This is a genomic window from Nonomuraea corallina (assembly GCF_027620315.1).
GTDB lineage: Bacteria > Actinomycetota > Actinomycetes > Streptosporangiales > Streptosporangiaceae > Nonomuraea > Nonomuraea corallina.
This window is the reverse complement of record NZ_JAPNNL010000006.1, coordinates 1-56,292: the sequence shown is the minus strand read 5'-3', so window position 1 is coordinate 56,292 and position 56,292 is coordinate 1. Positions and strand designations below refer to the sequence as shown.

51 protein-coding genes (1 of these 51 only partly in view) are annotated in these 56,292 nt (G+C 71.0%); 25 read left to right on the top strand and 26 right to left on the bottom strand.

Annotation, left to right across the window (positions count from 1 at the left end; genetic code table 11):
* The 3 genes in view from OUY22_RS02925 to OUY22_RS02915 are tightly spaced (each overlapping or abutting the next) and all read left to right on the top strand, a layout consistent with a single transcriptional unit that may run on beyond the window.
* On the top strand, positions 1–362 hold the 3' portion of the coding sequence (locus OUY22_RS02925) for an SRPBCC domain-containing protein (RefSeq protein ID WP_270153129.1). Its footprint begins 91 nt before the window's first position; only the last 362 of its 453 coding nucleotides appear in the window; its start codon lies beyond the left edge, outside the window; it ends in the stop codon at positions 360–362.
* Positions 359–712, top strand: a complete 354-nt coding sequence (locus OUY22_RS02920; protein WP_270153128.1) for an ArsR/SmtB family transcription factor — start codon at positions 359–361, stop codon at positions 710–712. The genes OUY22_RS02925 and OUY22_RS02920 overlap by 4 nt, the downstream gene beginning before the upstream one ends.
* Complete coding sequence (locus tag OUY22_RS02915) at positions 681–1,166, top strand: SRPBCC family protein (protein WP_270153127.1); 486 nt, start codon at positions 681–683, stop codon at positions 1,164–1,166. The genes OUY22_RS02920 and OUY22_RS02915 overlap by 32 nt, the downstream gene beginning before the upstream one ends.
* 16 nt (positions 1,167–1,182) lie before the next feature.
* Here OUY22_RS02915 and OUY22_RS02910 read toward each other — a convergent pair whose 3' ends face one another.
* Positions 1,183–2,202: a LacI family DNA-binding transcriptional regulator gene (locus OUY22_RS02910; RefSeq protein ID WP_270153126.1), complete on the bottom strand. Its 1,020-nt coding sequence runs from the start codon at positions 2,200–2,202 to the stop codon at positions 1,183–1,185.
* 337 nt (positions 2,203–2,539) lie between these two features.
* Between OUY22_RS02910 and OUY22_RS02905 the strand changes: the two genes are divergently transcribed.
* The 6 genes from OUY22_RS02905 to OUY22_RS02880 all read left to right on the top strand — a co-directional run bounded on the left by OUY22_RS02905 (position 2,540) and on the right by OUY22_RS02880 (position 10,439).
* Positions 2,540–4,300, top strand: coding sequence for an ABC transporter substrate-binding protein (locus OUY22_RS02905; protein ID WP_270153125.1), 1,761 nt, complete (start codon positions 2,540–2,542; stop codon positions 4,298–4,300).
* Positions 4,301–4,365: 65 nt separating this feature from the next.
* Positions 4,366–5,361 (top strand): ABC transporter permease, encoded by a 996-nt coding sequence (locus tag OUY22_RS02900; protein WP_270153124.1) that lies wholly within the window; start codon positions 4,366–4,368, stop codon positions 5,359–5,361.
* Positions 5,358–6,242 (top strand): ABC transporter permease, encoded by an 885-nt coding sequence (locus OUY22_RS02895; protein WP_270153123.1) that lies wholly within the window; start codon positions 5,358–5,360, stop codon positions 6,240–6,242. The genes OUY22_RS02900 and OUY22_RS02895 overlap by 4 nt, the downstream gene beginning before the upstream one ends.
* Positions 6,239–7,180, top strand: a complete 942-nt coding sequence (locus OUY22_RS02890; protein WP_270153122.1) for an ABC transporter ATP-binding protein — start codon at positions 6,239–6,241, stop codon at positions 7,178–7,180. Before OUY22_RS02895 ends, OUY22_RS02890 begins: the two co-directional genes overlap by 4 nt.
* Positions 7,180–8,070 (top strand): ATP-binding cassette domain-containing protein, encoded by an 891-nt coding sequence (locus OUY22_RS02885; protein WP_270153121.1) that lies wholly within the window; start codon positions 7,180–7,182, stop codon positions 8,068–8,070. Before OUY22_RS02890 ends, OUY22_RS02885 begins: the two co-directional genes overlap by 1 nt.
* Complete coding sequence (locus OUY22_RS02880; RefSeq protein ID WP_270153120.1) at positions 8,067–10,439, top strand: glycoside hydrolase family 2 protein; 2,373 nt, start codon at positions 8,067–8,069, stop codon at positions 10,437–10,439. The genes OUY22_RS02885 and OUY22_RS02880 overlap by 4 nt, the downstream gene beginning before the upstream one ends.
* Here the strand turns inward: OUY22_RS02880 and OUY22_RS02875 are convergent.
* Together OUY22_RS02875 and OUY22_RS02870 are read right to left on the bottom strand one after the other, a co-directional pair.
* The gene (locus OUY22_RS02875; protein ID WP_270153119.1) at positions 10,404–10,922 is read right to left on the bottom strand and encodes a hypothetical protein; all 519 of its coding nucleotides are present in this window, start codon (positions 10,920–10,922) and stop codon (positions 10,404–10,406) included. The genes OUY22_RS02880 and OUY22_RS02875 overlap by 36 nt on opposite strands.
* 75 nt (positions 10,923–10,997) lie before the next feature.
* Positions 10,998–11,183: a hypothetical protein gene (locus tag OUY22_RS02870; RefSeq protein WP_270153118.1), complete on the bottom strand. Its 186-nt coding sequence runs from the start codon at positions 11,181–11,183 to the stop codon at positions 10,998–11,000.
* A 389-nt stretch (positions 11,184–11,572) separates the two neighbouring features.
* Between OUY22_RS02870 and OUY22_RS02865 the strand changes: the two genes are divergently transcribed.
* On the top strand, positions 11,573–12,124 hold the full coding sequence (locus OUY22_RS02865) for a hypothetical protein (protein ID WP_270153117.1): 552 nt from the start codon (positions 11,573–11,575) through the stop codon (positions 12,122–12,124).
* A 497-nt stretch (positions 12,125–12,621) separates the two neighbouring features.
* Here OUY22_RS02865 and OUY22_RS02860 read toward each other — a convergent pair whose 3' ends face one another.
* Together OUY22_RS02860 and OUY22_RS02855 are read right to left on the bottom strand one after the other, a co-directional pair.
* Complete coding sequence (locus tag OUY22_RS02860; RefSeq protein WP_270153116.1) at positions 12,622–13,362, bottom strand: PP2C family protein-serine/threonine phosphatase; 741 nt, start codon at positions 13,360–13,362, stop codon at positions 12,622–12,624.
* Between the two features lie 6 nt (positions 13,363–13,368).
* Positions 13,369–14,193 carry a GntR family transcriptional regulator gene (locus tag OUY22_RS02855; RefSeq protein ID WP_270153115.1) on the bottom strand — a complete coding sequence of 275 codons (825 nt, stop codon included), beginning with the start codon at positions 14,191–14,193 and terminating at the stop codon, positions 13,369–13,371.
* A 726-nt stretch (positions 14,194–14,919) separates the two neighbouring features.
* On the opposite strand from OUY22_RS02855, the gene OUY22_RS02850 reads away from it, so the two are divergent.
* A complete protein-coding gene (locus tag OUY22_RS02850; protein WP_270153114.1) occupies positions 14,920–15,369 on the top strand; it encodes an ATP-binding protein in 450 nt (149 codons plus the stop codon).
* 339 nt (positions 15,370–15,708) lie between these two features.
* Here OUY22_RS02850 and OUY22_RS02845 read toward each other — a convergent pair whose 3' ends face one another.
* Both OUY22_RS02845 and OUY22_RS02840 read right to left on the bottom strand, forming a co-directional pair.
* Entirely contained in the window at positions 15,709–16,614 is a 906-nt protein-coding gene (locus OUY22_RS02845; protein ID WP_270153113.1) for an RDD family protein, read from the bottom strand.
* 82 nt (positions 16,615–16,696) lie between these two features.
* Entirely contained in the window at positions 16,697–18,115 is a 1,419-nt protein-coding gene (locus OUY22_RS02840) for a pyridoxal phosphate-dependent decarboxylase family protein (RefSeq protein WP_270153112.1), read from the bottom strand.
* A 113-nt stretch (positions 18,116–18,228) separates the two neighbouring features.
* On the opposite strand from OUY22_RS02840, the gene OUY22_RS02835 reads away from it, so the two are divergent.
* Positions 18,229–19,254, top strand: a complete 1,026-nt coding sequence (locus OUY22_RS02835) for a LacI family DNA-binding transcriptional regulator (RefSeq protein ID WP_270153111.1) — start codon at positions 18,229–18,231, stop codon at positions 19,252–19,254.
* A 4-nt stretch (positions 19,255–19,258) separates the two neighbouring features.
* Here the strand turns inward: OUY22_RS02835 and OUY22_RS02830 are convergent, their stop codons facing one another.
* Positions 19,259–20,512, bottom strand: a complete 1,254-nt coding sequence (locus tag OUY22_RS02830; RefSeq protein WP_270153110.1) for a hypothetical protein — start codon at positions 20,510–20,512, stop codon at positions 19,259–19,261.
* Complete coding sequence (locus tag OUY22_RS02825; RefSeq protein WP_270153109.1) at positions 20,509–21,609, bottom strand: TOMM precursor leader peptide-binding protein; 1,101 nt, start codon at positions 21,607–21,609, stop codon at positions 20,509–20,511. The genes OUY22_RS02830 and OUY22_RS02825 overlap by 4 nt, the downstream gene beginning before the upstream one ends.
* A gap of 472 nt (positions 21,610–22,081) precedes the next feature.
* Here OUY22_RS02825 and OUY22_RS02820 point away from each other — a divergent pair, with 472 nt between their 5' ends.
* Positions 22,082–25,141: an AfsR/SARP family transcriptional regulator gene (locus OUY22_RS02820; RefSeq protein ID WP_333486584.1), complete on the top strand. Its 3,060-nt coding sequence runs from the start codon at positions 22,082–22,084 to the stop codon at positions 25,139–25,141.
* Here OUY22_RS02820 and arfA read toward each other — a convergent pair.
* From arfA to OUY22_RS02785, 7 genes are all read right to left on the bottom strand, one after another.
* The gene (gene arfA, locus OUY22_RS02815) at positions 25,138–26,619 is read right to left on the bottom strand and encodes an arabinosylfuranosidase ArfA (protein ID WP_270153107.1); all 1,482 of its coding nucleotides are present in this window, start codon (positions 26,617–26,619) and stop codon (positions 25,138–25,140) included. The genes OUY22_RS02820 and arfA overlap by 4 nt on opposite strands.
* Positions 26,620–26,744: 125 nt before the next feature.
* The gene (locus tag OUY22_RS02810) at positions 26,745–27,377 is read right to left on the bottom strand and encodes a hypothetical protein (protein ID WP_270153106.1); all 633 of its coding nucleotides are present in this window, start codon (positions 27,375–27,377) and stop codon (positions 26,745–26,747) included.
* Between the two features lie 3 nt (positions 27,378–27,380).
* Positions 27,381–27,962 carry an RNA polymerase sigma factor gene (locus tag OUY22_RS02805; RefSeq protein ID WP_270153105.1) on the bottom strand — a complete coding sequence of 194 codons (582 nt, stop codon included), beginning with the start codon at positions 27,960–27,962 and terminating at the stop codon, positions 27,381–27,383.
* Between the two features lie 38 nt (positions 27,963–28,000).
* The gene (locus OUY22_RS02800) at positions 28,001–29,182 is read right to left on the bottom strand and encodes an ABC transporter permease (RefSeq protein WP_270153104.1); all 1,182 of its coding nucleotides are present in this window, start codon (positions 29,180–29,182) and stop codon (positions 28,001–28,003) included.
* A complete protein-coding gene (locus tag OUY22_RS02795) occupies positions 29,179–29,928 on the bottom strand; it encodes an ABC transporter ATP-binding protein (RefSeq protein ID WP_270153103.1) in 750 nt (249 codons plus the stop codon). The genes OUY22_RS02800 and OUY22_RS02795 overlap by 4 nt, the downstream gene beginning before the upstream one ends.
* Entirely contained in the window at positions 29,925–30,983 is a 1,059-nt protein-coding gene (locus OUY22_RS02790; protein WP_270153102.1) for a peptidoglycan-binding domain-containing protein, read from the bottom strand. The genes OUY22_RS02795 and OUY22_RS02790 overlap by 4 nt, the downstream gene beginning before the upstream one ends.
* Positions 30,980–31,411 (bottom strand): hypothetical protein, encoded by a 432-nt coding sequence (locus OUY22_RS02785; RefSeq protein ID WP_270153101.1) that lies wholly within the window; start codon positions 31,409–31,411, stop codon positions 30,980–30,982. The genes OUY22_RS02790 and OUY22_RS02785 overlap by 4 nt, the downstream gene beginning before the upstream one ends.
* Before the next feature lie 348 nt (positions 31,412–31,759).
* Between OUY22_RS02785 and OUY22_RS02780 the strand changes: the two genes are divergently transcribed.
* Positions 31,760–32,071 carry a hypothetical protein gene (locus OUY22_RS02780; RefSeq protein ID WP_270153100.1) on the top strand — a complete coding sequence of 104 codons (312 nt, stop codon included), beginning with the start codon at positions 31,760–31,762 and terminating at the stop codon, positions 32,069–32,071.
* A gap of 148 nt (positions 32,072–32,219) precedes the next feature.
* On the opposite strand, the gene OUY22_RS02775 is transcribed toward OUY22_RS02780, so the two are convergent.
* From OUY22_RS02775 to OUY22_RS02750, 6 genes are all read right to left on the bottom strand, one after another.
* Entirely contained in the window at positions 32,220–34,478 is a 2,259-nt protein-coding gene (locus OUY22_RS02775; protein WP_270153099.1) for a catalase, read from the bottom strand.
* A gap of 128 nt (positions 34,479–34,606) precedes the next feature.
* Positions 34,607–35,212 (bottom strand): VOC family protein, encoded by a 606-nt coding sequence (locus OUY22_RS02770; protein WP_270153098.1) that lies wholly within the window; start codon positions 35,210–35,212, stop codon positions 34,607–34,609.
* Between the two features lie 36 nt (positions 35,213–35,248).
* Positions 35,249–36,373 (bottom strand): class I SAM-dependent methyltransferase, encoded by a 1,125-nt coding sequence (locus OUY22_RS02765; RefSeq protein WP_270153097.1) that lies wholly within the window; start codon positions 36,371–36,373, stop codon positions 35,249–35,251.
* A gap of 106 nt (positions 36,374–36,479) precedes the next feature.
* Positions 36,480–39,653 carry an ATP-binding protein gene (locus tag OUY22_RS02760; protein ID WP_270153096.1) on the bottom strand — a complete coding sequence of 1,058 codons (3,174 nt, stop codon included), beginning with the start codon at positions 39,651–39,653 and terminating at the stop codon, positions 36,480–36,482.
* On the bottom strand, positions 39,650–40,333 hold the full coding sequence (locus OUY22_RS02755; RefSeq protein WP_270153095.1) for a hypothetical protein: 684 nt from the start codon (positions 40,331–40,333) through the stop codon (positions 39,650–39,652). The genes OUY22_RS02760 and OUY22_RS02755 overlap by 4 nt, the downstream gene beginning before the upstream one ends.
* A 57-nt stretch (positions 40,334–40,390) precedes the next feature.
* The gene (locus OUY22_RS02750; RefSeq protein ID WP_270153094.1) at positions 40,391–41,479 is read right to left on the bottom strand and encodes an endonuclease domain-containing protein; all 1,089 of its coding nucleotides are present in this window, start codon (positions 41,477–41,479) and stop codon (positions 40,391–40,393) included.
* A 57-nt stretch (positions 41,480–41,536) separates the two neighbouring features.
* On the opposite strand from OUY22_RS02750, the gene OUY22_RS02745 reads away from it, so the two are divergent.
* The 5 genes from OUY22_RS02745 to OUY22_RS02725 all read left to right on the top strand — a co-directional run bounded on the left by OUY22_RS02745 (position 41,537) and on the right by OUY22_RS02725 (position 44,843).
* Positions 41,537–42,127, top strand: coding sequence for a TetR/AcrR family transcriptional regulator (locus OUY22_RS02745; protein WP_333486587.1), 591 nt, complete (start codon positions 41,537–41,539; stop codon positions 42,125–42,127).
* A gap of 205 nt (positions 42,128–42,332) precedes the next feature.
* Entirely contained in the window at positions 42,333–43,001 is a 669-nt protein-coding gene (locus OUY22_RS02740) for a sensor domain-containing protein (protein ID WP_270153093.1), read from the top strand.
* A 17-nt stretch (positions 43,002–43,018) separates the two neighbouring features.
* Entirely contained in the window at positions 43,019–43,681 is a 663-nt protein-coding gene (locus tag OUY22_RS02735) for an AIM24 family protein (protein WP_270153092.1), read from the top strand.
* Between the two features lie 54 nt (positions 43,682–43,735).
* A complete protein-coding gene (locus tag OUY22_RS02730; protein ID WP_270153091.1) occupies positions 43,736–44,218 on the top strand; it encodes a hypothetical protein in 483 nt (160 codons plus the stop codon).
* Positions 44,219–44,375: 157 nt separating this feature from the next.
* Complete coding sequence (locus OUY22_RS02725; protein ID WP_270153090.1) at positions 44,376–44,843, top strand: hypothetical protein; 468 nt, start codon at positions 44,376–44,378, stop codon at positions 44,841–44,843.
* A gap of 58 nt (positions 44,844–44,901) precedes the next feature.
* On the opposite strand, the gene OUY22_RS02720 is transcribed toward OUY22_RS02725, so the two are convergent.
* Complete coding sequence (locus tag OUY22_RS02720; protein ID WP_270153089.1) at positions 44,902–45,345, bottom strand: DUF4383 domain-containing protein; 444 nt, start codon at positions 45,343–45,345, stop codon at positions 44,902–44,904.
* An 82-nt stretch (positions 45,346–45,427) separates the two neighbouring features.
* Between OUY22_RS02720 and OUY22_RS02715 the strand changes: the two genes are divergently transcribed.
* The 5 genes from OUY22_RS02715 (at position 45,428) to narI (ending at position 52,670) form a co-directional block, all read left to right on the top strand.
* The gene (locus OUY22_RS02715) at positions 45,428–45,616 is read left to right on the top strand and encodes an SDR family NAD(P)-dependent oxidoreductase (RefSeq protein WP_270153088.1); all 189 of its coding nucleotides are present in this window, start codon (positions 45,428–45,430) and stop codon (positions 45,614–45,616) included.
* Between the two features lie 90 nt (positions 45,617–45,706).
* Positions 45,707–49,414, top strand: a complete 3,708-nt coding sequence (locus OUY22_RS02710; protein ID WP_270153087.1) for a nitrate reductase subunit alpha — start codon at positions 45,707–45,709, stop codon at positions 49,412–49,414.
* Positions 49,414–51,201, top strand: coding sequence for a nitrate reductase subunit beta (narH, locus tag OUY22_RS02705; RefSeq protein ID WP_270153086.1), 1,788 nt, complete (start codon positions 49,414–49,416; stop codon positions 51,199–51,201). The genes OUY22_RS02710 and narH overlap by 1 nt, the downstream gene beginning before the upstream one ends.
* Positions 51,201–51,875: a nitrate reductase molybdenum cofactor assembly chaperone gene (gene narJ / locus OUY22_RS02700; RefSeq protein WP_270153085.1), complete on the top strand. Its 675-nt coding sequence runs from the start codon at positions 51,201–51,203 to the stop codon at positions 51,873–51,875. The genes narH and narJ overlap by 1 nt, the downstream gene beginning before the upstream one ends.
* A gap of 60 nt (positions 51,876–51,935) precedes the next feature.
* Positions 51,936–52,670 carry a respiratory nitrate reductase subunit gamma gene (gene narI / locus OUY22_RS02695; RefSeq protein WP_270153084.1) on the top strand — a complete coding sequence of 245 codons (735 nt, stop codon included), beginning with the start codon at positions 51,936–51,938 and terminating at the stop codon, positions 52,668–52,670.
* A gap of 162 nt (positions 52,671–52,832) precedes the next feature.
* Here narI and OUY22_RS02690 read toward each other — a convergent pair whose 3' ends face one another.
* Positions 52,833–53,411 (bottom strand): hemerythrin domain-containing protein, encoded by a 579-nt coding sequence (locus OUY22_RS02690; RefSeq protein ID WP_270153083.1) that lies wholly within the window; start codon positions 53,409–53,411, stop codon positions 52,833–52,835.
* A gap of 271 nt (positions 53,412–53,682) precedes the next feature.
* Here OUY22_RS02690 and OUY22_RS02685 point away from each other — a divergent pair, with 271 nt between their 5' ends.
* Positions 53,683–54,885, top strand: a complete 1,203-nt coding sequence (locus tag OUY22_RS02685; RefSeq protein WP_270153082.1) for a hypothetical protein — start codon at positions 53,683–53,685, stop codon at positions 54,883–54,885.
* A 123-nt stretch (positions 54,886–55,008) separates the two neighbouring features.
* Here OUY22_RS02685 and OUY22_RS02680 read toward each other — a convergent pair whose 3' ends face one another.
* Both OUY22_RS02680 and OUY22_RS02675 read right to left on the bottom strand, forming a co-directional pair.
* Positions 55,009–55,818 carry an SAM-dependent methyltransferase gene (locus tag OUY22_RS02680; protein WP_270153081.1) on the bottom strand — a complete coding sequence of 270 codons (810 nt, stop codon included), beginning with the start codon at positions 55,816–55,818 and terminating at the stop codon, positions 55,009–55,011.
* Between the two features lie 47 nt (positions 55,819–55,865).
* Positions 55,866–56,292, bottom strand: a 427-nt coding sequence (locus tag OUY22_RS02675; protein WP_270153080.1) for a zinc-binding dehydrogenase, incomplete at its 5' end; no start/stop codon positions are given.

The following is a 56,292-nucleotide window of genomic DNA, read 5'->3' as shown; positions in this document are numbered from 1 at the left end:
GGTGGTGGACCGACGACGCCGACTTCGAGCCCGTTCCCGGCGCCGTCGGCGAGCTCGTCTGGGGCGACAGGGCCGACGTCTCCCCGATCGCCGTCGTGCGGGCCGAGCCGCCCCGGCTGTTCTCGTTCCGCTGGTGTCATTCCGGTGGGAAGGCGGACGACTCCGCCGACTCCCTGCTGGTCACCTTCGAGCTCATCCCGTCAGCCGGCGGCACCAGGATCCGGCTGGTCGAGACCGGGTTCAGGGAGATGGGCTGGGAGGCGGCCAAGCTGGCGCAGGGCTACCAGGAGCACACCGCGGGCTGGGACACCTACATCCCCCGGCTGGGGGAGTACGTCGCGCGGCTGGTGGCGGCCTCATGAGCACCGCCGTCGACGACGATCTGTGGTCCGCGATCGGCGACCCGACCCGTCGGCGGATGCTCGATCTGCTCCTCGCGGAGGGGGGCGGCACCGCCACGAGCCTCAGCGCCCGGCTGCCCGTGACGCGGCAGGCCGTCGCCAAGCATCTCGGCGTGCTCGACCGCGCCGGCCTGGTGCGCGCGTCGCCCATCGGACGGGAGAGGCGCTACCGCGTGGACGAGGCGCAGCTGGCCCGCGCGGTCGCCCAGTTGTCCTCGGTGGGGGCGGCGTGGGACGCCAGGCTGCGGCGCATCAAGGCGATCGCCGAGGCGATCCAGCGTGACCAGGACCGGCACGATCATCGACAGTGAGGAGATCACCATGGTGGACATCCTGCACAGGGTGGGCATCACCGCACCGGTGGCCGAGGTCTACGCGGCCCTGACCACCGTCGAAGGACTCGCCGGCTGGTGGACGGCCGACACCCAGGGCTCGGGCGGCGACGTGGGCGGCGTGCTCCGGTTCCGGTTCGGCGCGGGCGGGTTCGACATGAAGGTCCTCGACCTCGACCCGGGCAGGCGCGTGCTGTGGGAGGTGGCCGACGGGCCTCCGGAGTGGCTCGGCACCCACGTGAGCTGGGACCTCGCCCAGGCCGGCGACTACACCGTGGTGCTCTTCAAGCACGCGGGCTGGAAGGAGCCGGTGGAGTTCATGCACCACTGCGGCACCAAGTGGGCGCTCTTCCTGATGAGCCTCAAGGCGCTGATCGAGACCGGCAAGGGCGCGCCCGACCCGCATGACGTCAAGATCGACAACTGGAACTGACGTACGGGCTGCGCGCTCAGGAATCCGGGGGAGGGGCGGTGCTGCCGCGGGGGACGAGGCGGGGCGCCTGGTCCTGGACGGCCGCCACCGCCTCTCCCGCGATCAGCCCCAGCAGCGCGCGGGCGGCGTGCGCCCCGTACGCCGGGATGTCCCTGGTGAGGGCGCTGAGCGCGGGCCGGACGACCTGGGAGAGCGGCGAGTCGTCCCAGGCCACCACGGACAGGTCGGCCGGCACCCGCAGCCGCAACTCGTCGGCCGCCGACATGCCCGCGACCGCCATGATGTCGTTGTCGTAGACGATCGCGGTGGGGCGGGTGGGGGCGCTCATCAGCCGCCGGGTGGCGCGGGCGCCCTCCTCGCCGGTGTAGTCGGTGTGCAGGATCGTGTGCCGGTCGAGCCCGAGCTCCCGGCACGCGGCGGTGAACGCCCGGTCGCGCAGCACGGTGTGGACCAGGCCGGGCAGCCCGGCGACGCGGGCGACGCGCCGGTGGCCGAGGGCGTGGAGGTACTCGACGGTCTCGCGGATGGCGGCGGCGTCGTCGGACCAGACGGGGGTGAGCGCGCCGGCCTCCGAAGGGTGGCCGACGACGACGGCGGGCATGCCGAGCTCGTCCAGCGCCGTGACGCGGGGGTCGGAGAAGCGCAGGTCGACGAGGATGGCGCCGTCGACCCGGCCCTCGCCCCACCAGCGGCGGTAGATCTCGGTCTCCTGCTCGGGGCTGGTGACGACCTGGAGCATGAGCGCGTAGGAGCGGGCCGACAGCTCGGTCTCGATGCCGCTGATCAGCTCCATGAAGAACGGCTCGACGCCGAGGATGCGGGCGGGCCTGCACAGGGTGAGGCCGACGGAGCGGGCGCGGGCGCCGTTGAGCGCGCGGGCGGCGCTGTTGGGCCGCCAGCCGATCTCCTCGGCGATGGCCTTGATCGCCGCGCGTTTCGCCGGTGACACGCCGGGGCGGTCGTTGAGCGCGTAGGAGACGGCCACCTTGGACACCCCCGCCCTGCGGGCGATGTCGGCGATCGTCGGTCGCTTCAACGCCGAGCCCCCTGTGGTGAACCGGTTAGCCATTCGTGCAGTCGCACCTTACTACCGGCAGGAGCGGCACGCACCTGCGCATCCGGCTATGGGAGCGCTCCCTCGACTTAACCGGGTTTCCAAAAGCCGCATCTCAAACTCGTCACGGCCCTTGACTCGGTCGTCACGCCGATTTTACCTTCGCGGTACTTATCCGGTTCAGCGACAAGCTGCCCGCGCCATTTCGGGAGCGCTCCCATGACGCGTGGCGGCTCTGCGGCGGCGTAGGTCCCGGGCCGCCGACCTCGGGGGTTGGACTCACGCGACCCTCCGCCTCGGCGGGGGAAGGAGAACTCTGATGCAGACCCGGGCGCGAATCCTGATACCGCTCCTCGCGGCGGGCACGCTCGCAGCCGCCTGTACCGGTGGCGGCGGCACCGCCGCACCGACACCCCAGACCTCCCAGACGGGCAGCGCGCCCGCGGCGGGCGGCGACGCCGGAGCGCTGCCCCGCAACGAGACGCTGTACACGACCGGCGTCCAGTGGGGCCCGCCCGCCAACTTCAACCCGATCCGCGAGTGGGACTCCGCCACCGGCACCAAGGGCCTGGTGTACGAGACGCTCTTCCACTACGACCCCGCCCAGGCCAAGCTCGTGCCCTGGATCGCCGAGAGCGGCTCCTGGACGGACGACAAGACGTACGAGGTCAAGGTCCGCCAGGGCGTCACCTGGGCCGACGGCAAGCCGCTGACGGCCAAGGACGTGGCGTTCTCCTACAGCCTCGGCAAGATGGAGACGATCCCGTTCCACAACATCTGGGACTGGCTGGAGAAGGTGGAGGCGGTCGACGACCAGACGGTCCGCTTCACCTTCTCCGAGGCCAACTACCAGGAGTGGGACTTCAACCTCTACAGCCGCTCGATCGTCCCCGAGCACCTGTGGGCCGGCCGCTCCGAGGAGGACGTGCTCAACGGCGTCAACGAGAACCCCGTCGGCAGCGGCGCCTACAAGTTCCAGAGCCACGACCAGGACCGCGTGGTGCTGGTCAGGCGCGACGACTGGTGGGGCAAGACCGCGCTCGGCATGGAGCCCAAGCCCCGCTACATCGTGGACGTGGCCACCCCCAGCAACGAGGTCGCCATGGGCATGCTGCTGCAGAAGGGCCTGGACCTCAGCAACAACTTCCTGCCGGGCGTGGCCAACCTGATCGACGGCAACTTCGGCATCACCTCGTACTACGACAAGCCGCCGTACATGCTGTCGGCCAACACGGCCTGGATGGTGCCCAACACCACCAAGAAGCCGATGAACGACCCGGCCTTCCGCAAGGCGCTGGCCGCCTCGGTGGACGTCAAGAAGATCGTCGAAGGCGTCTACGGCAACCTGGTCCAGGCGGCCGACCCGACCGGCCTGCTGCCGCAGTGGGACCAGTTCGTCGACCAGGGCGTGGTGAGCTCCGACGGGTTCTCCTTCAGCACCGACGAGGCCAAGAAGATGCTCGCCGACGCCGGCTACCGCGACCGTGACGGCGACGGGCTGGTGGAGAACAAGGACGGCTCGAAGATCAACCTGACCATCGAGGTGCCGACCGGCTGGACCGACTGGATGGAGGCGGCCCGGGTCATCTCCGCCAGCGCCAAGGCGGCCGGCATCGAGGTCACCCCGGAGTTCCCCGACTTCAACGCGCTGGTGGCCAAGCGCGGCAAGGGCGACTTCGACCTGCTCATCAACAACGAGCGCCAGCTGTCCAGCAGCCCGTGGACCTACTACGACTACATCTTCCAGCTCCCCATCAGGAAGGTGCAGAACACCGTCAACTACGGGCGTTACGAGAACAAGGAGGCCTGGGGGCTGGTCCAGCAGCTCAACCGGGTCAAGACGGACGACATCGAGGGCATGAAGGAGATCACCTCCAAGCTCCAGAAGATCCACATGGACGAGATGCCGATCATTCCGCTCTGGTACAACGGCCTGTGGGCCCAGTCCAGCAACACCACCTGGAAGAACTGGCCCTCCGCGGCGGACGGAGCTCCCAAGCACGCGCCCGCGATGTGGCGCAACTGGTTCGAGCTCGGCGGCTTCGAGATGCTGACGCAGCTCCAGCCGGCGGCCGGCTGACCTGACACGTCGCCGCCCCCTCCGCCTGCCCGTTCAGGCGGAGGGGGCCCCAGTGGGGAGATCTCGTGCGCCAATACTTCGGCAGGAAACTGTTCATCTACGGCCTGACCTTCGTGGCCGCCGTCACGGTCAACTGGGTGATCCCGCGCTTCATGCCCGGCGACCCCGTCTCGAGCATGCTGGCCAGGGCCCGGGTCTCGCAGCCCGAGGCCGTCGAGACGATGCGGGCCTATTACACCAACCTCTTCGGCTTCGACGAGCCGATCTGGCAGCAGTACCTGAACTTCTGGGCCGCGATGTTCCGGGGCGACTTCGGGCTCAGCATCTACGTGTTCCCGACGCCGGTGGCCGACGTGATCCTGGGCGCGGTCCCGTACACGCTGGGGTTGATGATCCCGGCGGTGCTGCTCAGCTACTGGGTGGGCAACCGGTTCGGCGCGTTCGCCGCGCGCAGGAAGCTGCTGGACAACACCGTGCTGCCGGTGGGCTACGTGCTCACCGCGACCCCGTACATGTGGCTGGCCGTGCTGCTGGCCTGGGGGCTCGGCGTGGTGGCCGGGTGGTTCCCGGTGGCCGGCGGCTACAGCTTCTCGCTCACGCCGAGCTGGTCCTGGACGTTCTTCCAGGATCTGCTGCACCACTGGGCGCTGCCGTTCCTGTCGCTGTTCCTGGTGGCGCTGGGCGGGTGGGCGATCGGCATGCGCAACATGATCATTTATGAGCTGGAGTCGGACTACTCCACCTACCTGGCGGCGCTCGGCGCGCCGGCCAGGCTGATCCGCCGCTACGCCTACCGCAACGCGATCCTGCCCCAGATCACCGGCCTGGCGCTGCAGCTCGGCGTGCTGGTCGCGGGCGCGCTCGTCACCGAGATCGTCTTCTCCTATCCGGGGATCGGCAGCCTGATCCTCAAGGCGATCCAGAACCAGGACTTCTTCCTGCTCCAGGGCTCGTTCATGTTCATCGTGATCGGGGTGCTGGTGGCCAACTTCATCATCGACATCGTGTACGTGCTGATCGACCCGCGCACGCGCACCGGGATGGCGGGAGCACAGGCTTGACCGCGACGACGGCACTGCCCACCGAGGAGCGCGTGGTGCGCCGCGAGGCGCTCCACTTCGCCGTACGGAACCCGAAGCTGGTCATCGGCTTCTCCATCGTGCTCGTGCTCGCACTGGTCGCCCTGTTCGGGCCGGTCATCTGGAGCGTGGCCGCGCCCAACGAGTACGTGGCCCTGCCGATGCTGCCGCCCTCGTCGGAGCACTGGTTCGGGACGACCATGCAGGGCCAGGACGTCTTCACCCAGTTCGTGTACGGGCTGCGGACCACGTTCCTGGCCGGGGCGATCGGCGGCGGGATCGCCGCGGTGATCGCGATGGTGGTCGGGTTCACCGCCGGCTACCGGGGCGGGATGGTGGACGAGGTGCTCAGCATGCTCACCAACATCGTGCTGGTCATCCCGACCCTGGCCGTGCTGCTGATCATCAACGCCTACCTCGGCATCCGCAGCGTCGGCATGCAGGCGCTGCTCATCGGCCTCACCTCCTGGCCGTGGGCGGCGCGGGCGATCCGGGCGCAGACGTTCTCGCTGCGGTCCAGGGACTTCGTCGACCTGGCCCGGCTGAGCGGGGTCGGCACGCCCAGGATCATCGCCAGGGAGATCGCGCCGAACATGAGCAGCTACCTGTTCATGACGTTCATCCTGCTGTTCGGCAGCTCGGTGCTGATCGCCGCCTCGCTCGACTTCATCGGGCTCGGGCCCACGGAGGGCGTCTCGCTCGGGCTGATGCTGCAGAACGCGACCCAGTGGAGCGCGCTCCAGCTCGGCCTGTGGTGGTGGTTCGTGCCGCCGGGAGCGGCCATCACCGCCGTCGTCGGCGCCCTGTACGTGGCGAACGTCGGCCTCGACGAGGTCTTCAACCCGAAACTGAGGGAGACATGAGTCTGCGGGTCAGTGACCTGAGGGTGCACTACAGGACCCTCAGAGGCGATGTGAAGGCGCTCGACGGGGTCTCCTTCACCATGGACGACGGCGAGATACTCGGCCTCGCGGGCGAGTCCGGCTGCGGCAAGACCACGCTGGGCAAGAGCCTCATCCGCATGGACGGCCGGATGCGGCACGTCGGCGGGACCGTCGAACTGGACGGCCGCGAGCTGCCGATCGGCGACGACCGGGCGATGAACGCCTTCCGCTTCCACGAGATCTCGCTCATCCCGCAGTACTCGATGAGCGCGATGAACCCGACCCGCCGCATCGGCAAGATGGTGGGCGAACTGCTCCGCTCGCGCGGCGTGCCGCTCGACAGGAAGGAGCTGGAGAGCCGGATCGGCCTGGTGGGACTGCCGCGCGAGGTGCTCGACCGCTACCCGATCGAGCTGTCCGGCGGCCAGAAGCAGCGCATGGTGATGGTCATCTCCACGCTGCTCGACCCGGCCCTGCTGATCGCCGACGAGGTCACCTCGGCGCTGGACGTGTCCACCCAGAAGGCGGTGGCCAGGGCGCTGCTCGGGTTCCGTGACGGCGGCTACGTCAAGAGCATGCTCTTCATCACCCACGACCTGGCGCTGACCTCGCACATCGCCGACACGATCATGGTGATGTACGCGGGCAAACTGGCGGAGAAGGCGCCCGCGGAGAAGCTGATCAAAGCGCCGAGGCACCCGTACACGAGACTGCTGATCAACTCGCTGCCGGAGATCGGCGTCCGCCACGCCGACCGCAAGCTGACCGGCATCCCCGGCAGCCCGCCGTCGCTGCTCGACCCGCCCAGCGGCTGCCGCTTCCGCGACCGCTGCCCGCTGGCCGGCGACGAGTGCGCCGAGGAGCCGCCGGTGACAGAGATCGAGCCCAACCACTTCGCCGCGTGCTGGAAGGTCTGATGCTGAAAGTCGAGAACGTCACCAAGGTCTACAAGGTCGGGACCTTCGGCGGGCGGACGCTGACGGCCGTCGACGCGGTGAGCTTCGAGGTGCGGGCCGGCGAGGTCGTCTCCCTCATCGGGGAGAGCGGCAGCGGGAAGAGCACGATCGGCAAGATGATCCTCGGGCTGATCCCGATGACCGGCGGCTCGATCACCGTGGACGGCGTGCCCGTCAAGCCCGGCAAGGAGTACTACCGGACCGTCCAGGGCGTCTTCCAGGACCCGTTCAGCTGCTACAACCCGGTCTTCAAGGCCGACCGAGTGTTCCAGATGATCAAGGACAGCTATTATCCGTCGGTCCCCGGCCGGGAGTGGACCGAGCGGGTCCACGCGGCGATCGAGGACGTGCGGCTCAACCCGCGCGAGGTCCTCGGCAAGTTCCCGCACCAGCTCAGCGGCGGCCAGCTGCAGCGCCTGCTGATCGCCAGGGCGCTGCTGCTCGACCTGAAGCTGCTCATCGCCGACGAGATCACCAGCATGCTCGACGCCTCCACCCGCATCGACGTGCTCAACCTGCTCGCCGAGCTCAAGGGCCGCGGACTGAGCGTGCTGTACGTGACGCACGACCTGTCGCTCGGCCACTACCTGGCCGAGCGCACGGTGGTGCTGCGCGACGGCGCGGTCGTCGAGATGGGGCCGACGCACCAGGTGTTCGACAACCCGCTGCACCCCTACACCAGGCAGCTCCTGTCGTCCGTGCCCCGGCTGCACGCCCCCTGGGAGGACGCCGCGCCCGTGGAGACCTGCCCGTACCACGAGCGCGGCGCGACCGGCGGCCTGGCCGAGGCCGAACCCGGCCACTTCGTGGCCTGCGCCAGACTCGACGAGTGCCGGGGAGAACCCACGTGAGCTCGTACCGGCGGCTGCACGACGGCTGGGTCCTGTCGGCGGCCTCGGGGGACGCGCCGCCCCCGGTACCCGCTACGGTGCCCGGCTGCGTGCACACCGACCTGCTCGCCGCCGGTCTCATCGACGACCCGTACCTGGACGACAACGAGAACCGGCTGGGCTGGATCGGCCGCACCGCGTGGACGTACACCACCGAGTTCTCCTGGTCGCCCGACGAGCACGAGCGCACCGACCTGGTGTGCGACGGACTGGACACGGTGGCGGAGATCACCCTCAACGGGGTGCGCGTCGCCGCCACCGCCAACCAGCACCGCTCCTACCGGTTCCCGGTGCGCCACCTGCTGAGCGAAGGGGCCAACACGCTCACCGTCGTCTTCGGCTCGGCGCTGGAGTACGCGGAGGAGCGGAGGGCCGCGCTCGGGTTCCGCCCCGGCGCTTACGAGGCGCCGTACGCGTTCATCCGCAAGATGGCCTGCAACTTCGGCTGGGACTGGGGGCCCGCCCTGGTCACCGCCGGGATCTGGCGGCCGATCGGGCTGGAGAGCTGGACCGGCGCCCGCCTGGCCTCGGTCCGCCCGCTCACCACCGTCGCCGCCGACGGCTCCGGCCGGGTGGACGTGCACGTCAGCGTCGAGCGCGCCACCGAGGCGCCGCTCACCCTGACCGCCTCGGTGGCCGGGGTCACGGCGCAGGTGCGGCTCGCCGCCGGTCAGCGTTCGGCCGTCGTGCCGCTGGCCGTGCCCTCGCCGCGGCTGTGGTGGCCTCGCGGGTACGGGGAGCAGCACCGCTACGAGTTGACCGTGCGCCTCGGGGAGTCGTCGTGGACCGGGAAGATCGGGTTCCGTTCCGTCGAACTGGACGAGGACGCGTTCCGGCTGACCGTCAACGGGACGCCCGTGTTCGTGCGCGGCGTCAACTGGATCCCCGACGACTGCTTCCCCTCCCGGGTGACCCGCTCCCGGCTCGCCGAGCGGTTCGGGCAGGCCGTCGGCGCGGGCGTCAACCTGCTGCGCGTATGGGGCGGGGGCCTGTACGAGAGCGAGGACTTCTACGACCTGGCCGACGAGCTCGGGCTGCTGGTGTGGCAGGACTTCCCGTTCGCCTGCGCCGCCTACCCGGAGGAGGAGCCGTTCCGTTCGGAGGTGGCCGCCGAGGCGCGCGAGCACGTGACCCGGCTCTGCGCCCATCCCAGCCTGGTGCTGTGGTGCGGCAACAACGAGAACCTGGAGGGGTACGCCGACTGGGGCTGGCAGGACAAGCTGGAGGGCCGGAGCTGGGGCGGCGGCCTCTACCACGATCTGCTGCCGTCGATCGTGGCCGAGCTGGACCCGACCCGCCCGTACATCCCCGGCAGCCCCTTCTCCGCCGACCCCGCCGCCGCGCCGCTGGACCCGTCGAGCGGCACCATCCACATCTGGGACGTGTGGAACCGCGAGGACTACCGCCACTACGCCACCTACACGCCCCGGTTCGTGGCCGAGTTCGGCTTCCAGGGGCCGCCCGCGTACGCCACGCTCCACCGCGCCGTCTCCGGCGAACTGGCCGCCGACGCCCCGCTGGTGCTGCACCACCAGAAGGCCGACGACGGCAACGGCAAACTGCTGCGCGGCCTCGGCGACCACCTGCCCGCGCCGGACTCGTTCGACGACTGGCACTACCTGACCCAGCTCAACCAGGCCCGCGCGATCACCTTCGCCATCGAGCGGTTCCGCGCGCTCATGCCGTACTGCATGGGCACGATCGTCTGGCAGCTCAACGACTGCTGGCCGGTCACCTCGTGGGCCGCCGTAGACGGCGACGGCAGGCGCAAACCCCTGTGGTACGCGCTGCGCCGCCTCTACGCCGACCGTCTCCTCACCGTCCAGGGCGACTCGGTGGCCGTGGTCAACGACTCGGGCACGGCATGGCGGGGCTCGCTGCTCGTGACCCGGCTCGACCTGGACGGCAGGCCGCTGGCCAAGGACGTCCTGGAAGTCTCGGCCGAACCCCGGTCGGTGGCGCGGGTGCCGCTCCCGCCTTCTGTCGCCACCCCCGGCGACCCCTCCCGCGAACTCCTCTCGGTCCGCCTGGGCGACGAACGCACCCTGTCCTTCTTCGCCGAGGACCCGGCCGTGGCCTTCCCTCCGGCGGCCTACGACATTTCCGTTGATCGGGTGACCGGCGGCTACCGGGTGACAGTCACCGCCCGCACGATCCTGCGCGACCTGGTCCTCTTCCCCGACCGCCTGGACTCGGCGGCCTCGGTGGACACCATGCTGGTCACCCTCCTGCCGGGTGAGACCGCCACCTTCCACATCACCACCAGCGCAGATCTCGACCTGGCGGTGCTCACCTCACCCCCGGTGCTCCGCTGCGTCAACGAGTCCTGACTCCTCCGGACGCCGGAACCCGGTCAACACCAGCACCGCCGCGAGCAGGTAGCAGACCTGGTCAGGCCCCCACCCTTCGGCGACCTGGGCGACCCACTCGAAGCTGGGCACCTGGACCGCAGGATCGATGACGGGGGCCGGCGCGACCACCGCGACCGCCACCAGCCCCCAGGCGACCCGCCGCCCCACCGCCTCAGGGCCACCCCCTCGCAGCCAGGCGAGCAATCCGGCCACCACGAGCACCGACGGGAGCGCCCACCTCAGGGATATCTCCATGAGCGTGTCCAGATCGGTGAGCAGCGGTGTCAGCACCGGCGTCCCGGGGAAGTCCGCGGGCGGGCGGACCAGGCCGTAGATCACGGTCAGGCCCGGCTTGTCGTCCAGTGGGTGCAGCTCTCTCCACACCTCCCACCGCCACCAGGAAGGGAGAAAAGCAGCGAAGGCGGCCGCCGACCAGGCGGCGACGCGGGGTAACGCGGACATGGCGGACACGATACGGCCAAAGCGCTCACGCCGGCACCACCGCTGCCACGCTGACTGCGAGGCTGGATAGAGGGCTTACGGCACGGCGGTGCCAGAGTGGCCGGATGCCTGGCGAGGTGCCCAGCAGCGGGTCGTGCAGCATCCGCCCGTCTCGGACTGGAGCATGGCCACCAGGGTGGTGCCCATGGTCGCGGCGTCCGGGTCGATCTCGATCCTGTCGCGCAGCGCCAGACTCGCGGAGTGGGTCGCCTGCCCGAGCACGTCATGCGGCGGCTACCGGGCGAGACCGCCACCTTCCGCATCATCTTCGCCGCGGCCCTGAACCCGTCGGCCCTCATCACGCAACCGGTCCCCCGCTGCGTCAACGAGGCACACGGCGGAGCCCGGCGGTACCGCCCTCTGAACGACATGCCATATTCCTTGATTTTGCGCACTTGAATAAAAAGGGAGTTCGCCGAAGGCGGGATGCGCGCCGCCCACTATTGCTGGTGACTGTGGATCGGGTGACGGGAGAGAACTCCTGATGACCGAACGACACAGCTTAACAGAATTCATCGAGGAGAAGACTTCCCGAAACTCTGGCAAGCGTCGATAGTAAGGGGGTGCCAATCTTCGGCTGTCGATTCCTGGGGACAGGAGGAAGGAACTTCATGGCCAATTACGATGAGGTCAAGGCATGGCTTGATTCCGATGCGCAAACATTGGACAGGCTCGCGCAGGCCGGCGAAGGACTCAAAGCTCTCTTCAGCGAGGGCGAGTGGGATGAGAGCGTAATCGGCGTCATCCACAACTATCCCAACGGTCTGCACGACTGGCGTGATCGCCTGTCCCGCGTGCGTGCGGAAGTGGAAAAACGAGGGCTGCCCCCAGAGAAAAGCCCGTTGGAGAAGCTCGAAGACACACTGATCCGACTGGCTGCCGACCAGGAAGAGGTCTCGAGGAGTCTGGCGGCCACTCATGAAGAGATCGCGAAGAACCTTGCGACCCTTCACGAACACACGATGCGCGCCATGAGCACTCAGGCAAGTGCAATACAGGAAACTCTGAAGGGCTTCCGCGAGTTTACTGCGCCGAGCCAGGAAACCGCTCCCTCCGCCAAGTCCGAGGAATATCTCGACCCTCTTCCTGAGCAACCTTCGGCCCCACCTGCTGAACAGCCGGCAGACGATCCGCCAGAGAACTCGAGCTTTTGGAAAAATTAGGTCACTCTGCCGTTTCTTGTTTCGACGGGGTTGAGACACGGACGCGCTCGATGTTCTCGATTGTCAGGTCCTAGCGCCTTGGCGACGAGCGCACCCGGTTCTTCTTCGCCGAGGACCCGGCCGTGGCCTTCCCTCCGGCGGCCTACGACGCGGCGGTGGACACGGTGGATGGCGGCTACCGCGTCACGGTCACCGCCTGGGCGATCCTGCGTGACGTGGCGCTCTTCCCTGACCGGCTGGACCTCGCCGCCTCGGTGGACACCATGCTGGTCACCCTCCTGTCGGGGGAGAGCGCCACCTTCCACATCGCCTCGGACGCCGCCCTGGACCGTCAGCGCTCACCTCGTCCCCGGCTTCCGCTGCGTCAACGAGGCGCGCGAGAACGCGTCATGACCGAGGCCGAACGCACCTGTCGCGAGGACGAGCAGGTGATCATCAACCTCGGCCCGGTCACCGCCGCCCCGAACTCCGCGACGCCGACCGGCTGTCTCACGCGGTCAGCACGAGGCTGTCTCCACCACCGGATCGTCGTCGTCGCTGCGTACGTCTATGACGACCACAGTGATGTTGTCCGGCCCGCCACTCTCCAGAGCCAGCGCGACCAGCCGCTCGGCCGCGTCGCCCGGATCAGTGGTCGAGTCCAGGACAGCCCGCATGACCCCGGTGGGCACGACGCCGCTCAAGCCGTCCGAGCACAGCACATACCGATCTCCCGAGTGGAGCTGTCGCCGGCTCAGGTCGGGGGAGCGCCCGTCGGCGCGGCCGTCGAGAAATCGTGCGATCTTCTCGGACAGATTGGGCACGTCGGCCGCGTCCGCCACCAGATTGCCGTAGGTGTGATCTTCGCTGATCTGGGTCAGGTCGCCATCTCGCAGCAGGTATGCCCGCGAGTCGCCGATGTTGGCCACGACCGCGGTCGTCCCGGACCAGAGCATGGCCACCAGGGTGGTGCCCATGGTCGCGGCGTCCGGGTCGATCGCGATCCTGTCGCGCAGCGCCAGACTCGCGGCGTGGATCGCGTGTCCGAGCACGTCAGGGAGATCCGGCGGCGAGTGCACGCGGTCATACGGTTTCAGGGTGTCGATCACCGTGGAGCTGGCCACGTCGCCGGCCGCGTGCCCGCCGAGGCCGTCGGCGACCGCGAACAGGTGGTGACCCGCGTAAACGGCGTCCTCGTTGTGGCGGCGTACGAGTCCGATGTGTGTGCGGGCGGACGCTTCAACGGTGAGGCGGCTCATGGGCGTTCACCTGCCGGTCTCGACCTGGTCGGGGCTTGGGATGTCGGGCCAGGGGGATCGCGCGGACTCGTCTCGATGCAGCACGTGCACGGTTTCCACCCGATCGCCGGCGACGATGTACTCGGTGACCTCGATCGGTTTGCCGTCCGCTCCGGATGTGCCTACGCGCACGATCTCCAGGACGGGCAGGCTGATCGGGATCTCCAGCAGGCGCGCCTCGTCGGGGGTCGGGGTGCGTGCCCGGTGGAACTCGGTCCAACTGATCGGCCAGTGGCCGGCCTTCTCCAGCAGGTACAGCCAGTGGCCTGGGCCGGGGTCCTCGGACGCCGTCTCGGGGGCGTCGGCCACTCCCCGCGGATGTATCCACGAGATGTTGATCTGAAAGGGCGGCTCGGACTCGGGCCCGGTGACCCGGAACCGGCGCATGACGGGTGTGTCCGGTTCGACGCCCAGCAGCTTGGCGATCCTCGGGTCGGTCAGTGGTTCGTGGCCTGCCAAGGGGGTGATGTGGTGCTTCCACTTCTCCTGGCCGGAGGCCGAGGGGAAGGAGTAACCGGCGCTGGGCGTGGCCCTGTTGCGCTTCACCAGGTTCCCGCGCGGTCTGCGAAGGCGCATCATCCCGTGCCGGACGATGATGCCCCGGCCCTGCACGGCCCACAACACGCCTTGGGACTCCAGCGCCGCGATGGCTCGACCGATGGTGTCGCGATTCGCGCCGTACTCGGCCGCGAGATCGTTGAGTCGGGGAAGGCGGGAGCCCGGCTCCCATTCGCCGGCCTCAACCCTGCGCCTGATCTCCGCTGCGATGTCCAGATAGCGCGAGTGCTGCATGCTACTCCCTTTCCGAGATTGTCCCCGACCAATCCTTGACACGGCTCCCTCTCGCGTTCACCATGGTCCCAGACAAGCCAAGGATTGTCCCCGGACATTTCGTCGTACAAGGAGACAGTAGACACAACCAGCACGCCAAATTGCGCCAACCGCCCGACATGCGGCTCCGCTACCAGCGGCACCTTTGCCTGCCCCCACCTCGGCAACCCGCAGCGCCTCCGTACCAGACCCCCGATGGGGACCCCGGCCCTGGCCGCCGGACCGGCAGAAACGCAGGCGGTCAACGCGCGCGCTGTCCTCCAGGTGGCCGACGGGGTGGCCGGGCGGGCTACTTCGGTGGGGTCGTCATGGGTCTTGCGCCCGTGTGCAGTTTGGTTTGGCGCAGTGGTCGGGCTGGATCGGCTTCGCGCACGAAGGGCGGTTGGATCAAATGCGACGCAAACGGAGAGAGAACATTCTGGAACGTTCCATGCCGACTCGTGAGCAGGTGCAGTTCCATTACCTGACGCAGCTCGCATGGGGCCTGGCGAGGCGTGGGCTGGCTGTTTCGGTGCAGCTGCCGAGGCGTGACGAGCCGTGCGTCACAGTCCGGCGAGCGTCGGGGCCGTTGCTCGTACGGGCTTCTCTGCGGGGCGAGAGGTGGGTGTTCTCGTGGGGACGAGGCCGTGATCGGTGGGTGGAGGTGCGGGACGAGAACGCGTTCGAACGGGTGTGGGAGGTGGCGCAGTGAGCGAGCGGACTCTGGTGGAGCTGACGATTCCAGGGAGCGCGGCGTGGGTCTGCCTGGTTCGCCGCTGGGTGGCTGACGCTCTGATGGTGGCCGGGCATCGCGATGTGGACGGTGCCCGGCTTGTCGCGAGTGAGCTGGCAGGGAACGCCGTGCTGCATACCGCGTCAGGGCGGCCGGGCGGGCTGGTGAGGGTGAAGGTCTTCGGGGTTACCGACGTGCTGGCCAGGATCGAGGTGATCGATGAGGGTGCGGCGACGGTTCCTCGTTCTCGCCGGCCGGGTGACGATGAGTGCGGTGGTCGTGGTCTGTGGCTGGTTGAGCAGACCGCGATCAGGTGGGGGACCCGGTCCGTGCCGCGGCGCTGGAACCTGGCCTGGGCCGAGGTCTCCACGCTGGGTGTGCTCCCGACGTCTGAGTTCGAGGGTGCGGAAGAGTTCCTCAGGTGACTCCTGACTTGCCCGGAACGCGACCTGCTCCGGCTATGGGGCGGCTCGTGTCACCGGGCCGAAGTCGCCGCTGATGGGCTTGCGGGCCTCGGCGTAATGTGCAGGGTCGGCCTTGATTCTGGCGGTGGCTCGCCAGCCCGCGACGACCTCGCGGGTGGTGGCATCGACGTCGAGCTCGGCCGCGTCGGAGAGTGCTTCGACCAGTTCCAGGGTGAAGGCTCCATATCAGAACACGTTCTGAAATCCCTCTATCCACGGTCAGCGGATCGTCAGTGTCTGGGCGGCGGTCGGCGGCGAGAGATAGCAAGGCCACGCTGATCGCGAGGCAAGATGGAGGGCTCACGGCACAGATGGCGTCAGGGTGGCCGGATGCCCCCTGGTGAAGGTGACGGAAGTACCCAGGAGCCGGTCGTGCAGCATCCGCCCGTCCCGGTCCACGAACGACCAGAGCACGTCGGCGGCCAGCCACAACACCCCGTAGACCGGCCACAGCACGGCGACGGGGAAGAGCAGCGCCCGCAGCGCCGCCTTCCCTGCCCCGGCACCCTCCACCCGCAGCCCGACCAGCCGCTTGCCGACGGTCGTGCCGCGCGGGATCCACACGTACAGGAACAGCAGCCCCAGCGTGGCCAGTTCGTCGCCCGACGGCAGTATCTCCGGCTCCAGAAGGGAGAGGAGCCCTCGGAAACCGTCGGAGTGGAGGAAGCGGCGGCTATCGGAGAGCAACGGCGTCACCAGCCCGAGCGCCACGGAGAAGATCACGTAATCGGCCAGCAGCGCCGCCGCCCTGAGCCCGGTCCCTTCGGGGGCCGGGCCGGGACGGCGCGGCATGCCGAGCGAGGCGGCCAGCACCAGCAGGGCCGCGAGCAGGTAGCAGACCTGGTCACGCCCCCAGCAGTCGGCCATGGCGGCGAACCACTCCGGGCTGAGAACTGTCAGCGAGAGATCCACCGCGGTGACCGGCCCCGCCGCCGCCACCGCCACCAGCCCCCACGCGACCCGCCGCCCCAACGCCTCCGGGTCGCTCTGCCGCAGGCAGCCCAGGAACCCGGCCAGCACCAGCAACGCCGGGAGCGCCCAGGTGTACGCGAGCTCCGCGATCATGCCGAGGTCGTCGGCCAGCGCCGACAGCACCGGCGTCGGCTTCACGCTGCCGAAAGCGCGAACCATGCCGTAGATGTCGGTGGTGCCCCACTCCAGCTCCTCCAGCGTTTCCGGTGTCAACTGCTCCCCCACCACCACCACGTGGGTACGAGAGCGACGACGACGGCGGCCCACCAGGCGGCGAGGACGGGGCGCGGTAACGGGGGCACGAACGCGAACGGTACTAGCTGTAGATCACCGACAGGAACCGCACCAGGATCGCCTCCCGCAGCTCGGCCGGGAGCGCGTCCAGCACGGCGTTGACCACGGCCATCCGGGGCTGGCCGGCCCCCGGCCGCAGGTCCACCCCCACCGAGGCGGCCAGCTCGGCGAACGTGGCGTCGTCCAGGGTGTCCAGGTCCAGCCCGTTGATCAGCTCCACCAGCCCGTCGGGGACGACGGGCGGCCCGAGCCGCCGGGCGGCCTCAGCCGACTCGGCGATCACCTTGAGCATCGCGTCCACCCCGGCCAGCGTCACCCCCGTGACCGTGATGTGCAGGTTCGCCGGGATGCCCGCGTACGAGAGCTGCGGCTGCAGGAACCACCCGCGCGCCCGCGCCTCGTCGGCGAGGGTGAACACGTCCACGTCGTCGCCGGTGAACGCGACCAGCGTCGACTCCGGCGAGCCCAGCACCCGCAGCCCGCCGATCCCGGCCAGGCCCGCGCGCAGCCGGTCCGCCGCCTCCAGCGTGGCCTTCCCCAGCGCGACGTACCCTTCGCGGCCGAGCGCCCGTAAGGTGGCCCACGCCCCGCCGAGGGGCCCCGCCGAGCGGGAGCTCTGCACGGTCGCGTTGATGATCGTGTAGCCGGGCCAGGCCGCCGACGCGAAGTACGCCCGCCGCCGCATCGCCGGGTCGGCGAACAGCACCACCGACGCCCCCTTCGGCGCGTACCCGAACTTGTGCAGATCGCAGGAGAGCGACGTCACCCCCGGCACCGACAGGTCGAACGGCGGCACGTCCGCGCCCGCCTCGCGCAGCCACGGCAGCAGCCACCCGCCCACGCACGCGTCCACGTGGCAGAGCACGCCCGCCTCCGCCGCGACCGCGGCGATCTCCCCGACGGGGTCGATCACCCCCTGCGGGTACGAGGGAGCCGACGCGACGACCAGCACCGTGTCCTCGTCCATCGCCTCCGAGACCGCCCGCACGTCGGCCTTGAACGTCGCGAGGTCCACCGGCACCGGTCTGACCTCCACGCCCAGGTAGTGGGCCGCCTTGTGGAAGGCCGGGTGAGCGGTGACCGGCAGCACCAGGTTGGGCCGGTCCCTGCCCGCCGCGTCGCGGGCCGCCTTCACGGCCAGCATGATCGACTCGGTGCCGCCGCTGGTGAAGACGCCGTGCCCGCCGCCCAGCAGGTCCGCGACCGCGCCGACGACCTGCTTCTCCATCTCGACGATGCTCGGGAAAGCCGTCGGGTCCAGGCAGTTGACCTCCAGCATCGCGGCGTACGCGCGAGCCGCCGCCTCGTGCACCTCCGGCCGGCCGGTGTCGTACACGTAGGAGGTCACTTGACCGCCGCGCACGGGCAGGTCGTGCTCGGTGAGCCGGGCCAGCTCCGCGAGCAGCTCGTCGGCGGTCATCCCGGTCTCGGGCAGGTTCAACGGTCCTCCTCCGTGGTGGAACCTCATTCTGTTACTCGTTCCGTCAATCATCCGGGCGCCAAGCCGGGATTTCCTCCTGTTAGCGTTAATGCGGACATCACGAGGGGGAACGCATGGCCGGCGCAGGAGACGAGACCGAGGCCCCGCGCAAGCCCGCCGTGCTGGGTGACGTGGCAGCGCTGGCGGGGGTCTCGGCGATGACGGTCTCGCGGGTGCTCAACGCGCCGCACCGGGTGCGCGCGGAGACCCGCGAGCGGGTCCTCGCGGCCGTCCGCGAGCTCGACTACTGGCCCAACCTGGCCGCGCGCCAGCTCGTCACCGGCCGCTCGGGCGTGCTCGGCGTGGTCAGCATCGACACCACCCTGTACGGTCCCGCGTCCACCCTCTACTGCATCGAGCAGACGGCCAGGCTGAGCGGCTACAGCGTCAGCATCGCCAGCCTCAGCCAGCTCAGCAGGCGCTCCATCGAGGAGGCGGTGCGGCGGCTGCGCGCCCAGGCGGTCGACGGCGTCGTCATCCTGGCCCCGCACGAGTCCGCCGCCGACGGCCTGCGCCACCTGCCGCGCGACCTGCCCGTGGTGGCGGTCGACGCCGGTGAGGACATCCCCGTCCCCGTCGTCACCGTCGACCAGCGCGCCGGGGCGGCCAGGGCCACCCGCCACCTGCTCGACCTGGGCCACCGGACCGTCCACCACCTGGGCGGGCCGGTCGACTGGCTGGACGCCAACTACCGGATCGACGGCTGGCGCGAGGTCCTGGAGTCCGAGGGCCGGCCGGTGCCCGAACCGCTGCGCGGCGACTGGAGCCCGCGCTCGGGCCACGAGCTGGGCCGGCGGCTCGCCGACGACCCGTCGGTGACGGCGATCTTCGTGGGCAACGACCAGATGGCGCTCGGCCTCATGCGCGCCCTGCGCGAGGCGGGCCGCCGGGTGCCGGACGAGGTGAGCGTGGTCGGGTTCGACGACATCCCGGAGGCGGCCTACTTCTGGCCGCCGCTGACGACGGTCCGCCAGGAGTTCGGCGAGGTCGGCAGGCACGCCTTCCACCTGCTGCTCGACCGCATGGCCGGCCACACGGAGCCGGCCCGCCGCCTGGTCGAGCCCGAGCTGGTCGTACGCGAGAGCACCGGTCCCGCCTGACCCCTCACGCGCCGGACGACCGCCCGCGGCGGAACCAGTGGGGGTGCGACCGGATGAACGTGACCACGAACAGGACCTGGATGCCGCCCTCGACCAGCAGGAAGAGGCCGCCGTCGACGCCCTGCAGCGCGGAGCCGCCGTTCAGGCCGCCCCAGACGGCGACCAGCGCCTGGAGCAGCGAGCTGACGATGATCGGCAGGGTGTAGATCGCGAACGTGCCGAGGGCGATCGTCGCGGCGGGGACGAGCAGCACCGCGTAGATCCGCACCGCCCGCCGTTCGCGGGCGGACAGCTCGGTGCTCGGGTCGGCGGGGGGCGGCGTCCGCCTGACGACGGCGACCGCCCGGCGGAGCAGGTAGCGGGCGTAGTCGAGCCCGTCGCCGAACAGGTTGCGGCAGCGCAGGAGGTCGGCGAGCACGAAGTAGAAGTCGGTCCGCATGTAGACGTGTGCCTGGATCGGCACGCTCAGCATGGTGATCAGCGCGAGGGCCCGCAGGAGCGCCGCGACCTCCTCCGGCGGGTTCGCGTAGGCGAGCACGAGCAGCAGGATCGCCAGGAGGAAGAGGTCGCAGTAGGTGCCGGACAGGTAGACGCGGTAACGCGAGCGCCTCGGCACCGACCAGATGGCGGTGACGTCCGTCTGCACGACCAGGTTGTGCAGCCGGGTGCCGAACCCGATGCGCGCGGGCGTGCCGAGCGATCGCGCCGCCGCCAGGTGCATCAGCTCGTGCAGGCTGATCACCACCGAGAACATCGCGGTGTTGACCAGCGTCGTGAGCCCGATGTAGTCACTCCAGAAGAAGTCGTGGTACACGGGCACCAGATCGGGCCGGCCGAACAGAGTCACGACCGCCGCGCCGACCAGGACCGCGCACAGCACCCCCATCGGGCGGCCGAACAGCCACCCCACGTGCCTCTCGGCCAGCCAGGGCAGATGGGGCGGCGGGGCCTCGTCGGCCGCGTCCGGCAGGTCCACGTCGTTCAGCCGGGCCACGAAGCCGAGGTCGACGAGCGCCTCCACGAGCTGCACGACATCCAGCTCGACGTCGTGCTCGTCCTCGATCCGGCGCTGGACCACGCCGACCGGGAGGCCGTCGCCGAGCAGCTCGACCGCCTTGCCGTAGAGGGCGGGCAGGCTGACGAACTCGCCCAGCTCCGGCCGTCCGACGATGACGCTGTCCGGGTCGTCGTCCGCCTGGATGCTGAGCGGGCGCAACAGGAGCGTGCCGGTCGCGTCGACGGCGGCGGGCGCCGTCATCCGCTCACCGAGCCGCAGGCGGGGCAGTCGTCGTGACGCGCCACCGGCACGGCGTAGCAGTGGTCCCAGACCGCGAAGTTCCAGTGGAAGATCCGTCCGCGCGCCTGGGCGGGCAGGCCGCCGAGGTGGTAGAGCACCTCCAGCGCGCACATGTGACCGCTGATGTTGGCGCTGGCGGCGACCACCGCGTTCGGCGGGCGGCCCGCGGCCACGAGCAGTCGCTCCCCCGAGTCGGCCTGCCTGGCGTCCTCGTCACGGCGCGCGCAGAGCCAGCATCCCGTCTCGCCGGGATGGAAGGAGCCGACCACCGCCATCGGCCCGGCGTAGAAACTGACGAACCACGGCGTTCCCGTACGCAGCGCGGCCTCGTTCGTCCAGAGCATGATGTCCGGCTGGGGCTCGTCGGCGCAGAGCACGAACACGTCGCAGCCGGTCATCAACGCTGCCACGTCGTCGGGCCCGGTCGCCTTGACGTCGCTGCCCGTCACCGTGACCAGGCTGTTCATCGCGCGCAGCCGGGCGACCGCCCGCTCCACCTTGGGGGCGCCGATGTCCTGCTCGGTGTAGAGGAGCTGCCGGGTCAGGTTCGATTCCTGGACCTCGTCGAAGTCGGCCACGTGCAGGGCGCCGATGCCGCTCGCCACCAGGCCCGCCGCGACGGCGGATCCGGTGCCGCCCAGGCCCAGCATTCCCACCTTGGCGTCCTTGATCTTCGACTGGACCGTGTAGGGGGACTCCCGCGGGACGGTGTCGATCCAGGAGTAGAAGTGGCCGGCGCGTGCGTACCTTTCCAACTCCCGTGTGGAGAGGTTGGCGGGCGGCTCCGCCTCGGCGTCCTCGATGAACCCTTCCCCGATGAGCGCCTCGACGATCTCGCGCACGTTCTCCCGGTCCACCTCCGGGTTGTCCGCCACGAAGTCGGAGCAGATCTGCTCGATGTCCCGGGTGCCGTCCATGAGGGTGAGAATGCGGGCGATGTTCCCCTCGGCGTCGTCCTCCAGTTCGGCGGCCACGCCGTACTGGCCGAGGCCGATTCTTATCCGGCCGTCCGGGAGGACCATCGGCAGGTGAACACGTTTGACGCGAGGTTTCCGCATGCGCGCACTCTTTCGTTACCTGGAACGCCGGAGCCGATCGCGGCTCGACCGACCCCGGCGCGTCGTACCAGCTCAGCCGCTGCCCTCGCGGAGCTTGGTCGTCTCGATCTTCTCGAGCTTGCGGACCTTGAGCTCAAGCTTCTTGGTCTCGGTCTTCTGCGTCTCCATGCACACCTCCCGTGTTTTCGTGCGCCGTCGAATCGCATCCGTAAGGATGTCCAAAACCTACGAACCGCCGCCATGGCCGCGCTACATCACTGACGGTGGCGGGTGTGTTACGGCGGCGGGGTGGCCGCCGGACAGCCCGAGCGGGCCGTCCCCGCAACCCCGGGCAGCGACCTGCCGGGAGACCGGAAAGTGCCTTTGCGCCCGGCACGGCGACGACCTAAAATCGGCACGCTCACCCCCCTTGAGCCGCACCGCTCAGCGAGCATGACCGAGCGGCGGACCACCGCCGGCGATCTCCCTATGAATGTCCAGGGCGGAGCGACACTGGATGCGTTTCGAGGTTTTGGGCCCACTCCAGGTGATCCATGACGGTCGGCACACCTTTCTCGGCAACGCCCGGAAATTACGGATGCTGCTCGCCGGTCTCATCTCGAGGGCGGACCAGCCGGTCTCCAGCGATTTCCTGACCGCCGTTCTGTGGAGTCACCGGCCGCCGGTCTCGGCTCGCAGCAACCTCCAGTCGTACGTGCACCAACTCCGCCTTCAACTGGGCGCGGAGCGACTGCTGAGAAAGCCGGAAGGATATCTGCTCGTCACCCACGGAGAGGTGGACGCGGCGCAGTTCCGGAAACTCGCAGCAGAGGGAACGGCGGCGTTCGACCGTCGAAGTCACGAATCCGCCGGCCGGTGTTTCCGGCGTGCTCTGGATCTGTGGAGGGGGCCGGCGTTCGCGGAATTCCTCGATTCCGAGCCTCTCGCAGAGGAGGCGCTGTCCCTCGAACAACTTCGGCTCACCGTGTACGAGCGATGGGCGGAGAACGAGCTGGCCCTCGGGCGGCACGCGGAGGCGTTGGCCGAGCTGCGCGAAGTGGCGCGGGCCCACCCTTACCAGGAGAGCCTGCACGCGCACCTCATGCTCGCCCTCTACAGGTCCGGCCGTCAGACCGAGGCGCTGGAGACCTACGCCGCCGTCCGCGACCTGCTGGGGGACGAACTGGGCATCGAGCCGAGCCCCATGCTGCGCCGCGTGCACGAGGCGATCCTCCGCGGTGACGATCGGGTCGACCTGTCCGCGAGATCCGGTGCGTGGCCGCCGGCGGGAGGCACCGTGGTCCCTCGCCAGCTCCCACCCACGATCGCTGACTTCACCGGCCGGGACGAGGAGGTGGCGACGCTCAGGGACGCGCTGTCCCCGGACTGGCACCAGGCGCCGACGATCTGCGCGATCTCCGGCATGGGCGGGGTCGGCAAGACCGCACTCGCTCTCCACGTGGCGCATCAGCTCGCGGACGCGTTTCCGGACGGCCAGCTCTACGTCGGCTTCTCCGGCACCGTTGACCGCATCGCCGTCGGCCGGGCACTGGAGTCGATGCTGCGCGTCCTCGGCGTCGACGGGTCCACCGTCCCGGGGTCGATCGACGACCGCACGGCCCTTTTCCGGTCGCTGCTGGCGGGCAAGCGGATGCTCATAGTGATCGACAACGTGACCGACGAGTCGCAGGTCGTCCCCTTGCTGCCGGGGTCGGGCAGCTGCGGCGTGCTGATCACCGGCCGCCCCCGGCTGACGGGCCTGGCCGGCGTGCGGCACCTGCACCTGGACGTCTTCCGGCCCGCCCAGGCGATCGAGCTACTGGCCCGGATCACGGGATCGGATCAGGTGTGGGCCGCGCCTGGCGAGGCGGCCGAGATCGTCCGGCTCTGTGACCACCTGCCGCTCGCCGTCCGGGCCGCGGGGGCACGCCTGGCCTCCCGGCCCGACTGGCCCCTTTCGCGTGTCGCCGATCTGCTGCGCGACGAGCGACGCCGCCTCGACGAACTCGCGGTCGGAGACCTCACCGTACGGGCCTCGCTCGGGTTGAGTTACACAGCCCTGTCGCCTTCGGCCCGGCGTCTCTACTGCCTGCTCAGCGAGCTGTACGCCCCCGACTTCGCGGGTTGGGTGGCCGCGGCCGTGCTCGACGCGTCCCTGGAGGAGGCCGAGCGCCGCCTCGGCGAGCTGCTGAGCGCCAACCTCCTCACCTTCGCGGGCACCGACGCCACGGGCCAGTCCCGCTACCGGTTCCACGACCTGATCCGCTTGCACGCCCGCGACCGCGCCGAAGCCGAGGCCTCCCCGCAGGAGATCCATGCGGCGATGTCCCGTGCGCTCGGCGGCTGGTTGGTCCTCGCCCGGCGGGCCGACACCCGGCTGCCCGGGAGGGTCTTCCCGACGCTTCCCGCCGAAGGCGTGACCCACGAGCCGCACGTCGAGATCTCCGATGCCTGGGCCTGGTTCGAGGCGGAAAGAGGCGCGCTGCGGGCCTCGGTGGCGCAGGCCGCCGCGCTCGGCGCGGACGAACTGTGCTGGCAGCTCGCCGACGCGGCCGTCAACTTCTTCGAGCTGCGCGACTACTACGACGACTGGGAGTCGACCAGCCGGCTCGCGCTGGACGCCTGCGAGCGCGCCGGGAACGCCCGCGGCCGCGCCTTCATGCTGCGCGACCTCGCCGAGTGCCTGCGCATGGGCCCCCGGCACGCCGAGGAGGAGGCACTGGAGCACGGCCTTTCCGCGGTCGCGCTCTTCGAGAGCCTGGGCGAGGTCAACGGCGAGGCCGACGCCCGAATCCTCGCCGGCATGGCGTTCCTGGTCCGGGGAGAGCCCCGCAAGGCCGTGGCCTACCTCGACGCGGCGCTGGCGAAGGCGAGGGAAGCCGGTTACGTGCTCGGTCAGGTGGAGGCCGAATGGCAGCTCGGGTACGGCCACTGGATCCAGGGCGACATCGAGCGGGCGACCGTCCATCTGGAGGCCGGCCTCCGACTCGCCGAGGACGTGCCCCTCTTGTCGCAGCTGTGCCGCATCCACACCCTGCTCGGCATCGTACGGCGGGAGGAGGGCGGCCTTGTCGAGGCCGAGGCGCACTTCACGCGAGGCGTGGAACTGGCCCGTTCGCTCCGCAGCAGAAGCAGCGAGATCACCATCTTGCCGCACCTGGGCATGACTTACGTCAAGCTGGGCGACTCGCGCGGCAGGCATGTGCTCGACAGGAGCCTCCGGGCGGCCCGCCGCTGGGGGGCACGCTTCCAGGAGGCCATGTCACTGAGCGCGCTCGGAGAGCTCGAACAGGCTGAGGGCCGCCATGCCCTGGCCGTCGCCCACACCGCCGCCGCCGTCGAGATCTGGCGCGAGCTCGCCAGCCCTTTCCACGAGGGGCAGGCCCTCAAGTCCCTCGGCGCCCTGCACGCGACCACCGATCCAGACCAGGCCCGTACGGCCTGGAGCGCGGCCCGCCGGCTCTTCGTGCAGCTCGACAATCACGCCGAGGTGAAGGAGCTCACGGCGCTGCTCGAAACCGTCGGGGGTGACGCCGAGGGCGTCCGCCGCTAGGACAGGTGGATGACGTTCCAGCTGACCGGGGGGAGGAGGACGCGCATCGGGTCCTGTTCCACGTTCTCGTTGGGACGGGGGGCCACGCGGTCCGGGTCGTCGGCGGTGTTGCGGGCGTAGACGTCCGGGTCGGTGAGGGTGGTGGCCGAGGTGATCCGCAGGCCGCGGGCGTCGAGCTCCAGGGAGAGCGGCCCGTCGGTGGCGCGGTTGACGGCGAAGATCGTGACGCCGTCGTCGGAGCGGGTGGCGACCGCGTGCAGCAGCGGCACCTCCCCGTACTCCGCGGTCTCGTACAGCGGGGAGACCGGCTCGACCCGCAGCACGTCACCGGCCGCGTACCGGCTGGCCTGGGCGAACGGGTGGAAGGTGGTCTGCCGCCAGGCCCGCCCGCCGGGCTCGGTCATGATCGGCGCGATCACGTTGACGAGCTGGGCCAGCGAGGCGGCCGTCACCCGGTCGCTGTTGCGCAGCAGGGTGATGAGCAGCCCGCCGAGGGCTACCGCGTCCGCCAGGTGGTAGTGGTCTTCCAGCAGCGGCGGCGCGACCGGCCAGTCCCGCGGCGGTTCGGCCGCCTGGAAGCGCGACAGGTACCAGACGTTCCACTCGTCGAACGAGACGTCGATCCGCTTGCGTGACTTCAGCCTGGCCCCCACGTGGTCGGCGGTGGCGACGACCGAGCGGATGAAGTACTCCATGTCGGTCGAGCACGCCAGGAAGCTGCCGAGGTCGCCGTCCTTCTCCTCGTAGTAGGCGTGGCACGAGATGAGGTCGACGACGTCGTACGTCTCCTCCAGCACGGTCGCCTCCCACGCGCCGAACGTCGGCATGGTCGAGCCGGAGCTGCCGCACGCGACCAGTTCGAGGCCGGGGTCGACCATGCGCATGGCCCTGGCGGTCTCGGCGGCGAGCCGGCCGTACTCCAGGGCGGTCTTGTGCCCGGTCTGCCAGGGGCCGTCCATCTCGTTGCCCAGGCACCACATCCGGATGGCGTGCGGCTCCTCGGCGCCGTGGGCGACGCGCAGGTCGGACAGCGCGGTGCCGGACGGGTGGTTGCAGTATTCCAGCAGGTCGAGGGCCTCGGCGATGCCCCGGGTGCCGAGGTTCAGCGCCATCATCGGCTCCACCTCGGCCTTGCGGCACCAGCGGACGAACTCGTCGACGCCGACCTCGTTCGTCTCGGTGCTGTGCCAGGCCAGGTCGAGCCGGCGGGGGCGGTTCTCCTTGGGGCCGATGCCGTCCTCCCACCGGTAGCCGGAGACGAAGTTGCCGCCGGGGTAGCGGACGGTGCTGACGCCCAGCTCGCGGGTGAGGTCGAGGACGTCGCGGCGGAAGCCGTCCTCGTCGGCGCTCGGGTGGCCGGGCTCGTAGACGCCGGTGTAGACGCACCGGCCCAGATGCTCGACGAAGGCACCGAAGGTGCGGCGCCGCACCGGCGCGACCCGGAACGCGGGATCGATCGTGAGGCGGGCGTCGTGCACGGGGGGCTCCTTGCGCGATGTCGCGGATGTCACGGATGTCACGGATGTCACGGATGTCACGGATGTCGCCGGTGTTATGGCTGCTGCGATTGTTAGCGTTATCAAGGCGGCTGGTCAAGGGGGTATCAGCTCTGCGGGGCCGGGCCGAGGTGGTGGTCGGGGTCCACCACCAGCTCGCACGCGGCCACCGGGCCGTTGGACACGCGGGCCCAGATCGAGGCGATGCGCTCGTCGTCGGAGATGCTGAGTTCGATCACCGCCGTCTGGCCGGGGCCGACCACGGCGGGATCGATCGTGAAGCCGTCGCCTGCCGGGTTCTGCGGGGGCGGCCAGACCCCCAGGCGGGCCTCCTCCTGCGGCAGGAGATCCGTGCTCCGCGGCTGAGGGCTGCATCTCTGGCCGTCGGGCACGTAGTCCACCACGGCGTTCACGCCCAGGTCGCGCAGGTCGGCCTCCAGGCCGTCGGCGTCCCTGATCTCGTTGAGCGTCACGTGGATCGTGCCGTCGTCCAGCAGGGTGATGGCGTAGGCGGGGGCGCCGCCCAGGCCCAGGCCGAAGGCGATCACCAGTGCCATGGCCGCCGCCGCGACCGGCAGCACCAGCATGGGGCGCGGCAGCCGCAACCGGGGCCGGGCCGGTTCCGCGCTCCGGTGGATCTCGGCCATCACGAAGTCCTTGATCTGCTGCTCCCGCCGTTCCGGCAGTTCTCTCCCGGGCGGCAGCGCGCGGGCCAGGTTCGCGCGTTCGTTCGCGTTCATCTGTCAGGCCTCCCTCGTGATCGGCTCGTACTCCTGCGGCCACGTCCGTTCGGGCCCGGCAGCTCTCTTCAGCTTCTTTCTCGCCCGGGACAGCCGGGACTTGACGGTGCCCACCGACGTGCCCAGCGCCTCGGCCGCTTCGGCGTAGCTCAGGCCCGATCCCGCGACCAGCGCGATCACCTCCTGCTCTGGGCGGCGCAGCGAACCGTAGGCGCGCCGCAGCGCGGTCACCCGTTCCTTGTCGTCCATCCGTTCGACGAGTTCGTCGGCGAAGTCGGAGGCGTCGTCGCCGGGGGGCAGCCGGGCCAGGGCGTCGTGGTAGCGGCGGGAGGCCCGCCTGGTGTTGCGGGCCACGTTGGTGGCGATGCCCAGGAGCCACGGCCGCAGGGATCCGCCGTCGTGATCGACGCGCTCCCGCAGCCGCCACGCCTCCAGGAACGTCAGGGACATCACGTCCTCGGCCGTCGACCAGTCGCCGGTCAGCCGCAGGGCATAGCCGTAGACGGACCGGGCGAACTCATCGTAGAGCTGCTCGAAAGCCCGGGCGTCCCCCTCACGAATGCGAGCCCGCGTCATTCTCTCCATACTCAAGACTGTCCGTAGAGCCTGCCGGGTTCCGTGATTCAGGTCATAGTAAGCGCGACACTCGGCGGGACCCGGGCCGCCCGGACCGCCGGATAGATGCCGGCGACCACGCTGACGCCCAGGGTGGCGGCCAGCGTCCCGCCGAACACCCAGAGCGGCACCACGGCCGGCCAGCCCTGGGACAGCGCGTACCCGATGGTGACGAGCGCTCCGACGACCAGCCCGGCGGCTGAGCCGATCAGCGACAGGATGAGCGACTCGGTGAGGAACTGGACGCGGATCTGGCCACGGGTGGCGCCGAGCGAGCGGCGCAGGCCGATCTCCTTGCGCCTTTCCAGCACGGAGATCACCATCGTGTTGGCCACGCCGACGCCGCCCACCAGCAGGGCGACCGCCCCCAGCCCCAGGAACAAGCCGGTGAACGTGCCGGCCGCGGCCGCGCGGGCCGCCAGGGCGTCCGAGGGCCGGGAGACCGCCACCTGCTCGGGGTTCCGCGGATTCACGGTGCGGGGCAGCAACGCCCGTACGGCCGCGACCGCTTCCTCCGACGACCGCTCGTAGATCGTCGTCGGATGCCCGTCGAACCCCAGGTACGTCTGCGCGGCGGCGAATCCGACCAGCGCGGATCGTTCGACCTCCGGGGCGAGCGGCATCGGGCCGAGCACGCCGACCACCGTGAACCACCGGTCGCCGATCCACACCCGGGTGCCCGTGCGGCTGATTCCCAGTCGTTGCGCGGCCACGGAGCCGAGCACGACGGCGGGATGGCGGGCGGTGGCGTCGCTCAGCCACCTGCCCGCGCTGACCCGGCCGTCCAGCGCGCGGAGCAGGTCGAACGTGGTCGCCTGGACGGCGATCCCGCCTGTCCGCTCCTCGGGGATGCGGTCGGTGCGCCGGACCGAGACCGGGACCGCTCCGGTGGCCCCGACATGACGGACCCCCTCGATGCGGCCCACCATCGCGGGCGCGTCGACCGGCAGCTTGACCTCTTCGCCGGAGAACGTGCCGCCCGCCTGCACGCGCAGCAGATTGGTCCCGAGCCGGTCGAGTTGGCGGAGCAGCTGTTCCTGGCCGGAGGCCGAGACGCCGATGACCGCGATCATGGTGGCGATGCCCATGGCGATGCCGAGTGCGGACAGGACCACCCGGCCCGGACGCGCGCGCAGTCCGGAGGCTCCGGCCCACAGGACGTCCCGCACGCTCAGCCGTACCGGTCTCATGACGTCCTCCCTTCCGTGGACCCGTGCTTCACCAGCGCCGCCACCCGGCGGCGCCCCGCTCCCTGCCCGTCGTCGGCCACGACGCGGCCGTCACGCATGCGCACGCGCCGCGGCGACCAGGCGGCGATCTCCAGGTCGTGCGTGATGATGACGACGGTGGTGCCGCCGGCGTGCAGGTCGCTCAGCAGGCCGAGCACCTCGGTCCCGGCGGCCGAGTCGAGGTTCCCGGTCGGCTCGTCGGCCAGCAGCAGCGGCGGGTCGCCGACGACCGCCCTGGCGATGGCCACCCGCTGCTGCTCGCCGCCGGACAACTGGTGCGGGCGGTGGCCGAGCCGGTGGCCCAGGCCCACCCGTTCCAGCGCCCGTGCCGCCCGCTCGCGACGCTCACGCGCCGGCGGACCCGCATAGAGCAGGCCGTCCGCCACGTTGTCCAGCGCGGACATGCCCACCCCCAGGTGAAACTGCTGGAAGACGAAACCGATGTGGTCGGCGCGCAGCCTGGACAGCCGCCGGTCGGACAGCTCGCTGACGGAGTGCCCGGCGATTCTCACCGTGCCGGCGCTCGGCCGGTCCAGCGTCCCGATGAGCTGCAGCAGCGTCGACTTGCCCGAACCGGACGGGCCGACGATGGTGACGAGCTCACCCGCCTCGACGACGAGGTCCACGCCGCGCAGGGCGTCCACCGCGCCGCCGTAGCGCTTGGTGAGTCCGTACGCCTCGATGACCTTGGTGTGGGGGAGCCTCATGGCGCGGGCACCGTGACCTTCACCCCGGCCCGCAGGCCCGGCGCTGAGACCTCGACCCGCCCGTCCCCGTACGCGCCGGTCCTGACGCTCAGCGTGCGCGCGGTTTCGCCGGGCTCGGCCACCTCGACGCCGAACCCGCCGTCGGGCAGCGCGAGCAGGGCCTCGACCGGGACGCTGAGCACGTCCTCGCGGCGCCTGTCCCGCAGAGTCACGGTGACCGGCGTCCGGTCCTGCCCGATCGCCTTCTTCCGGCCTTTCAGCCGGATGCGCACGTCGACCGTGCTCCGCTCGGTCCCGCCTGAGCCCTCCGCTCGCACGACCGGGCCGACGGAGACGACCTCTCCCTTGACCGTCTTCCCGTCCGGCAGTTCCACCGACACGCCGGTGCCCTCCCGCGCCAGGTCCTGCCTCCCGGCGTCGAGATCGAGGTGCACGACCTGCCGCACGCCGGACACGGCCAGCACCTGACGCCCCGGGGCGACCGGATCGCCGACGGCGACCCTGGCCTCGCCGACCCGCACCGTGCCGGGCAGGAACACCACCTGGGCGGCGTCCACCGTGCCGGTCCGCTCCAGGCCGTACGCCCGCTGCCAGTCCCGCACGGCCCGAGCCGTCTCCCACGAGTAATGCCGATCCACCGTGACGCCGTCGCCGTACCCGAGCGAGCGCAGCCCGCGTTCGAGCTGCGTGACGTCCGGACCGTCGGAGACGCCCTGCCTGAGGGTCCGATACATCGGCAACCCGCCCCGCATCAGCACCGCCGGCCGGCGGTCCACCCGGAACAGCACACCGCCCGGTTTGATCACCGTGCCTGGGCCGGGAACCCAGGTGATCGTCCCGGCGCGGCCCACGAGGATCCTGCGATCCCCGGCGAACCGCACGGTGCCCTTCAGCGCCACGGAGTCGACGAGATCACCCCGTACGACCTCAGCGGTGGCGGCGGGAGCGGCCGTGGTCACCGGGGTCTCCTGCCTGCCGGTCAAGGCCACCGCCGCGGCGGCGCCACCGGCGAGCGTCACCGCCATGACCGCCGCGATCAGCGTGCCTCGCCTCACTGGCCCTCCAGCTGGGCCGAGCACGTCCTCATCGCGGCGTCGAACGCCTCCTTGTCGCCGCCGTCGTATCCCGGATCAGGCACCGCGCCTGCGGGGCCCGGGTCGGGGAAGTCGATCCCCTGCCCGCGCATGCAGGCGGCCAGCCTGGTCATCCGGTCCAGGTAGGCGGGGTCACGGGTGTCGACCGTCTTGCCGACGCCCTCCATCTCGGCGGCGCACGCCTTGCCCGCCTTCTCGGGGATCTCCACACCGCCCGGCAGCTTCTTCGGGTCGTCGGGGAAGCCCTCGACCCCGTGCTTACGCAGACACTGCGCGTATTTCAGATACGCGTCGTTCGTCCCCTCGGCCGTGCTCCCCGGGTCGCCCGGCCCGGCGTTCCCGCAGGCCGTCACCAGCGCCAGCATGAGTAACAGCGCAACTCGTCGCATGGGTGAACTCTCTTTCCTCGACAGGAGCGGCCTTCGCTCTCACCTCTCTTCTGTCCGGCTGTCGTGCCGGGGTTCCGCTCGGGCGGTGCTGTCGGGAGCGTGACGAAGGTGTCACGCTCGGGGGATATACGAGGACTCGACTCGGGGCACCCGCGGCGTCCGACCCATCCCGGAGACAGCGGGCGACGGTGCGGCTACTGTGCGGAGTATGGCCAAGAGGGATGACGATCCGCCGGTGTGCGGCACGTGCATGGGTGCCGGTGGTGAATGGGTCGACCGCAACGGCGACAGCAGGCAGCAGTCCACGTGGGTGCCGTGCGGCGCCTGCGGGGGTGTCGGGCGCGCTGGATGACCGACCCGATCACCTGCCCCGACTGCGCGGGATCGGGCACGGAACGGCTCGCCGGGCTGCGGCTCGCCTGCCGGTTCTGCGCCGGCCGCGGCTGGGTGGGGGGTGCGCACGAGCCCGCCGAGCGGGCCCCGCGACCGCCGGAGGGTCCTCCACCGGTGTGGGAGGATCCTCGCTGGCGTGATCCGCTGGTGACGGCGGCGTTCCCGTGCCGCAGGTGCCTGGGCGCGGGCACGGTGACGAGCGTGGACCGGGAGCGCGGCGCGCTCGGCACCGCCGCGTGCGCCTGCCGGGAGGACGGGGCTGGTTAGCCCCTGCCTGCCGGAGGGTGCGGCGGGTCAGCCTTGCCAAGGTGCGGCGGGCCGGCCCGTGCCCGCCGGGAGGGCGGACCGGGCCGGCGTGGGGGCCGGCGTGGGGGCCGGTGTGGGGGGCCGGTGCGGGGGGATCGCCGTCGTCGCGTCAGGTCAGTTCGGCCGCGGCGGGGAAGCGGTCCCAGACGCGGTGCGCGGCCAGGAACTGGAGCGTCCCGTCCAGGGCCGACGGGCCGTCGTCGGCGACGACCACGCCCGGGGCCTGCGCCGGGATGCCCGCCTGGGAGAGGACCTGGGAGGCCGCCCCCCAGCCGCCGATCGGCTTGGCGTGCCGGTACGCCTCGGTGATCAGGAGCAGCACGCGCGGGTCGACCGGGGAGTCCGCGCCGCCGCCCGCCTTCGCGTCGCGGGCGCCGTACGCGTCCTTGCCGGGGGCGGGGGCGCTCGCCACCAGCAGCGCGTCGAACTCGACCGACCGCGCGGTGGTGAAGGTGCGCTGCACCGGCAGCGTTCCGCCGAGCATGCCGCCGGTCGGCGCGATGATCAGGGGAACCATGCCGGCGTCGAGCACCGCCTGGCGGACGGCGCCGACCGCCTCCGCGTCGTCGTCGCCGGCGATGATGCCGATGATCCGGCCGTCCGTCGGCCACGTCTGCCCGATCTGGGACAGCGCCGGGCTGGGGGTGGGGTCGGCCAGGGGCTGGGCCGCGTCCGGCGCGGGCAACCCGAGGCCTTCGGCGACCTGCCGGCACAGGACGGGGTCGATGTTGGCGAGCACCCGCAGGTACCGTTCCTTGACGGCCTGCTCGTAGCACTTGCCCAGCTCGAAGGTGTAGGCGGCGACGATGTGCTCGCGTTCGACCGGCGACATGCTCAGCCAGAACAGGCGCGCCTGGCTGAAGTGGTCGTCGTACGAGGCCGGGGCCTCGCGCACCTTCCGGCCGGACACCTCCACCGGCACCTCGACGAACGCCCCCTGGTCGGCTCCGGCGGTGAAGGGGCAGCCGCCGTCGAGCGAGTTCGGCCGGTACGGTGCGACGCCCCGGTGCACGGCCGTCTGGTGGAAGCCGTCCCGCTGCATGTCGTTGACCGGCGCGTGCGGGCGGTTGATGGGGAGCTGCGGGAAGTTGGGCCCGGCGAGCCGGGTGATCTGGGTGTCGAGGTACGAGAACAGCCGTCCGGCCAGCAGCGGGTCGTCGGTGACGTCGATGCCGGGCACCAGGTGGCCGACGTGGAAGGCCACCTGCTCGGTCTCGGCGAAGAAGTTGGAGGTGTTGGCGTTGAGGGTGAGCAGGCCGACGGGCTGGACCGGGGCGAGCTCCTCAGGGACGATCTTCGTCGAGTCCAGCAGGTCGATGCCCTCGAACATCTGGTCCGGGGTGTCGGGGAAGAGCTGGAGGCCGAGCTCCCACTGGGGGTAGGCGCCCGACTCGATGGCGTCGAAGAGGTCGCGCCGGTGGAAGTCGGGGTCCACGCCGCCGAGCAGCTGCGCCTCCTCCCAGACCAGGGAGTGCACGCCGAGCTTGGGCTTCCAGTGGAACTTGGCGAGCGTGGTCGCCCCTTCCTCGTTCACCAGGCGGAAGGTGTGGACGCCGAAGCCCTCCATCATCCGGTAGGAGCGGGGGATGCCGCGGCCGGACATGTTCCAGATCGTGTGGTGGGTCGCCTCGGTGTGCAGGCCGGCGAAGTCCCAGAACGTGTCGTGCGCGGTCTGGGCCTGCGGGATCTCCCGGTCCGGGTGCCACTTGGCGGCGTGGATGACGTCGGGGAACTTGATCGCGTCCTGGATGAAGAACACCGGGATGTTGTTGCCGACCAGGTCGAACACCCCCTCGGAGGTGTAGAACTTGGTCGCGAAGCCGCGCGTGTCGCGTACGGTGTCGGCCGAGCCGCGCGAGCCGATCACGGTGGAGAAGCGCACGAAGACCGGCGTCTCCACGTCCTTGCCGAGGAAGGCGGCCCTGGTGACGTTCGAGGCGGCGCCGTAGCCGCGGAAGACGCCGTGCGCCCCGGCGCCGCGGGCGTGCACGACCCGCTCGGGGATGCGCTCGTGGTCGAAGTGCATGATCTTCTCGCGCAGGTGGTGGTCCTGCAGCAGGACCGGGCCGCGCGGGCCCGCCTTGAGCGAGTGGTCGGTGTCGCGTACCCGCAGGCCCTGGGCGGTCGTCAGGTAAGGGCCGCCCTGCGCCATCTTCCCTTGCGGGGTGTCGGTGGGCTGCCCGGTGGGGGAGTAGGTGTCCGGCCCGCTCTGGTCGGGCTTGGGCGGCAGCGGCTCGCGCGGCTCGGTCGGCTCCTCCAGGGACGGCGGCTCGCTGTTCGGTACGCCAGGGATCTCGGCCGGCTGTCCGCTGGCGACCGTATCGATGATCTTGTCCACGGCCGACTTGACAGGGTGGGACCGTTCCATGCTTTTTTCTCCTTGGCGTGATGCTGCGTTGCTGAGTTCGAGCGACGCAGATACCCACGCACAAGGCCGCCACACGGATTTGCGCCGGCCGCAGGAGAACGAGATCACCTGTTGGTCCGGTGAGGGCCTCACCGGTCCAGGGTGATGCCCTCGCGCCGGAGGTCCTCGATGACGCCGTCCACCAGCCGGGTGCTGACCGTGTGGGCCAGGCGGCCGGTGTCGCGGAGCTCGCGGACGGCGGGGACCGGGTCGGGGTCGGCGAAGAGCCGTTCGTCGGTGTGGTCCGCCGGTCGGCCGGTGGCGTCGAGCGCCCACCAGGAGGCCTCCAGCGCGATGCCGTTGGGGTCGCTGAAGTAGATGGAACGCAGGAAGCCGTGGTCGATGACGTCGGTGACCTCGCAGCCGTGCGCCTTGAGCCGGTCGCGCATCCGTACCAGCGCGTCCTCGTCGGGCAGGTGGAGGGAGAGGTGGTCGAACTGGGCGGCCTTGGCGTACGGGACGCCGGCCGGTTTGGCGAAGCTGTCGAGCTCCTGGTCGGTGTATTCGAAGAAGGCGATGGTGCTGCCGGCTCCGATCTCGAAGAAGTAGTGCTTGAAGGCGGGCACGGCCAGGGTGGCGACCAGCCGGGCGTCCAGGACGCCGTGCCAGAACCTGACGGTGGCGTCCATGTCGGAGGTGATGAGGGCGAGGTGGTGCACGCCCCGCCAGTGCACCGTTTCAGGGGTAGCGGCCATACGACAACCGTATGCGTTTCAACTACCTATCGGTACTCACGTCCCGGTCAGATCCAGTGGCTCCTGCTTCGCGGCGGCGGGTTCGGCGCGCAGCCGGCGGACCTCGCGGGTGCCGGACCAGCGGGTGATCGCCTCCTCGTCGGCGAAGGCCATAGCGCGCAGCATGTTGCCGCCGTCCGTGGCCTCGACCGTGCGCCGCAGCCGCTCCCGCAGGGAATCCGGCAGCTTGGTGGTGCCGGCCTCGATCGTGTCGCCGTAGAAGGGGGCGAACCCCGCCCCCGCGAAGCCGGTACGGCGCAGCAGCACCGGCAGCGTGTCGGCCGAGTAGAACATCAGATGGTTCTTGGTGAAGCCGCTCCACGCCGACCCGTACGCCTTGAGCAGCAGCGAGTTGGCGTTCACCGTGAGGATCATGAGCACCCCGCCCGGCGCGAGCAGCTCGCGGAACCGGCGGAAGTCGTCCAGCGGCCTGGGCAGGTGCGCCAGCACCGACCAGAGCGTGATCACGTCGAAGCCGCCCGCGGCGATCTCCGGCACGTCCTCCGGCGACCCCAGGTACGCCCGGCCCCGGGTGAGCCGCTCGTTGGCCTGGGCCACCGAGTCGGGCGACAGGTCCACGCCGACCGCCTCGAAGCCGCGCTGCTCGGCCAGCTCCAGGAACAGCCCGGCGCCGCAGCCGAAGTCGAGCAGCCGCCGTCCCGCGCCGTCGTCGAAGACGGGGGAGAACGCGTCCATGGTCAGCCGGTAGCGGCGCTGCCGGTTGGCGGCGTACTTGCCGGTCAGGAACTTGCTGTAGCCCTTGGCGTACAGGTCGCCGAGCCGCTCCGGGCGGATGTTGGGATTGCGGTAGAGGAAGCCGCACGAAGGGCAGCGCACCACGTGGTAGCGCCACTTGGCGTCCTCTCCCGTCGGCTCGAACAGCGGCTGCGAGCGCTCCTCGCCGCAGAGCGTGCAGGCGATGAACTCCTCGATCTCGCCCAGCGGCCGGCTCGCCCGGTAGTCCTCGGGCTCGACGACCGGCGCGCGCCGGAGCAGTCCGCGCCACTGGGCCTCGCGGATCAGCCGTTCGCCGGGGCGGACGTAGACCCGCTGCCCCCAGGGAACCTTGTCGTACCGCGAGCCGTAGACCAGCCTGCCGAGCAGTCGTCGAGCGGAGGCCATCGCACACCCCTAACGCAGCCATTTGCGCGGGTTTTGCCCTGTCTGTTGATGACTATCCCACCGGGGAAGTCAGGAGACCATCCCCAATCCGCCAAGCCGGAAGGGCTCAGCGGGCGGCGCGGGCCAGCACCTCCTCCGTCGTCAGCGGCGCCCGCGGATGGTGGCTCAGGCACATCGGCGCCCGCGCCTTCACGAACGCGCTCCCCTCCAGCGCCACGTAGAACTCGCCCGCGCCCAGCCGGGAGACCTCCGGCGCCGAACCGCCCTTGGCCCGCGCCAGCTCCTGGGCCGCGGTGATGTGCGCGGGAGCGTTCAGCAGGCCGAAGAACTGGGTGGCGGCGTTGCCGGGGATCTGGTTGTGCAGGCCCTTCGGCGCCTGGGTGGCGAACACCAGGCCCAGACCGTACTTGCGGGCCTGCGACGCCAGCGCCAGCGTGCTCTGCGTGCAGGCCGTCATCCGCCCGGAGCCCGGGGCGAACGTCTGCGCCTCGTCCATCACGAGCAGCCCGCCGAGCGGCCGGTCGCCCGCCGGGTTCTTCCTGATCCAGGCGAACAGCGCCATCTGCAGCTGGCTGACGAAGCTCTGCCGCTGGTCGTCGTTGGGCAGCCCGACGAAGCTGATCACCGACACGCGGGCCCGCCGGCCCGGCGACGGGGTCAGCAGCCGGCCGGGGTCCACCGGCTCGCCGCCCCCGCCGAACAGCGGGTCGTTGTCCATCGCCGCCTGCAGCGACCGCGCCACGTCGGCGGCCACGCGCGGGGCGCCCGCCAGCTCGCTCACCCCGTCGGGCAGGTCGGACAGCAGCGCGATCAACCCCTTGAGCGTCGCCCCGCCACCGCGCCCGTAGTGCTCCAGCGCCTTGCGCAGCACCGCCCGGCCCAGGTGCGCCTTGTCGGTCCGCGCGTCCAGCTTCACCCGGGGCGCGATCGACGCCACCGCCGACTCCACCGCCTCGGTGAACTCGTCCGCGTCGCCGGCCACCCCGGCGAAGTCCGGCAGCGGCTGGAAACTGAGCGGCCGGCCCGCCGCGCGCCTCGGCGTCCAGACCACCACCTCGGTCCCGGCCAGGTAGTCGGCGGCCCTGCGCTCGTCCCCATCCGCCCAGCCCGCGGGCCGCTCCGGCCACTGGTCGCCCAGCCTGGCCAGGTCGTTGTTCGGGTCGAGCACGATGGCGGACACGCCGCGCAGCGCGCACTCCTCGACCAGCCGCCGGATCAGCACGGTCTTGCCCGACCCGGAACCGGCGAAGATCGCCGTGTGCTTCCGCAGCGCCTCCAGCGTCACTCCGACAGGCCGGCCGCCGTCGACGGTCCTGCCCAGCGGGACGTACGAGTCGTCCGGCCGCTCGTCGTCGTCGGAGGCAGGACCCTTCCCGGGCACGGGCTCGGAGGCCGCCGCCCTTTCACGCGGAGCCTCGGCGGCGGGGCCGGGGAGGTCCGTGAGCGCCTCCACCAGGAAGGAGACGGCGCGGGTGGGGCGGCGGGCGGCCAGCCACGACGCCAGCCCCGGCGGGTTCTCCGCGAGCAGGTGCCTGAGAGCCGCCAGCACCCGCAGATCCTCGCCGGTGAACGAGAGGGTCCGTCCCCCCGCGCGCTCGAAGGCCGCGACCACCTCCCGCGTCCTCGCGCCCTTCGACCAGTCCCCGTTACGCAGCAGGAACAGCCGCCGCTTGGGCACCTCGGCGTCCAGCCCGGCGGCCACCGACGCCTTGCGGACCCGGTTGAGCGCCGCGACCGCGTGCCCGGCGGTGACCGCCCGGAACGCCCAGTGCTCCTCGTCCTCGGTGGTCTCGTCCAGCGTGCGCCGCAGCCGGGCGTGCAGGGGCGGCTTGGCGCTGGGCGGCGGGTCCACGCTGAACGTCCTCCCCCGCTCGCCCTGCTCGATGATCCACGCGGACAGCCCCGCGGCCAGGAGCGGGGGGAACAGCACGTCCTCGGTGGACGGGTCGATCGTGGGCGTCTCCCCGACCGCCCGCAGCGTGGCGAACCGGGCGTCGAGCGCGCTGTCCGGCGCGGCTTCCCGCCGCTCTTCAGCGGCGTCCGGCTCCGGCCGCGTTCCTCCCGGAGCGGTCGCTCCCCGCTCCCCGGCCGTGGGCGCGGTGAGGCTGGTCAGCTCGGTGACCTCGCCGCTCAGCAGGCATGCCCGTACGTGCGCGTCGATCGTGATGAGGAGCTGGCGCGCGGTGAACCCCGGCGCCCCGTCGAACGCCTCAGGACGCACCGGCCAGGTCGGGTACGGCGGCTCGACCCCGGCCTCCCGGTACTGCACCTCGAACCGCCTGGCGACCAGTTCCCTGGCGGTCTCGGCGTCGGGGATGGTCATGAGCTGCACGGCCGTCCTGAACCGGTCCCTGACGGTGTCGACCGCCTCCCTCTCGATGAGCGTCCAGGTGGCGGGGATGCAGGAGACGACGGTCATCGTGCGCCGGGTCACCTCGCGCAGCGCCATGAGCCCGCCCGCGATCCGTTCCAGGAGCAGCCCGTCGCCGTGGCCGCCGTCGTCGGCGGCCGTGTCGGTGGACGTCCTGGACTGGGCGATCAGGGGATCGATCTGGTCCACCGCGATGATCGTCGGCCCGGTGAGCGCCAGCAGGTGGGAGACGTCCCTGACGATCTCCTGCGGGGTCTTGTTCACCGGCCGGATGCCCCACCGCGCCCGCTCTCCCGGCTCGCCCTCCGGCATCGCGTACAGGAACGCCTCGCCGAGGTCCTGCAGGGCCGGGTCCGGGGAGGCGTAGAGCACCAGCGCCCGCGCGGTGTCCTGGCACCAGCGCCCGACCGCCTCGTCCATGCGCCGCAGCGCGTGCACGAACGCGTCCAGCTCCCCACGGGACAGCGCCTTCTTCCCGGTCACCGCCCGGCGGGCCATCCGCGTCAGGTCGGCCCGCGCCGCCAGGCGCGACAGGAACACCCTGAGCTGCGTCTGCTCGTCCTCGCCCGGACGGGAGAAGCTGTCGAGGAGCGACACCATGACGCTCTGCCAGAACTCCTTCGCGTCCAGCAGCCCGACCAGCACGAAGTAGCCGCCCTCGCGCTGGGTCACCTCGCGCAGCCAGCCGAGCAGGTGGGTCTTGCCGGTCCCGCGCTGGCCCCGGACGACCACGCCGATCGGGCTCGCGCCCTGTCGGCCCCTGGCCTCGGCGAGGCCGTCGAGCAGGAACTTCGCCGAGTGCCCGTGCAGTCCTTCCACGTGGAACGGCGAAGGCCGCCACACGTCGTCGGCGCCCTCGGTGTAGTGGAAACTGAGAGCCGCGAGGGCCTCGACGCCCGGAGTCGTCATTCTTGCCCGATCCACAGCAGGTGCTTCTCCTGGCCGCCGACGATCACCCCGGCCTCCCGGTCCTGGGCGGTGAGGGTCTTCTGGTTGGACTCGGGGACGAGGTTCACGTCGGGGAGCCGTTCCAGGCGTACGAGGGCGGCGTCGACGTCCTCGCGGGGCACGTCGCCGAGGAGCGGACGCAGCCGGGCCAGCCCCACGTAGGCGCCGGGCCGGTGGACCAGCCGCGCGTAGGCCGACCTGATCAGCGCTTCCAGGTCATCCTCCGTCGTGCCGCCGGCTTCCGGCGCGGGGGCCCGGTCCGCCGTCGGCTCTCCGGGCGACACGGGCTCCAGCGGCATGGAGACCTCGGCCGGGCGGAGGCCGGAACGATCCATGTACCTGCGCAGCAAGCTGACGAGGCCACGGGCGACGATCCCCGGCGAGCGCTGCATCGCGGGAAGCTCGCCGTCGCGCAGTTCCTCCTCCAGCCGCCGCCACCCGCGGTCGGTCAGCACATGCCGGTACGAACGACCGTCCTTCCAGCTCTCGACCAGCTTCAGCTCGTTCAGCCTGTCGCGGTCCTTCTTCGCGACCTCGAACCCCCAGCGTGTCCTCAGCTCCGGCCCGGACACGTCGACGCCTTCCACGGCCAGCGCCACCAGTGTCGCGAACTGGGGGAGCGACAGCCTCTGCTCTGGCATGTTCATCCTTCTTCAGAGAAACGATCCTCAAGAGACAGATCCTCAAGAGACAGATCTTCACGAGACACGATCTTGAGAGACACGACGGTTACGCAGGAACAGCTCGATGTGGCGGACCACGGCCTGGGGATCGGTCAGCACCTGCGCATCGGTGAACCGCAGCACGGCGTAACCGGCGATCTGCAGGCGCACGTCCCGCGCGCGGTCGTCGGCGAACGCGTCCGGCCCGCGGTGCTCCGGGCCGTCCACCTCGACGACGCACCGGTCTTCCTGCCACACCAGGTCCACCCGTACCGGAGAGGCCAGGGCGCTCGGCCGGATCGTCTGGTTCCAGGCCCGGCCGGCGGCCCACCCGCACCCGCTCAGCGCGGACTCCAGCGCCCGCTCGGCCGCGCTCGCCGGATGCGGCCGGCCGGTGGCCGGTGGACGGCCGGGGACCTGCGGACGGCCGGGGACCTGCGGACGGGCGGACCGCCCCAAGGGGGAGGGCCGGCCGTGGTGGTCCGGGGCGCGCACCGTCTCCAGGCGGTCGACGGCGGGCAGCGGCCCGGCCAGCCAGACGCTCAGTCCCGCCCGGTGCGCCAGCCATTCGCCTGCCGCCACCAGGATCTCCTGGCCCCTGGCGGACAGCCCGTCCGGCACCTCGATCAGGAGGGACGCCCCGGCCCGGCGGCGGGCGGCCGCCAGCGCCCTGGTCAGCCCCGCGGCCCGGACCTCGGGCGGGAACCGGCTGGGCGCGACCTCAGAAGAGCAGCCCGGCCCAGGGGAGAGGCTCATGAAGGGCGCCGGGAAGGGTGCGGGCCTGGCGCGCAGGGCCCGTTCGGCCAGTTCGGCGAGGAACGGGCCGAAGTGGGCGGTGGTTGCCGCCGTGCGCAGGGCCAGGGTGCGTACGGCGGCCGGGCCCGCTCCGCCGGGACCGTCGATGCCCTCGGCTTCCGGCAGCCAGGCGGGGAACAGCCCGAGCACCGTGGCGTCGAGCTCGTCCAGGATGGCGGCGACCAGGGCCTTGGGGGAGGGCGCATCGGGGGCGGTGCAGGTCAGGATGGCGGGGGCCTCGCGGGGCAGGGAGTCGAGGGCGGCCGGCAGCGGGCCGGCGCTCTCCAGGCGCACGACCTTGCCGGTCGGTAACGCAGCCCAGGACCCCACCGCTCGCCGCACCGCTCGCCGCTTCCCCTCGCCGGATCGGACAGTGCAGGCGACGTTATCGGGGTCGCGGCGCGGCTGTCATCCGCTATCGCCCGTCCTGGCTATGCCCAGGCCGGGGTGGACCTGATCGCGGCTGAGGCGAGAGTGGCCAAGGCCACCGTGTACAGCCACTTCGGCGACAAGGAGAACCTGCTCCGCGAGGCCGTCTCCGCCTCTGCCGACCAGGCACTGGCCGACAACCTGGCCGCGGTCGACCGGCTCACCGACTGCGGCACCGACCTTCGCGCCACCCTGGAAGATGTCGGCCTGCGCCTGCTCCAGTGCTACGGCGACGACCGATCCTGGGCGCTACGCCGGCTGCTCTCCGCTGAGATCAACCAGTTCCCCGACCTGCTCGACATCCACACCCGGGCGGTTGACCGCGTCACCGAAACCCTGGCCGACCGGCTCGCGCGCCTCACCGTCGCTGGACGCCTGCATACCCCGGATCCAGTCCTCGCCGCCGAACAATTCTTCGCCCTGCTGTGTGGCCCGATGGACAAACGAGCACGCCTCGGCACCCGGCACGTCGCCGACACCGAACGGCGTGCCCTCTCGCGCGCTGCCGTCCACACCTTCCTGCAGGCATTCGCCTCGGCGCCGGAGTAGAGTCCGCCCGCGTCGGCGATCAGCCGCCGCCCGCTGCCCCTCATGATCGTGACCCATGGCGCTCCCTTCGACCGGGTTCGACGCTAGGCGACGGAGATGAACGTCTCCTGAGAGCGCGATCCGGTGGGGGGTAGGGCTGTCCCTACCCTCGTTCCGCCTGCTCGCGGGACTGATTCCGGTGCCGCCGATCCGTAGGGTTGCCGGTATGACGACCCTCCGAAAGCGCATCGCCATCGACTCCCGCTACCTCCTTCTGTCCCTCCCCACCGCCCTCGTCTCGTTCCCGCTGGTCGTCGCGGGCGTGTCAGCCGGGCTGGGCGCCGCCGTCGCGTTCGTCGGGCTGCCCGTGCTGGCCGCCACCGCCGGGTTCGCCAGGAGCGTCGCCGACGCCGAGCGGGCCTCCCTGCCCGGCGTGCTCGGCCACCCCGTCGCACGCCCCCGCTACCGCGAGGCGCCGGTCTGGGCCGGCTGGTTCCGCCGGATGATGAACCCGCTGGCCAGCGGGCAGGCCGTCATGGACCTGCTGCACGTGATCATCGCGTTCCCGCTCGCCGTCGCCGGGTCCGTGGTGGCCGCCGCCTGGTGGCTGGGCACGCTGGCCGGGCTGACCTTCCCGCTGTACGGGTGGATCATCGCGGGCATCCCCGGGGCCGTCGAGACGGGGCTGCCCGGCGCGCTCGGGTTCGCCGACAGCCCGGCGCTGTTCGTGGTCTGGAACACGGTGCTCGGCCTGCTGTTCGCCATCACGCTGCCGCCCGTGCTGCGCGGCGCCGCCCTCGTCAGGGCGAGCCTGGCCGAGCTGATGCTCACCCGGCCCGCTCTGGCGCGCCCCGCGGCCGTGCCGCATATCGTGGATCAGAGGCTCCCCGTCTGATCTTGAAAGGTGAACCCGTGCGCAGTCCGATCTTCGGCAACTTCGACGCCCAGCGGCTCCCGCCCGGCTTCGTCCTGCAGAACGGCAAGATGCTCCGGGTCGAGCTGCCCGAGGTGCTCGCCAAGCAGGGGTCCATGGTCGCCTTCCAGGGCGCCTGGGACTTCGACTACGAGGGCTCGGGCGGGCTGGGCAAGCTGTTCAAGAAGGCGATGACCGGCGAGGGCGCCTCTCTCATGCGGGTGCGCGGGCAGGGGGCGCTCTACCTCGCCGACAACGCCGACGACATCCACCTGTTCTACCTGGAGAACGAGGGCCTGACCGTCAACGGCCGCAACCTGCTCGCCTTCGAACCGGGGATCAACTGGGACATCCAGCGGGTGCAGGGGGCCGGCGTCGCGGCGGGCGGGCTGTTCAACACCACGCTCACCGGCACCGGCTGGGTGGCGGTCACCACCCACGGCACCCCGGTCATGCTCGACGCGGGCCGCATGCCGACCTTCGCCGACGGGCAGTCGGCCGTCTGCTGGAGCGCCGGGCTGCACGTCGGCGTCAACCGCACCTTCAAGGCCGGCGCGCTGATCGGGCGGGGCAGCGGCGAGGCCATGCAGCTCGCGTTCCAGGGCCAGGGGTTCGTGCTGGTGCAGGCCAGTGAGGGGCCTCCGGTGGTGAGCGCGTCCTAGCGGCTGCAGCGGGGGCCAAGCCATCCGCAAGTCGCCTCCCCGATCCTGTCCCGCATGGGGAACCCTGTCCGGATTCTGCTCGTCCTGCTCTGGCTGGCCGTCTGCCTGACACCCATCCCGGTGGCGGTGCCCGGCTACCGGCTCGCGCTCGGCCACGTCGGCACGCCCGGGACGCTCACCGTGATCTCCTGCGAGCCGCTGGGCCGTGGCCGCTACGACTGCCGGGGGCGGTTCGTCCCTGACGACGGCGGGCCGGCCGTGCCGGTGTCGGCCTCTCCCGACTCCGGCGTGGGCGACGTGACGCACGCCCGGCTCACCCCCGACGGGACCCGCGCGCTGCCCGACGGGATCAAGGGCGTGCTGAGCGTCTCCGCCGTCCCGGCCGCGGGGCTGGCCGGGCTGGGCTTCCTCCCGTACGTGGTCGCGTACTGGTGGGGCGGGCCGGGGGCGCGCCGGAGATGGGTCGCCCCAGGGGTGGTCGTCACCGCCGCCGGGCTCCTGGTGACGATCACCGGGGTGGTCGCCGCGTACGCCTAGGACTCGCCTAGGACAGCAGGTCGATCGCCTTGGCGAGGCCGGGGTTCGCGTACATCCTCCCGCCTACGGGCCTGGCGGTCGCGTACGCGCCCGCGGGTACGGAGGAGACAACCGCGGGGTGACGCCGGAGGCCGGGCCGTGCTCCTACGGTCGGGCGATGAGGAAGACGAGCTCTCTCGGAATGTCCCCGGTCATGATCGTGGGACTGGCCCTGCTCGGCGTGCCGCGGGTGATCGCGCACGATCTGGGCCTGGTCGGCCCGGTGATCAACGCGGTCCTGACGTTCCTGCCGGTCATCGTCTGGCTGGGCGTCGTGCTGTGGAGGCGGGTGCCGAACCCGTTCCTGACCCTGCTGGCGATCGGCGGCGCCTACGGGGTGCTGCTCGCGGTCACTCACCAGTTGCTCTGGTCCGCGGCGTTCGGTGAGCCGCCGCGGCTGGGCGGGGACCTGGCGGGCGCGCTGGCGCCGGGGGCGGAGGAGGCGCTGATGCGGACGTTCGCGTTCGGCAGCAGCGTGTTCACCGGGATCCTGGTCGGCGTGCTCGTGGGCGCGGTCGGCTGGGTGCTGGCCAGGGCGGTGCCGGCCGCCCGGCCGTCCGGCGGGCGGCGCCGGAGCGGGGCCTGAACCGACATGCGAAACCCGTGCGCCGCCCGAAGGCCGCGCACGGGTTCGAGGCGCCGGGCTAGCGGATGGCGCTCGGGCGGCGCCGCGTCAGCAGCACGCCCAGCGCGACCATGGCGACACCCAGGAACAGGTGGAGCCAGTTGTCCGCGTCGTTGACCGGCACGAAGTTCGCCGGGGTGTCGTGGCCGACGAGCATGCCGTAGATCCACAGCAGCAGATAGACGACCCCGCCGCCGATCAGGAAGTTACGGGCGCCCGACCAGGTACGGGCCAGGACGACGCCGGCGACCCCGAACAGCAGGTGCACGATGTTGTGCAGGATCGACACCTGGAACACGCCCAGGAGCATGGCGTCGGACTCGTGCGAGGCGAACTGGAGCTGGTCGAAGTTCGTGGTGATCCCGGGAACGAACCCGAGGACACCGACCAGCAGGAACACCACCCCGGTGACGAGTGCGGCTAACTGCACGGGAGTGCGGCTGGTGGTTCGCGGGGTGTTCATGAGAGCTCCCTCGGGACGGATGTTCTGGTCCCGCCGCCTACCCCCCACCCACCGAGCCTAACTTGACCGATTAGGTGGGCGGATGCGGGGCAAGATCGTTCTCGCCACCGGAGGCTCCTCCGGCATCGGTTACGCCACCGCGCGCGCGTTCACGGCCACGGGCGCCACAGTGATGATCACCGGGCGGGACGAGGGCCGGCTCGCGGCCTCAGGCCCGTCGGGCTTCGTCGCCGGGCACGACCTGGTCGTCGACGGCGCGGCCAGCGCGTGATGAGATGAGCGGACATTCCGCGATCGAGCTATTACGTTACGTATAAGGTCCAGCCCGGTTGCCCGCTGTCACCGCTGGTAGATACACGCCATGGTCAACGAGCGAACGGCGGAGGAGCCCAAAGGGGGAGCCACGGCGGCGCTCCTGCGGATCGGGGACTTCTTCAGCCGGGGCGTCTATTCGCACGACCTGAGGGACGTGTCCTACCGGGGCGGACGGGCGGGCGAGGTCTTCTACCGCGACCGCTGGTCGCACGACAAGATCGTGCGCTCCACCCATGGGGTGAACTGCACGGGCTCCTGCTCCTGGAAGGTGTACGTCAAGGACGGGATCATCACCTGGGAGACCCAGGAGACCGACTATCCGACGGCCGGCCCCGACCGTCCCGAGTACGAGCCCAGGGGCTGCCCCCGGGGCGCGGCGTTCTCCTGGTACACCTACCATCCGACCCGGGTGCGCTACCCGTACGCGCGCGGCGTCCTCGTGGAGATGTACCGCGAGGCCCGCGCCCGGCTCGGCGACCCGGTCCTGGCCTGGGCGGACGTCGTGGGCGACCCGGAGCGGCGGCGCCGCTACCAGCAGGCGCGGGGCAAGGGCGGGCTGGTGCGCACGACCTGGGACGAGGCGCTGGAGATGATCGCCGCCGCCCACGTGCACACGATCAAGCAGCACGGTCCCGACCGGATCGTCGGGTTCACCCCCATCCCCGGCCAGTCGATGCTCTCCCATGCGGTCGGCACCCGGTTCCTGTCGCTGATCGGGGGCCAGGCGCTGTCGTTCTACGACTGGTACGCCGACCTGCCGGTGGCCTCCCCGCAGGTGTTCGGCGACCAGACCGACGTGCCGGTGTCCGGCGACTGGTGGGACGCGGCCTACCTGATGATGTGGGGGTCGAACGTCCCCGTCACCCGCACGCCCGACGCCCACTGGATGGTCGAGGCCCGCTACAACGGCCAGAAGGTCGTCGTGGTCTCCCCCGACTATGCCGACAATAGCAAGTTCGCCGACGACTGGCTGCACCCCCATCCCGGCACCGATGGGGCGCTGGCCCACGCGATGGGCCAGGTGATCCTGCGTGAGTTCTTCGTCGAGCGGCAGGTGCCGTACTTCCTGCGCTATGTGCGCCGTTTCACTGACATGCCGTTCCTGGTCCGGCTGGAGGAGAAGGACGGCGCGTACGTCCCGGGGCGGTTCCTGCGCGCCGCCGACCTCGGCGGGGCGTACGCCGCGACCCAGAACGCCGAATGGCGCACCCTGGTGGTGGACGAGGTCACCGGCGACGTGGTCGCCCCCTCCGGCACCGTCGCCGACCGCTGGTCGGACGAGGACGGACGCTGGAACCTCGACCTCGGCGACGTCGTGCCCCGGCTCACCCTGCACGACCTGCCCGGCGCCGTGGGCGCCGAGCTGCTGCTGCCCCGGTTCGACACCGCCGACGGCTCGGGGGCGGTGCTCCGGCGCGGCGTCCCGGCCGTCCGGCTGACGCCCGGCGGGCCGCTGGTCACCACGGTGTACGACCTGGTGCTGGCCCGCTACGGCGTCGGCAGGGACGGCCTGCCGGGCGAGTGGCCGAGCGGGTACGACGACGCGGACTCGCCCGGCACCCCGGCCTGGCAGGAGACGATCACCTCGGTGCCGGCCGCGGCGGCCGTCCGGATCGCCCGCGAGTTCGCCATGACCGCCGAGAGCACCGACGGCCGCTGCATGATCCTCATGGGCGCCGGCACCAACCACTGGTTCCATTCGGAGACCACGTACCGCAACTTCATCACGCTGTTGCTGATCACCGGCTGTGTGGGGCGCAACGGCGGAGGCTGGGCCCACTACGTCGGCCAGGAGAAGTGCCGCCCGCTCACCGGCTGGACCACGCTGGCCACCGCGAACGACTGGAAGCGGCCGAGCCGGCAGATGATCGCCACCGGCTTCTTCTTCCTCAACACCGGCCAGTGGCGCTACGACCACTTCCACGCCGACGCCCTGAGCTCGCCGCTCGGCAAGGGGCACTTCGCGGGGATGACGGCGGTCGACATCCTGGCCCGGTCGGCCCGGCTCGGCTGGATGCCCTCCTACCCCACCTTCGACCGCAACCCGCTGGACCTGGCCGACGAGGCCCGCGCCGCCGGCCGGGACCCGGGCGAGCACGTCGCGGAGGAGCTGGCGGCGGGCCGGCTGAGGTTCTGCGCCGAGGACCCGGACCATCCGGACAACTGGCCGCGCATCCTCATCGCGTGGCGGGCCAACCTGCTGGGCTCGTCCGCCAAGGGCGCCGAGTACTTCCAGCGCCACCTGCTGGGCACGCACAGCAACCTGCGGGCCACCGAGACGCCCGAGAACGTCCGGCCACGCGACGTGCGCTGGCGCGACCCCGCGCCCGAGGGCAAGCTCGACCTGCTGCTCTCGCTGGACTTCCGGATGACGTCCACGACCCTGCTGTCCGACATCGTGCTGCCGGCCGCGACCTGGTACGAGAAACACGACCTGAACTCGACCGACATGCACCCGTACGTGCACTCGTTCAACCCGGCGGTGGAACCGCCCTGGCAGGCCCGCACCGACTTCGAGATCTTCAACGACCTCGCCGACGGCGTGTCCGAGCTGGCCGGCGAGCACCTGGGCACCCGGTACGACCTGGTGGCCATGCCCTTCCTGCACGACTCGCCCGGCGAACTGGGCAACCCCACGGGCCTGGCGCAGGACTGGCGGGCCGACGGGTCGACCCCGGTCCCCGGCAGGACCATGCCGAGCCTGACTGTCGTCGAGCGCGACTACACGGCGATCTCCGCCCAACTGCGCACCCTCGGCCCGCTCGCCGCGTCCAAGGGTGTGCCCTGCAAGGGCATCACGTACCAGGTGGATCACGAGATCAGGCTGCTGGGCCAGGCGAACGGCCTCGCGCGCGGCGGCCCCGCCGACGGCCTGCCGTTGATCGACACCGCCAAGAAGGCGTGCGAGGCGATCCTGGCGCTGTCCGGCTCGACCAACGGGCGCCTGGCCGACCAGGGGTTCCGCACCCTGGCCAGGAAGGTGGGCGGCGACGGGCTGGCCGACCTCGCCCGCTCGGACGCCGACCGCCGCATCACCTACGCGTCCACCCAGGCGCATCCGCAGACCACCATCACCAGCCCCGAATGGGCGGGCATCGAGACCCCGGAACGCCAGTACAGCGCCTTCACCATCAACACCGAGCACGACAAGCCCTGGCACACCCTGACAGGGCGCATGCACTTCTTCCTCGACCACGACTGGATCACCGAGCTAGGCGAGAACCTGCCGACGTACCGGCCGCCGCTGAACATGCACCGGCTGTTCGGCGAGCCCGTCCTCGGCGTGGACGGCGCGCGGGAGGTGACCGTGCGCTACCTCACCCCGCACAACAAGTGGTCCATCCACTCGGAGTACCAGGACAACCTGATCATGCTGTCGCTGTCGCGGGGCGGCCAGGTCATCTGGATCAGCCCGCAGGACGCCGAGGCCATCGGCGTCGCCGACAACGACTGGATCGAGGCGGTCAACCGCAACGGGGTGGTGGTGGCGCGGGCCATCGTGTCCTACCGGATGCCGGCCGGGACGGTCTACATGCACCACGCCCAGGACCGCGTCATCGCCGTCCCGAAGAGCGAGGCCACCGGAAAGCGGGGCGGCATCCACAACTCGCTGACCCGCGTGCTCGTCAAACCCACCCACTTCATCGGCGGTTACGCCCAGCTCTCGTTCTTCCTCAACTACATGGGCCCGGTCGGCACCCAGCGTGACGAGATCACGGTGATCCGCCGGCGGACCCAGAAGGTCGAGTACTGATGCGCGTCATGGCCCAGATCTGCATGGTGATGAACCTCGACAAGTGCATCGGGTGTCACACCTGCTCGGTCACCTGCAAGCAGACGTGGACGAGCCGGCCCGGCGTCGAGTACGTGTGGTTCAACAACGTGGAGACGCGCCCCGGGCAGGGCTACCCGCGCCGCTACGAAGACCAGGAACGCTGGCGGGGAGGCTGGAAGCTGACCTCGCGGGGCCGGCTGGTGCCCCGAGCGGGCGGCCGGGCGCGGCGGCTGGCGAGCATCTTCGCCAACCCGCTGCTGCCCAACATCCGCGACTACTACGAGCCGTGGACCTACGACTACAACGCCCTGTTCGACACCCCCGCCGGTGACGACTTCCCGGTGGCGGCGCCCCGCTCGCTCATCAGCGGCGAACGGATGAACACCATCACCTGGTCGGCCAACTGGGACGACAACCTGGGCGGCATGCCGGAGCACGAGAGCGACGACGTCGTCCTGCAGCGGATCCAGGACAAGGTGCGGATGGAGCTCGAACAGACCTTCATGTTCTACCTGCCGCGCATCTGCGAGCACTGCATCAACCCGTCGTGCGTGGCGTCCTGCCCGTCCGGCGCGCTCTACAAGCGGGTCGAGGACGGGATCGTGCTGGTCGACCAGGACCGCTGCCGCGGCTGGCGGATGTGCGTCACGGGCTGCCCGTACAAGAAGATGTACTTCAACCACCGCACCGGCAAGGCCGAGAAGTGCACGTTCTGCTTCCCGCGCATCGAGGTCGGCCAGCCCACCGTCTGCTCCGAGACCTGCGTCGGCCGGCTGCGCTACATCGGCGTGCTGCTGTACGACGCCGACCGGGCGCCGGAGGCCGCGGCCACCCCACGCGAGCAGGACCTCTACCCGGCGCAGCTCGGCCTGTTCCTGAACCCGCACGACCCGGAGGTGCGGCGGGCCGCCGAGCAGGCGGGCATCCCGCACGACTGGGTCCAGGCGGCCCGCCGCTCGCCCGTCTACGACCTGATCGCCACCTACGGCGTGGCCCTGCCGCTGCATCCGGAGTACCGCACGCTGCCGATGGTCTGGTACGTGCCGCCGCTGTCGCCGGTGGTGGAGGCGATCACCGCCTCGGGCCACGACGGCGAGGACTACCGGAACCTGTTCGGCGCCATCGACACGCTCCGCATCCCGGTCTCGTACCTGGCCGAGCTGTTCACGGCGGGCGACCCGGCCCCGGTCGAGCTGGCGCTGCGGCGGCTGGCCGCGATGCGCTCGCACCGGCGGCGGATCAACCTCGGCGAGCCGGTCGACCCGGAGATCGCCGCCTCGGTCGGCTTCGACGTCGACAAGCTGGACCGCATGTTCCGGCTGCTCTCCCTGGCGAAGTACGAGGAGCGTTACGTCATCCCCACGGCCGCCGCCGGAGACGTGCGCAGGCTGGAGGAGACCGAGCTGAGCGGGTGCAGCCTCGACTACGAGGGCGGCCCGGGGATGGGCGGGACCGAGTCGTCGGGACCGTTCGGCGAGGCGTCCGGCCGGCCGGCGCCGCTGTCCGTGGAGACCTTCCACGGGCTGCGTGAACGCCAGACCTCGGAGTCGGCCGCCGAGACCGCCGGCCACCGGGGCCGGATCAACCTGCTCAACTGGGACGGCCGCGGCCTCCCCGAAGGGCTGTTCCCGAAGCGGCGGGAAGACGGCGACGGCCATGGGGACGGCCATGGGGACGGCCGTCGGGACGGGCACGTGGACAGGGGCGAGGAGCCGGGCGCCGGGCCGGGCGAGGTCAGCGGGCGAGGCGAGGGCGGGGAGTCGTGATGAGGCGGCTTTCGCGGCGGTCCCGGCTGTCCGCCGACGGCGTGGCCGTGGTGCGCCGGGCGGCCGGGCTGTGCCTGCGCTACCCCGACCGGGAGCTGTTCGACCGGCTGCCGCTGATCAGGGCGGCGCTGGCCGAGACCGGCGCGCATCCGCCGGTGGCCGCCGTCGCCGCGTTCGCCGAGCACCTGGCGGGCCAGGAGCCGCTGCGGGCCGAGGAGCACTACGTGTCGGTCTTCGACCTGCGCAACCGCCGCTCGCTGCACCTGACCTGGTGGACCGACGGCGACACCCGCCGCCGCGGGCTCTCCCTGGCCGCGATCAAGGAGCGCTACCGGGCGCACGGCCTGACGCCGCCGGGCAGCGACGAGCTGCCCGACTACCTGCCGGTGGTCCTGGAGTACGCGACCCTGGAGCGCGCGGACGGGACGGCGCTGCTCCAGGAGCACCGGGCCGGGCTCGAACTGCTGAAGTTCGCCCTGATCAAGGCCGCCACGCCGTACGCCCGGCTGCTGGAGGCGGTGTGCGGCACGCTGCCCGGGGCCTCGCCCGGCACCCCGGAGGAGGCCGCCCGGATGGCCCGCCGCCCGCTCGGCGGCGGTCCTGAACTGGTCGGGCTGGACGCCATCGGACTCCCCTCCTCGCATCCCATCGCCACCACCGGGGGTCTCAAGTGATCTCGTCCGCGCTGGGCCGGAGCCGGGAGCTCCCGCCCTCTCCGATCGGGAAGGTGCCCGATGCCATCGCCCGTTGACATCTTCCTGTGGGGCGCGTTCCCCTACATCGCCGTGGCCATCCTGATCAGCGGCCTCATCTGGAGATACCGCTACGACAAGTTCGGCTGGACGACCCGCTCGTCCGAGCTGTACGAGTCGCGGCTGCTGCGGTGGGGCAGCCCGATGTTCCACTTCGGTCTGCTCGTCGTGCTGTTGGGGCACATACTCGGCCTGTTCATCCCGGCCGGCTGGACGGCCGCGGTCGGGGTCAGCGAGACCTTCTACAGCTTCCTGGCCGTCACGCTCGGCATCGTCGCCGGCGTGCTCACCTACGCCGGCATCGCCCTGCTCATCTGGCGGCGGCGCACCACCGGGCCGGTCTTCCTGGCCACGACCGTCAACGACAAGGCCATGTACGTCTTCCTGGTCGCGGCGCTGACGGCGGGGCTGGCCACCACGCTGATCAACGCTTCGACGCTGCACTACGACTACCGCGTCGACGTCTCGCCGTGGGTGCGGAGCCTCTTCGTGTTCCAGCCCGAGGTGGCGCTCATGGCGCGCACGCCGATCGAGTACCGCGTCCACACGATCACCGGGCTGGTGCTGTTCGCGATCGTGCCGTTCACCCGGCTGGTCCACGCGTTCGCCGCGCCCGTGCAGTACCTGTTCAGGCCGTACATCGTCTACCGTGCCCGCGACCCGAGGAACCTCGGCACCGCGGCGCTCCGGCCCGGCTGGAAGCGGAGCGACGTGTGACCCGCGGGACCTCGTCATCCAGGGCCTCGTCATCCAGGGCCTCGTCATCAACCGGGCCGCCGGCCTGCCGTATCCGCTGTGGCGGAAACACGCGGAGACCGCCCCGGACGACTGAAAGGACGCTCCGGGGCGGCACGTCGAACACCGCCCCGGAGTCCCGCCTCAGTCCTTCTTGCCCATGGCCTGGCGGATGACGTCCCTGGCGCGGTCCATCATCGCGACCGGAGTGCCCATGAGCACGTTCTTGGTCGCCGACTCGGTGCCGGGGTGGGGGTGGGTGGGAGCCATGGCCTCAGCGGCCTTGACGCCGAGGCCCATGGCGCGCCGCTCCGCCTCGGTGGTGTGCTGGACGATCTTGGCGAACTCGTACCGCTCCTCGGCGCGGGCGTGCGCCTCCACGGCGGCGCGCAGCATCACCAGGTTGTCCATGAAGTCCGGCGCGTCCGGGCCGGCCTGGTCCATCTCCTGGAGGAGCTCCTTGGCCTCGCGCTCCTCCTCCAGCCGGTCGTCGACGACGCCCGAGCCGCCGTCGAGCTTGGCGCGCGCGTAGGGGTGGACGATCTCCTCCTCGGCCGTCTCGTGCACGGCCAGCAGCCGCACCAGCCGGGTGAAGGCCTCGCCGCGTCGCTCGGGCGGAGCCTGTTCGACCTCGTCGAACAGATTCCTGATCATGCCGTGCTGCGCGATCAGCAGTTCGATGACGTCCGTCTCCTGCATTCTTTCCGGAGCCGTCTTGGTCACAGCCCATCTCCTCTCACCGGTTCTCTCGGATTTCTCGCCGGTGCCTACCCCTGCCTCGCCTGGTCACGCATGTGCTTACTGTTTCCGTGCGGTTCGGCGGCGACCTGAGGGGATTGCTCGACAAACCCTCGGGTAGGCCCGATGACGGACGTCGCCCACCCCCGGCACACCACGGTTGCGGAGGGGGAACCGCGGGCGTGTCAGGGCGGCCGAGCCAGGAGCGGGGTGCGAGCCCCGCCGCATCGAGCAGCTCGAAGGAGCGCACAAGCCCATGACCTTCAACCCTTTGCAGGAGCGGGGCATCCCGCTGGACAAGCAGCTGCGCAACTGGCGTGAGCTGAACGTCATGCCGATCGATCCCGACCACGCCGACCCGTACACCCGCTGCCGGATCATCGCCATGAACGGCATCGAGACCGAGGCGATCTTCTTCAGCCACCACCTCGCGCGCCACTGCCCGGACATCGAGCTCAAGCAGCAGCTCGCCCGCGTCCGCTACATCGAGGCGCAGCAGCAGAAGGTGGTCAACTGGCTGCTTCCCGGCGTCGCCTCGGTGCTGGAGACCACCATCGCCTACGAGCAGGTCGCGGTCGACCTGACCGCCTGGGTCGCCCGCATGGAGCCCGACCCGTACCTCAAGCAGGCCTACCAGTTCGGCGTCCTGGAGGACTTCGACCACCTCTACCGGTACTCCAACCTGTACGAGATGATCGAGCACCGCAAGGCCGAGAAGATCGTCGACAACCTGACCGAGATCATGCCCGGCCGGCCGACCTACCTGCACCACCGCGACCCGGTGGACAACGTGCGCGAGCCGTACGACAAGAGCAGCGCCGCGCCGATCTCCAAGCTGCACGCGCTGACCATCATGGCGGCCGAGCAGCAGACCATGAACTTCTACATGAACGTCGGCCCGACCTACATGGAGCCGATCGCCCGCCAGCTCTACCAGGAGATCGGGCTGATCGAGGAGGAGCACGTCACCCACTACGAGTCGCTCGTCGACCCCGGCGAGAGCTGGTGGGAGATGCTGCTCAACCACGAGTACAACGAGTGCTACCTGTACCACTCCTTCATGGAGACCGAGTCCGACCCCCGGGTGAAGAACATCTGGGAGCTCCACCTCAACATGGAGCTGGAGCACCTGCGGCTGGCCGCCGAGCTGTTCAAGAGGCACGACGGCCGCGACCCCGAGCAGGTGCTGGCGCCGGAGCTGCCGGCCCCGGTCACGTTCGAGCCGAACAAGGCGTACATCCGCGAGCTGCTCGCCACCCAGATCGACTACACCACGCTGGGCACCGGCTACGTCCAGGAGGCGCACGAGCGGTTCGAGAAGATGCAGGAGGCGCTCATGGGCGGCGAGCGGCCGCCGTCCGAGCTGGTCATGGAGGAGAACGTGCACAAGTCCGGCGAGGAGTACCGGCTGGAGACCGAAGGTCCCCACCCGGTGCGCAGCCTCCAGCTTGGCCGCTGACCCCGCCGGGACGCTCGCCGCGTTCGGGGCCCGGCCGCGCGGCGGCCGGGCCCCTGCGCCACCGCCGGCCCCAGCTCCGGCCCCACCTCCGGCCTCGTGCCGTACGCCGGCGGGGCGGGAGGGTCAGGGCTTGCGGCCGACGCCGGCGGCGACCCAGTGCTTGACCGCCTCGGCGTCGGAGACCGGGGTCTCGGGGCGCCACTGCCGGACGTAGACGAAGCCGGGCTCGATCAGCTCCAGGCCGTCGAAGAAGCGCCTGGCCTCGGCCATGGTGCGCGGCCCTCCCGTGGGCCGCTTGAGCGCGTCGCGGTAGATGTCGGCGACCGCCTCGGCGATGTCGGGCCGGGTGTCGAAGACCGCGTGGGTGATCGCGACGTAGCTGCCCGGCGCCAGGCGGTCGCACAGGGCCGCCACGCTCTCGTAGGCGCCGAAGTCGTCGGGGATGTACTGCAGCATGCCGAAGAGCAGCACCATCACCGGCTGGGAGAAGTCGATGAGCTGCCGCGTCACCGGATGCTCGACGATCTTGTCGGGCTGGAGGATCACGCCTTCGGCCACGCCCACCCGCTCGTTGGTGGCCAGCAGGGCGCGGGCGTGGTTGAGCGCGACGGGGTCGTCGGCGACGTAGACGGCCCGGGACTCGGGCGCGAGCTCCTGCGCGATCTGGTGGACGTTGCGCTGCACCGGCAGCCACGCGCCGACCTGGAGGAACTGCCGCACGCCCGCCTTCACCAGATGGGCCACGACCCGCTGGCGGAACTCCTGGACGTGGGTGCCGATGTCCTTCGCCTCGGGGGCCAGGGTGAGCACCTTCTCGGCGATCTCGCGGTCGATGGCGAAGTTGTCCTTGCCGCCCGCGAAATAGTTGTTGATGCGAGCGACGCTCGGCGTGCTGGCCGACACGCCCGGGACCGGCGGAGTGGCATCGCTCATGAGTGATCTCCTGTTCGCGGAGCGCTACTGACTACGGTAGCGGCTTCTCAGCGGACGGACAGGACGATCCGCCCCGAAGGAGCGCCCACCGCCTGATGTCGCCACGCGTTCCCGGCATCGTCGAGGGCCATCGTCTCATGAACGACCGACAGCCTGCCGTGGGCCGAGTGCTCCGCGATCTCGGTGAGGGCTGCGGCGCGCTGATCGGGCGTCAGTTCGTTGTTGGTGTAGCCGAGCAGGCTCAGCGACCTGCCGCGCAGCGTCGAGGAGTCGATCGGGCTGGTCTCGGAGGCCGAGCCGCCGAGGTTGACCAGGCGGCCGCCGGGGCGCAGCACCCGGGCCGCGGCCGCGGCGGGCACGCCGAAGAGCGGGTCGAGCACCAGGTCGGCCGGCCCGTCGAGGGCCGCGGAGAACCGGGCGGCCAGCTCGCCGACGTCGTCGGTGTCGAGCGGCACCACCGCGTCGGCGCCGGCC

Excerpts from the sequence above, each read along its gene's own strand:
- OUY22_RS02805 (WP_270153105.1), bottom strand. The coding sequence starts at position 27,962 with ATGGAGAGAATGACGCGGGCTCGCATTCGTGAGGGGGACGCCCGGGCT.
- OUY22_RS02770 (WP_270153098.1), bottom strand. The coding sequence starts at position 35,212 with ATGGCCGCTACCCCTGAAACGGTGCACTGGCGGGGCGTGCACCACCTC.
- OUY22_RS02810 (WP_270153106.1), bottom strand. The coding sequence starts at position 27,377 with ATGAACGCGAACGAACGCGCGAACCTGGCCCGCGCGCTGCCGCCCGGG.
- OUY22_RS02765 (WP_270153097.1), bottom strand. The coding sequence starts at position 36,373 with ATGGCCTCCGCTCGACGACTGCTCGGCAGGCTGGTCTACGGCTCGCGG.
- OUY22_RS02785 (WP_270153101.1), bottom strand. The coding sequence starts at position 31,411 with ATGCGACGAGTTGCGCTGTTACTCATGCTGGCGCTGGTGACGGCCTGC.
- OUY22_RS02890 (WP_270153122.1), top strand. The coding sequence starts at position 6,239 with ATGAGTCTGCGGGTCAGTGACCTGAGGGTGCACTACAGGACCCTCAGA.
- OUY22_RS02715 (WP_270153088.1), top strand. The coding sequence starts at position 45,428 with ATGCGGGGCAAGATCGTTCTCGCCACCGGAGGCTCCTCCGGCATCGGT.
- OUY22_RS02885 (WP_270153121.1), top strand. The coding sequence starts at position 7,180 with ATGCTGAAAGTCGAGAACGTCACCAAGGTCTACAAGGTCGGGACCTTC.
- OUY22_RS02725 (WP_270153090.1), top strand. The coding sequence starts at position 44,376 with ATGAGGAAGACGAGCTCTCTCGGAATGTCCCCGGTCATGATCGTGGGA.
- OUY22_RS02780 (WP_270153100.1), top strand. The coding sequence starts at position 31,760 with ATGACCGACCCGATCACCTGCCCCGACTGCGCGGGATCGGGCACGGAA.
- OUY22_RS02820 (WP_333486584.1), top strand. The coding sequence starts at position 22,082 with ATGTCCAGGGCGGAGCGACACTGGATGCGTTTCGAGGTTTTGGGCCCA.
- OUY22_RS02740 (WP_270153093.1), top strand. The coding sequence starts at position 42,333 with ATGACGACCCTCCGAAAGCGCATCGCCATCGACTCCCGCTACCTCCTT.
- OUY22_RS02760 (WP_270153096.1), bottom strand. The coding sequence starts at position 39,653 with ATGACGACTCCGGGCGTCGAGGCCCTCGCGGCTCTCAGTTTCCACTAC.
- OUY22_RS02730 (WP_270153091.1), top strand. The coding sequence starts at position 43,736 with ATGGGGAACCCTGTCCGGATTCTGCTCGTCCTGCTCTGGCTGGCCGTC.
- OUY22_RS02680 (WP_270153081.1), bottom strand. The coding sequence starts at position 55,818 with ATGAGCGATGCCACTCCGCCGGTCCCGGGCGTGTCGGCCAGCACGCCG.
- OUY22_RS02685 (WP_270153082.1), top strand. The coding sequence starts at position 53,683 with ATGACCTTCAACCCTTTGCAGGAGCGGGGCATCCCGCTGGACAAGCAG.
- OUY22_RS02875 (WP_270153119.1), bottom strand. The coding sequence starts at position 10,922 with ATGTCCGCGTTACCCCGCGTCGCCGCCTGGTCGGCGGCCGCCTTCGCT.
- OUY22_RS02865 (WP_270153117.1), top strand. The coding sequence starts at position 11,573 with ATGGCCAATTACGATGAGGTCAAGGCATGGCTTGATTCCGATGCGCAA.
- narI (WP_270153084.1), top strand. The coding sequence starts at position 51,936 with ATGCCATCGCCCGTTGACATCTTCCTGTGGGGCGCGTTCCCCTACATC.
- OUY22_RS02795 (WP_270153103.1), bottom strand. The coding sequence starts at position 29,928 with ATGAGGCTCCCCCACACCAAGGTCATCGAGGCGTACGGACTCACCAAG.
- OUY22_RS02830 (WP_270153110.1), bottom strand. The coding sequence starts at position 20,512 with ATGACGGCGCCCGCCGCCGTCGACGCGACCGGCACGCTCCTGTTGCGC.
- OUY22_RS02800 (WP_270153104.1), bottom strand. The coding sequence starts at position 29,182 with ATGAGACCGGTACGGCTGAGCGTGCGGGACGTCCTGTGGGCCGGAGCC.
- narH (WP_270153086.1), top strand. The coding sequence starts at position 49,414 with ATGCGCGTCATGGCCCAGATCTGCATGGTGATGAACCTCGACAAGTGC.
- OUY22_RS02920 (WP_270153128.1), top strand. The coding sequence starts at position 359 with ATGAGCACCGCCGTCGACGACGATCTGTGGTCCGCGATCGGCGACCCG.
- OUY22_RS02755 (WP_270153095.1), bottom strand. The coding sequence starts at position 40,333 with ATGCCAGAGCAGAGGCTGTCGCTCCCCCAGTTCGCGACACTGGTGGCG.
- OUY22_RS02720 (WP_270153089.1), bottom strand. The coding sequence starts at position 45,345 with ATGAACACCCCGCGAACCACCAGCCGCACTCCCGTGCAGTTAGCCGCA.
- narJ (WP_270153085.1), top strand. The coding sequence starts at position 51,201 with ATGAGGCGGCTTTCGCGGCGGTCCCGGCTGTCCGCCGACGGCGTGGCC.
- OUY22_RS02860 (WP_270153116.1), bottom strand. The coding sequence starts at position 13,362 with ATGAGCCGCCTCACCGTTGAAGCGTCCGCCCGCACACACATCGGACTC.
- OUY22_RS02905 (WP_270153125.1), top strand. The coding sequence starts at position 2,540 with ATGCAGACCCGGGCGCGAATCCTGATACCGCTCCTCGCGGCGGGCACG.
- OUY22_RS02775 (WP_270153099.1), bottom strand. The coding sequence starts at position 34,478 with ATGGAACGGTCCCACCCTGTCAAGTCGGCCGTGGACAAGATCATCGAT.
- OUY22_RS02710 (WP_270153087.1), top strand. The coding sequence starts at position 45,707 with ATGGTCAACGAGCGAACGGCGGAGGAGCCCAAAGGGGGAGCCACGGCG.
- OUY22_RS02825 (WP_270153109.1), bottom strand. The coding sequence starts at position 21,609 with ATGCGGAAACCTCGCGTCAAACGTGTTCACCTGCCGATGGTCCTCCCG.
- OUY22_RS02855 (WP_270153115.1), bottom strand. The coding sequence starts at position 14,193 with ATGCAGCACTCGCGCTATCTGGACATCGCAGCGGAGATCAGGCGCAGG.
- OUY22_RS02835 (WP_270153111.1), top strand. The coding sequence starts at position 18,229 with ATGGCCGGCGCAGGAGACGAGACCGAGGCCCCGCGCAAGCCCGCCGTG.